The 57,671-nt window shown below is 42.2% G+C and carries 48 protein-coding genes and 3 pseudogenes (2 of these 51 running past the window's edge); 21 read left to right on the forward strand and 30 right to left on the reverse strand.

The window, feature by feature from the left end; all coding sequences use genetic code 11:
* Both rpoB and NSMS1_RS25850 read left to right on the forward strand, forming a co-directional pair.
* On the forward strand, window positions 1–317 hold the 3' portion of the coding sequence (gene rpoB, locus NSMS1_RS25845) for a DNA-directed RNA polymerase subunit beta (protein ID WP_224095355.1). Its footprint begins 3,037 nt before the window's first position; the window shows 317 of its 3,354 coding nt (coding positions 3,038–3,354); the start codon falls outside the window, past its left edge; its stop codon occupies window positions 315–317.
* A gap of 132 nt (window positions 318–449) precedes the next feature.
* Window positions 450–6,482: pseudogene (locus tag NSMS1_RS25850) on the forward strand (DNA-directed RNA polymerase subunit beta'').
* A gap of 143 nt (window positions 6,483–6,625) precedes the next feature.
* Here NSMS1_RS25850 and NSMS1_RS25855 read toward each other — a convergent pair.
* The 3 genes from NSMS1_RS25855 to NSMS1_RS25865 form a co-directional block, all read right to left on the reverse strand.
* Window positions 6,626–7,702: a fatty acid desaturase gene (locus tag NSMS1_RS25855; RefSeq protein WP_224087532.1), complete on the reverse strand. Its 1,077-nt coding sequence runs from the start codon at window positions 7,700–7,702 to the stop codon at window positions 6,626–6,628.
* A gap of 231 nt (window positions 7,703–7,933) precedes the next feature.
* Window positions 7,934–8,986 carry a fatty acid desaturase gene (locus NSMS1_RS25860; RefSeq protein ID WP_224087533.1) on the reverse strand — a complete coding sequence of 351 codons (1,053 nt, stop codon included), beginning with the start codon at window positions 8,984–8,986 and terminating at the stop codon, window positions 7,934–7,936.
* Between the two features lie 214 nt (window positions 8,987–9,200).
* Window positions 9,201–10,019 carry an acyl-CoA desaturase gene (locus tag NSMS1_RS25865; RefSeq protein WP_224087534.1) on the reverse strand — a complete coding sequence of 273 codons (819 nt, stop codon included), beginning with the start codon at window positions 10,017–10,019 and terminating at the stop codon, window positions 9,201–9,203.
* 81 nt (window positions 10,020–10,100) lie between these two features.
* Here NSMS1_RS25865 and NSMS1_RS25870 point away from each other — a divergent pair, with 81 nt between their 5' ends.
* Window positions 10,101–11,333, forward strand: a complete 1,233-nt coding sequence (locus NSMS1_RS25870) for an aminotransferase class I/II-fold pyridoxal phosphate-dependent enzyme (RefSeq protein WP_224087535.1) — start codon at window positions 10,101–10,103, stop codon at window positions 11,331–11,333.
* Window positions 11,334–11,399: 66 nt separating this feature from the next.
* Here NSMS1_RS25870 and NSMS1_RS25875 read toward each other — a convergent pair whose 3' ends face one another.
* On the reverse strand, window positions 11,400–13,019 hold the full coding sequence (locus NSMS1_RS25875) for a TAXI family TRAP transporter solute-binding subunit (protein ID WP_224087536.1): 1,620 nt from the start codon (window positions 13,017–13,019) through the stop codon (window positions 11,400–11,402).
* 239 nt (window positions 13,020–13,258) lie between these two features.
* On the opposite strand from NSMS1_RS25875, the pseudogene NSMS1_RS25880 reads away from it, so the two are divergent.
* A pseudogene (locus NSMS1_RS25880) lies at window positions 13,259–13,635 on the forward strand (GxxExxY protein).
* Between the two features lie 105 nt (window positions 13,636–13,740).
* Here NSMS1_RS25880 and NSMS1_RS25885 read toward each other — a convergent pair.
* Window positions 13,741–14,934: a Coenzyme F420 hydrogenase/dehydrogenase, beta subunit C-terminal domain gene (locus tag NSMS1_RS25885; RefSeq protein ID WP_224087537.1), complete on the reverse strand. Its 1,194-nt coding sequence runs from the start codon at window positions 14,932–14,934 to the stop codon at window positions 13,741–13,743.
* Window positions 14,935–15,093: 159 nt separating this feature from the next.
* Here NSMS1_RS25885 and NSMS1_RS25890 point away from each other — a divergent pair, with 159 nt between their 5' ends.
* Entirely contained in the window at window positions 15,094–16,827 is a 1,734-nt protein-coding gene (locus NSMS1_RS25890) for a DnaJ domain-containing protein (RefSeq protein ID WP_224087538.1), read from the forward strand.
* An 87-nt stretch (window positions 16,828–16,914) separates the two neighbouring features.
* Here the strand turns inward: NSMS1_RS25890 and sppA are convergent, their stop codons facing one another.
* Together sppA and fni are read right to left on the reverse strand one after the other, a co-directional pair.
* Complete coding sequence (sppA, locus tag NSMS1_RS25895; RefSeq protein WP_224087539.1) at window positions 16,915–18,744, reverse strand: signal peptide peptidase SppA; 1,830 nt, start codon at window positions 18,742–18,744, stop codon at window positions 16,915–16,917.
* 63 nt (window positions 18,745–18,807) lie between these two features.
* Window positions 18,808–19,860, reverse strand: coding sequence for a type 2 isopentenyl-diphosphate Delta-isomerase (gene fni, locus NSMS1_RS25900; RefSeq protein WP_224087540.1), 1,053 nt, complete (start codon window positions 19,858–19,860; stop codon window positions 18,808–18,810).
* Between the two features lie 174 nt (window positions 19,861–20,034).
* Between fni and NSMS1_RS25905 the strand changes: the two genes are divergently transcribed.
* The 5 genes from NSMS1_RS25905 (at window position 20,035) to NSMS1_RS25925 (ending at window position 24,312) form a co-directional block, all read left to right on the forward strand.
* Complete coding sequence (locus tag NSMS1_RS25905; RefSeq protein WP_224087541.1) at window positions 20,035–20,637, forward strand: DUF411 domain-containing protein; 603 nt, start codon at window positions 20,035–20,037, stop codon at window positions 20,635–20,637.
* A gap of 95 nt (window positions 20,638–20,732) precedes the next feature.
* Window positions 20,733–21,479 (forward strand): alpha/beta hydrolase, encoded by a 747-nt coding sequence (locus NSMS1_RS25910; protein ID WP_224087542.1) that lies wholly within the window; start codon window positions 20,733–20,735, stop codon window positions 21,477–21,479.
* A gap of 189 nt (window positions 21,480–21,668) precedes the next feature.
* Entirely contained in the window at window positions 21,669–22,640 is a 972-nt protein-coding gene (locus NSMS1_RS25915) for a thermonuclease family protein (RefSeq protein WP_224087543.1), read from the forward strand.
* 196 nt (window positions 22,641–22,836) lie between these two features.
* Complete coding sequence (thrB, locus tag NSMS1_RS25920; protein WP_224087544.1) at window positions 22,837–23,742, forward strand: homoserine kinase; 906 nt, start codon at window positions 22,837–22,839, stop codon at window positions 23,740–23,742.
* A 30-nt stretch (window positions 23,743–23,772) separates the two neighbouring features.
* Complete coding sequence (locus NSMS1_RS25925; RefSeq protein ID WP_224087545.1) at window positions 23,773–24,312, forward strand: hypothetical protein; 540 nt, start codon at window positions 23,773–23,775, stop codon at window positions 24,310–24,312.
* A 172-nt stretch (window positions 24,313–24,484) separates the two neighbouring features.
* Here the strand turns inward: NSMS1_RS25925 and NSMS1_RS25930 are convergent, their stop codons facing one another.
* The gene (locus NSMS1_RS25930) at window positions 24,485–26,251 is read right to left on the reverse strand and encodes a transposase (protein ID WP_224087546.1); all 1,767 of its coding nucleotides are present in this window, start codon (window positions 26,249–26,251) and stop codon (window positions 24,485–24,487) included.
* Between the two features lie 288 nt (window positions 26,252–26,539).
* Between NSMS1_RS25930 and NSMS1_RS25935 the strand changes: the two genes are divergently transcribed.
* Window positions 26,540–28,153: an NAD(P)H-quinone oxidoreductase subunit 4 gene (locus NSMS1_RS25935; RefSeq protein ID WP_224087547.1), complete on the forward strand. Its 1,614-nt coding sequence runs from the start codon at window positions 26,540–26,542 to the stop codon at window positions 28,151–28,153.
* A gap of 200 nt (window positions 28,154–28,353) precedes the next feature.
* The gene (locus tag NSMS1_RS25940) at window positions 28,354–29,058 is read left to right on the forward strand and encodes an acyl carrier protein (RefSeq protein WP_224087548.1); all 705 of its coding nucleotides are present in this window, start codon (window positions 28,354–28,356) and stop codon (window positions 29,056–29,058) included.
* 79 nt (window positions 29,059–29,137) lie between these two features.
* On the opposite strand, the gene tkt is transcribed toward NSMS1_RS25940, so the two are convergent.
* The 3 genes from tkt to NSMS1_RS25955 all read right to left on the reverse strand — a co-directional run bounded on the left by tkt (window position 29,138) and on the right by NSMS1_RS25955 (window position 33,350).
* On the reverse strand, window positions 29,138–31,150 hold the full coding sequence (gene tkt / locus NSMS1_RS25945; protein WP_224087549.1) for a transketolase: 2,013 nt from the start codon (window positions 31,148–31,150) through the stop codon (window positions 29,138–29,140).
* Between the two features lie 305 nt (window positions 31,151–31,455).
* Complete coding sequence (gene fabF, locus NSMS1_RS25950) at window positions 31,456–32,706, reverse strand: beta-ketoacyl-ACP synthase II (protein WP_224087550.1); 1,251 nt, start codon at window positions 32,704–32,706, stop codon at window positions 31,456–31,458.
* 392 nt (window positions 32,707–33,098) lie between these two features.
* A complete protein-coding gene (locus NSMS1_RS25955) occupies window positions 33,099–33,350 on the reverse strand; it encodes an acyl carrier protein (protein ID WP_224087551.1) in 252 nt (83 codons plus the stop codon).
* 404 nt (window positions 33,351–33,754) lie between these two features.
* Here NSMS1_RS25955 and NSMS1_RS25960 point away from each other — a divergent pair, with 404 nt between their 5' ends.
* Complete coding sequence (locus tag NSMS1_RS25960; RefSeq protein WP_224087552.1) at window positions 33,755–34,666, forward strand: CoB--CoM heterodisulfide reductase iron-sulfur subunit B family protein; 912 nt, start codon at window positions 33,755–33,757, stop codon at window positions 34,664–34,666.
* Window positions 34,667–34,783: 117 nt separating this feature from the next.
* Here NSMS1_RS25960 and NSMS1_RS25965 read toward each other — a convergent pair whose 3' ends face one another.
* The 4 genes from NSMS1_RS25965 to NSMS1_RS25980 form a co-directional block, all read right to left on the reverse strand.
* Window positions 34,784–36,100 (reverse strand): dihydroorotase, encoded by a 1,317-nt coding sequence (locus NSMS1_RS25965; protein WP_224087553.1) that lies wholly within the window; start codon window positions 36,098–36,100, stop codon window positions 34,784–34,786.
* A 49-nt stretch (window positions 36,101–36,149) separates the two neighbouring features.
* Entirely contained in the window at window positions 36,150–37,499 is a 1,350-nt protein-coding gene (locus NSMS1_RS25970; protein WP_224087554.1) for a histidine phosphatase family protein, read from the reverse strand.
* A 210-nt stretch (window positions 37,500–37,709) separates the two neighbouring features.
* Window positions 37,710–38,060 (reverse strand): hypothetical protein, encoded by a 351-nt coding sequence (locus NSMS1_RS25975; protein WP_224087555.1) that lies wholly within the window; start codon window positions 38,058–38,060, stop codon window positions 37,710–37,712.
* Window positions 38,061–38,375: 315 nt separating this feature from the next.
* Window positions 38,376–39,251: an SDR family oxidoreductase gene (locus NSMS1_RS25980; protein ID WP_224087556.1), complete on the reverse strand. Its 876-nt coding sequence runs from the start codon at window positions 39,249–39,251 to the stop codon at window positions 38,376–38,378.
* A gap of 187 nt (window positions 39,252–39,438) precedes the next feature.
* On the opposite strand from NSMS1_RS25980, the gene NSMS1_RS25985 reads away from it, so the two are divergent.
* The gene (locus tag NSMS1_RS25985) at window positions 39,439–40,794 is read left to right on the forward strand and encodes a pentapeptide repeat-containing protein (RefSeq protein ID WP_224087557.1); all 1,356 of its coding nucleotides are present in this window, start codon (window positions 39,439–39,441) and stop codon (window positions 40,792–40,794) included.
* Between the two features lie 32 nt (window positions 40,795–40,826).
* On the opposite strand, the gene NSMS1_RS25990 is transcribed toward NSMS1_RS25985, so the two are convergent.
* The 3 genes from NSMS1_RS25990 to NSMS1_RS26000 all read right to left on the reverse strand — a co-directional run bounded on the left by NSMS1_RS25990 (window position 40,827) and on the right by NSMS1_RS26000 (window position 43,505).
* Window positions 40,827–41,489, reverse strand: a complete 663-nt coding sequence (locus NSMS1_RS25990) for a Coq4 family protein (protein ID WP_224087558.1) — start codon at window positions 41,487–41,489, stop codon at window positions 40,827–40,829.
* A gap of 262 nt (window positions 41,490–41,751) precedes the next feature.
* Window positions 41,752–42,516 carry a type I methionyl aminopeptidase gene (gene map, locus NSMS1_RS25995; protein WP_224087559.1) on the reverse strand — a complete coding sequence of 255 codons (765 nt, stop codon included), beginning with the start codon at window positions 42,514–42,516 and terminating at the stop codon, window positions 41,752–41,754.
* A 5-nt stretch (window positions 42,517–42,521) separates the two neighbouring features.
* Window positions 42,522–43,505, reverse strand: coding sequence for a Gfo/Idh/MocA family protein (locus NSMS1_RS26000; protein WP_224087560.1), 984 nt, complete (start codon window positions 43,503–43,505; stop codon window positions 42,522–42,524).
* 424 nt (window positions 43,506–43,929) lie between these two features.
* Here NSMS1_RS26000 and petF1 point away from each other — a divergent pair, with 424 nt between their 5' ends.
* Entirely contained in the window at window positions 43,930–44,229 is a 300-nt protein-coding gene (gene petF1 / locus NSMS1_RS26005) for a ferredoxin PetF1 (RefSeq protein WP_224087561.1), read from the forward strand.
* A gap of 229 nt (window positions 44,230–44,458) precedes the next feature.
* Here the strand turns inward: petF1 and NSMS1_RS26010 are convergent, their stop codons facing one another.
* A complete protein-coding gene (locus NSMS1_RS26010) occupies window positions 44,459–46,126 on the reverse strand; it encodes a SpoIID/LytB domain-containing protein (RefSeq protein WP_224087562.1) in 1,668 nt (555 codons plus the stop codon).
* Between the two features lie 116 nt (window positions 46,127–46,242).
* Here NSMS1_RS26010 and NSMS1_RS26015 point away from each other — a divergent pair, with 116 nt between their 5' ends.
* The 3 genes from NSMS1_RS26015 to grpE all read left to right on the forward strand — a co-directional run bounded on the left by NSMS1_RS26015 (window position 46,243) and on the right by grpE (window position 48,066).
* Window positions 46,243–46,506, forward strand: coding sequence for a ParB N-terminal domain-containing protein (locus NSMS1_RS26015; RefSeq protein ID WP_224087563.1), 264 nt, complete (start codon window positions 46,243–46,245; stop codon window positions 46,504–46,506).
* A gap of 355 nt (window positions 46,507–46,861) precedes the next feature.
* Entirely contained in the window at window positions 46,862–47,353 is a 492-nt protein-coding gene (locus NSMS1_RS26020; protein ID WP_224087564.1) for a Dps family protein, read from the forward strand.
* A 77-nt stretch (window positions 47,354–47,430) separates the two neighbouring features.
* The gene (gene grpE / locus NSMS1_RS26025) at window positions 47,431–48,066 is read left to right on the forward strand and encodes a nucleotide exchange factor GrpE (RefSeq protein WP_224087565.1); all 636 of its coding nucleotides are present in this window, start codon (window positions 47,431–47,433) and stop codon (window positions 48,064–48,066) included.
* Between the two features lie 159 nt (window positions 48,067–48,225).
* Here the strand turns inward: grpE and NSMS1_RS26030 are convergent, their stop codons facing one another.
* Window positions 48,226–48,654, reverse strand: coding sequence for an MAPEG family protein (locus NSMS1_RS26030; protein WP_224087566.1), 429 nt, complete (start codon window positions 48,652–48,654; stop codon window positions 48,226–48,228).
* Window positions 48,655–49,113: 459 nt separating this feature from the next.
* Here NSMS1_RS26030 and typA point away from each other — a divergent pair, with 459 nt between their 5' ends.
* The gene (gene typA, locus NSMS1_RS26035) at window positions 49,114–50,904 is read left to right on the forward strand and encodes a translational GTPase TypA (RefSeq protein WP_224087567.1); all 1,791 of its coding nucleotides are present in this window, start codon (window positions 49,114–49,116) and stop codon (window positions 50,902–50,904) included.
* 193 nt (window positions 50,905–51,097) lie between these two features.
* Here typA and NSMS1_RS26040 read toward each other — a convergent pair.
* The 8 genes and pseudogenes from NSMS1_RS26040 to NSMS1_RS26070 all read right to left on the reverse strand — a co-directional run bounded on the left by NSMS1_RS26040 (window position 51,098) and on the right by NSMS1_RS26070 (window position 56,382).
* Window positions 51,098–52,068, reverse strand: a pseudogene (locus NSMS1_RS26040) (transposase).
* Between the two features lie 399 nt (window positions 52,069–52,467).
* Window positions 52,468–52,872 carry a type II toxin-antitoxin system VapC family toxin gene (locus NSMS1_RS26045; RefSeq protein ID WP_224087568.1) on the reverse strand — a complete coding sequence of 135 codons (405 nt, stop codon included), beginning with the start codon at window positions 52,870–52,872 and terminating at the stop codon, window positions 52,468–52,470.
* Entirely contained in the window at window positions 52,869–53,111 is a 243-nt protein-coding gene (locus NSMS1_RS26050) for a DUF2281 domain-containing protein (protein WP_224087569.1), read from the reverse strand. Before NSMS1_RS26050 ends, NSMS1_RS26045 begins: the two co-directional genes overlap by 4 nt.
* Window positions 53,112–53,142: 31 nt before the next feature.
* Window positions 53,143–53,274, reverse strand: a complete 132-nt coding sequence (locus NSMS1_RS35185) for a hypothetical protein (RefSeq protein ID WP_263432541.1) — start codon at window positions 53,272–53,274, stop codon at window positions 53,143–53,145.
* 45 nt (window positions 53,275–53,319) lie between these two features.
* Window positions 53,320–54,231, reverse strand: coding sequence for a class I SAM-dependent DNA methyltransferase (locus NSMS1_RS26055; protein WP_224095356.1), 912 nt, complete (start codon window positions 54,229–54,231; stop codon window positions 53,320–53,322).
* Between the two features lie 6 nt (window positions 54,232–54,237).
* The gene (locus NSMS1_RS26060; protein WP_224087570.1) at window positions 54,238–55,344 is read right to left on the reverse strand and encodes an IS630 family transposase; all 1,107 of its coding nucleotides are present in this window, start codon (window positions 55,342–55,344) and stop codon (window positions 54,238–54,240) included.
* Window positions 55,345–55,513: 169 nt separating this feature from the next.
* Window positions 55,514–55,795, reverse strand: a complete 282-nt coding sequence (locus NSMS1_RS26065) for a type I restriction-modification system subunit M N-terminal domain-containing protein (RefSeq protein ID WP_224087571.1) — start codon at window positions 55,793–55,795, stop codon at window positions 55,514–55,516.
* Between the two features lie 50 nt (window positions 55,796–55,845).
* Complete coding sequence (locus tag NSMS1_RS26070; protein WP_224095357.1) at window positions 55,846–56,382, reverse strand: type I restriction-modification enzyme R subunit C-terminal domain-containing protein; 537 nt, start codon at window positions 56,380–56,382, stop codon at window positions 55,846–55,848.
* An 80-nt stretch (window positions 56,383–56,462) separates the two neighbouring features.
* On the opposite strand from NSMS1_RS26070, the gene NSMS1_RS26075 reads away from it, so the two are divergent.
* Together NSMS1_RS26075 and NSMS1_RS26080 are read left to right on the forward strand one after the other, a co-directional pair.
* A complete protein-coding gene (locus NSMS1_RS26075) occupies window positions 56,463–56,813 on the forward strand; it encodes a transposase (RefSeq protein WP_224085447.1) in 351 nt (116 codons plus the stop codon).
* A complete protein-coding gene (locus NSMS1_RS26080; RefSeq protein ID WP_224085446.1) occupies window positions 56,779–57,114 on the forward strand; it encodes a transposase in 336 nt (111 codons plus the stop codon). Before NSMS1_RS26075 ends, NSMS1_RS26080 begins: the two co-directional genes overlap by 35 nt.
* A 146-nt stretch (window positions 57,115–57,260) precedes the next feature.
* Here the strand turns inward: NSMS1_RS26080 and NSMS1_RS26085 are convergent, their stop codons facing one another.
* The gene (locus NSMS1_RS26085; RefSeq protein WP_224087572.1) at window positions 57,261–57,614 is read right to left on the reverse strand and encodes a hypothetical protein; all 354 of its coding nucleotides are present in this window, start codon (window positions 57,612–57,614) and stop codon (window positions 57,261–57,263) included.
* Window positions 57,615–57,644: 30 nt separating this feature from the next.
* Window positions 57,645–57,671, reverse strand: partial view of a helicase-related protein gene (locus NSMS1_RS26090; protein WP_263432542.1) — the final stretch only. It continues 333 nt past the right edge of the window; 27 of the gene's 360 nt are visible here — the last part of the coding sequence; its start codon lies beyond the right edge, outside the window; its stop codon occupies window positions 57,645–57,647.

Below are 57,671 nucleotides of genomic sequence, written 5' to 3' on the forward strand. Positions count from 1 at the left end.
CCTTCGGCGCAGCTTATACCTTGCAAGAATTGCTGACGGTGAAATCCGACGATATGCAGGGACGGAACGAAGCATTAAATGCGATCGTTAAAGGTAAGGCTATTCCTCGTCCCGGAACACCAGAATCCTTCAAGGTATTGATGCGAGAACTACAATCTTTGGGCTTAGATATCGCTGTACACAAGGTAGAAACCCAAGCAGATGGTAGTTCCTTAGATGTGGAAGTTGATTTGATGGCAGACCAAGCATCCCGTCGCACACCACCCAGACCAACCTACGAATCGCTTTCCCGCGAATCCTTGGATGATGATGAGTAGAGAGTGCTGAGTGATGAGTGCTGAGTAATTAATTGCTCAGTAACTCGCACTCAAAACTCAAAATCTCTTGATTCATTACTTTTAACTAAATACTTTACTCAAAACTCATAACTCAGAACTCAGCACTTAAGTATGAGACCCGCCCAAACTAATCAGTTTGACTACGTTAAAATCGGCTTGGCATCACCAGAACGTATTCGCCAATGGGGTGAGCGTACATTACCCAATGGTCAGGTCGTAGGTGAAGTTACCAAACCAGAAACGATAAATTATCGGACTCTCAAGCCAGAAATGGATGGCTTGTTTTGTGAGCGCATCTTTGGCCCAGCGAAAGATTGGGAATGCCACTGTGGTAAGTATAAGAGAGTCCGCCATAGAGGTATTGTCTGTGAGCGTTGCGGCGTGGAAGTTACCGAATCACGGGTACGCCGTCACCGCATGGGATTTATTAAACTGGCTGCACCAGTAGCCCACGTTTGGTATCTCAAAGGGATTCCTAGCTACATCTCCATTCTCTTGGATATGCCTTTGCGGGATGTAGAACAGATTGTATATTTCAACTCTTATGTTGTTCTCAGCCCCGGTAATGCTGAAACCTTAAGCTACAAGCAATTACTGAGCGAAGACCAGTGGTTAGAAATTGAAGACCAAATCTACAGCGAAGACTCTCAGTTGCAAGGTGTAGAGGTAGGTATTGGTGCGGAAGCACTGCTGCGCTTGCTGGCTGATATTAATTTAGAAGAAGAAGCAGAAAGGCTCCGGGAAGAAATTGGCAGTGCGAAAGGACAAAAACGCGCCAAACTGATCAAGCGCCTACGGGTAATTGACAACTTCATCGCTACTGGTTCTAAACCAGAGTGGATGGTGATGACCGTGATTCCTGTGATTCCTCCAGACTTGCGCCCAATGGTGCAGTTGGACGGTGGACGCTTTGCTACCAGCGACTTGAATGATTTGTATCGCCGCGTAATTAACCGGAATAACCGTTTAGCAAGATTGCAAGAAATTCTTGCACCGGAAATTATCGTGCGGAACGAAAAGCGGATGCTCCAGGAAGCTGTAGACGCTTTGATTGATAACGGTCGTCGGGGACGCACTGTAGTCGGTGCAAATAACCGACCCCTGAAATCTTTGTCCGACATCATTGAGGGTAAGCAAGGACGTTTCCGGCAAAACTTGTTAGGTAAACGGGTTGACTACTCTGGACGTTCTGTAATTGTGGTTGGGCCAAAACTACAGATTCACCAATGCGGTTTGCCTAGAGAAATGGCGATCGAACTATTCCAGCCATTTGTTATTAATCGCCTAATTCGTAGTGGGATGGTGAATAACATCAAAGCTGCGAAGAAACTAATTTCTCGGAATGATCCTAGTGTTTGGGATGTACTGGAAGAGGTGATTGAGGGACACCCAGTCATGCTAAACCGTGCGCCTACACTGCACCGTTTGGGTATTCAGGCGTTTGAACCAATTCTGGTAGAAGGTCGCGCAATTCAACTCCATCCTTTGGTGTGTCCAGCTTTTAACGCTGACTTTGACGGCGACCAAATGGCGGTACACGTTCCCCTATCTCTGGAAAGTCAGGCGGAAGCGCGGTTATTAATGCTGGCTTCTAACAATATTCTCTCACCCGCTACAGGTAGACCGATTATTACACCTAGCCAAGATATGGTGTTAGGTGCTTACTACTTGACGGCAGAAAACCCAGGCGCTACCAAAGGTGCAGGTAAATACTTTGCTTCTCTTGACGACGTAATTATGGCGTTCCAGCAAGAGCAAATTGACTTGCATGCCTATATCTACGTGCGGTTTGACGGCGAAGTAGAATCTGACCAAGCAGACAACGAACCTCTGGAAGTCATCAATAACGAAGACGGTAGCCGGACTGTAATGTATAAGTACCGCCGAGTCAGAGAAGACGCTCAGGGAAATTTACTTTCTCAGTATATTCGCACAACTCCAGGTCGTGTTATTTACAATAAAGCGATTCAAGAAGCACTTGCAAGTTAGGGAGTAGGGAATAGGGAGTAGGGAGTAGGGTATTTTACCTCTCACTACTCCCCACTCACCACTCCCCACTCCCTGCCAATGACTAAGGACTAATGACTAATGACTAACGAAAAGATGGTTTTTCGCAATCGCGTCGTTGATAAAGGTCAACTGAGAAATTTGATTTCTTGGGCGTTCACTCATTATGGAACGGCGCGTACCGCAGTGATGGCGGATAAGTTGAAGGATTTGGGCTTCCGCTATGCTACTAGGGCTGGGGTTTCTATCAGTGTTGATGATTTGATGGTTCCACCTAGTAAGCGCAGTCTTCTGGAAGCTGCTGAAGAAGAAATTCGCGCTACTGAAGTCCGTTACCAACGCGGTGAAATTACGGAAGTTGAACGTTTCCAAAAGGTAATTGATACTTGGAACGGTACTAGTGAGGCTCTGAAGGACGAGGTAGTTACCCACTTCAAACAAACCAACCCCCTCAACTCTGTATACATGATGGCGTTCTCTGGGGCGCGGGGTAATATCTCTCAGGTGCGTCAGTTGGTGGGTATGCGGGGTCTGATGGCAGATCCGCAAGGGGAAATTATCGACTTACCCATCAAAACTAATTTCCGCGAAGGTCTCACTGTAACAGAATACATTATTTCGTCTTACGGTGCGAGAAAGGGTCTGGTAGATACAGCGTTACGTACCGCCGACTCTGGTTATCTCACTCGCCGTCTGGTGGACGTATCCCAAGATGTGATCATTCGGGAAATTGATTGCGGTACTACTAGAGGGATTCCCGTCCGGGCGATGACCGAAGGTAACAAAACCCTAATTAAGCTATCTACACGCTTGTTAGGACGGGTGATAGGCGAGGATGTAATTAATCCTACGACAAAAGAAGTTGTTGCTCCACGCAACACCCCCATTTCTGATGACTTAGCCAAGGACATCGAGAAGGCTGGGGTGAAGGAAGTTGTCGTGCGATCGCCTCTCACCTGTGAAGCCGCCCGTTCTGTGTGCCAACACTGCTACGGTTGGAGTTTGGCTCACGCCAAGATGGTAGACTTAGGGGAGGCTGTAGGTATTATCGCTGCTCAAAGTATCGGTGAACCTGGAACCCAGCTAACCATGCGGACATTCCACACCGGGGGTGTGTTCACCGGGGAAGTAGCGCAACAAGTACGTTCCAAAGCCGATGGAACTATCAAGTTACCTAAGAAGCTACGGACAAGACCCTACCGGACTCGTCACGGGGAAGATGCTTTATTTGTAGAAAGCAATGGGATTATGATTCTGGAACCTCGTAAAGAAGGTTCAGAAACTCCACCACCTCAAGAAGTTCAAGTGACCCAAGGTTCCACAATCTATATTACTGATGGACAACAGGTCAAACAAGGTCAATTATTAGCGGAAGTAGCCCTTGGTGGTCGGACTACCCGGACTAATACAGAAAAAGCCGTGAAAGATGTGGCTTCTGACTTAGCTGGGGAAGTGAAGTTTGCTGAGGTCGTCCCAGAACAAAAGACAGACCGTCAAGGTAACACCACAACTACAGCCGCCAGAGGTGGTTTGATTTGGATTCTCTCTGGGGAAGTGTATAACTTGCCACCTGGGGCGGAATTGGTGGTGAAAAATGGCGATCGCGTCGAAACTAACGGTGTCCTTGCAGAAACTAAGCTAACAAGTATACATGGTGGGGTAGTACGTTTACCAGAAGCAACTCCTGGTAAGAGTACCAGAGAAATCGAAATCATCACCGCTTCGGTAGTTCTAGACCAAGCAACCGTTACCGTTCAAAGTTCCCAAGGTCGCAACAACTACTTAGTTACCACTGGCAACAACCAAGTATTTAACCTGCGGGCAACTCCAGGCACAAAAGTACAAAACGGTCAAGTGGTGGCTGAATTGATCGATGACCGCTACCGCACAACTACAGGTGGTTTCCTGAAGTTCTCTGGCGTAGAAGTCCAGAAAAAAGGTAAAGCCAAGCTGGGTTACGAAGTGGTACAGGGTGGAACTCTGTTATGGATTCCTGAAGAAACCCACGAAGTCAACAAAGACATCTCCTTGCTGTTGGTAGAAGATGGTCAGTTTGTCGAAGCTGGTACGGAAGTTGTTAAAGACATCTTCTGTCAAAACAGTGGTGTGGTAGAAGTCACCCAGAAAAACGACATTCTCCGGGAAGTTGTAATTAAGCCGGGTGAACTGTTGATGGTAGACGATCCAGAAGCAGTGATCGGTAGAGATAACACCTTGCTACAACCAGGAGAAGAACTGTTAGGGCAAGTGGCGACAGAACTACGTTACATCCAGTATGTAGAATCACCAGAAGGCCCAGCACTGTTAAGCCGTCCAGTTGTGGAGTTTGCTGTACCTACTACTCCTGATGTACCATCTACTACATCTGTCAGCCAACAAACCGGACGTTCAATTCAACTACGCGCAGTACAAAGACTTCCCTACAAGGATTCTGAACGGGTCAAGTCTGTGGAAGGTGTGGAACTGCTACGTACTCAATTAGTATTAGAAATTGAGCAGGAAGGCGAACAAGAACACAATGCTTCTCCGCTAGCGGCAGACATTGAGTTAATCCCTGACGCTGAAAGTGCAGACGTTCAACGCTTGCAACTGGTAATTCTGGAATCCTTGGTACTGCGGCGTGATATTGCGGCTGATGCTACTCAAGGTAGTACCCAGACAAGTTTAGAAGTACAAGATGGGCAAACCATCGTTCCTGGTGCTGTCGTCGCCCGTACTCAAATCCTCTCGAAAGAAGGTGGGATTGTTCGGGGTGTCCAGAAGGGAACAGAAGCAGTACGCCGTTGTTTAGTGTTACGTCACAGTGACATGATAACGCTGAATACCAGTACTCAACCCAAGGTTAAAGCTGGTGATTTAATCGTCGCCGGTACAGAAATTGCCTCTGGTGTCTTTGCCGAAGAATCTGGACAAATTGTCTCAGTGAAAAATGCGGCTGAAAGTTCCAGTAATCAAGAAGCAGGACTCAGCACTAAGAACTATGCTGTAACTATCCGTGCTGGTCGTCCCTACCGAGTCAGCCCCGGTGCAGTATTGCAGATAGAAGATGGTGATTTGGTACAACGGGGCGATAACTTGGTGTTGCTGGTGTTTGAACGGGCGAAAACTGGAGACATCATCCAAGGTTTGCCTCGAATTGAAGAACTACTAGAAGCCCGGAAACCCAAGGAAGCTTGTATCTTAGCTAAACGGGGTGGGGAAGTTAAGGTAGTATACGGTGATGGTGATGAAGCGATCGCCATCAAAATTATCGAATCCAATGGTGTCGTCACCGATTACCCCCTTGGCCCTGGACAAAACCTAGCCGTATTAGATGGTTCTCATGTATTAGCCGGTCAAACATTGAGTGACGGGCCTTCCAACCCCCACGAAATTCTGGAAGTGTTCTTCAGCTTGGGTTCGGAAGATGGTGTTTATGCTTGCGCCAGCCATGCCTTACAGAAGGTGCAAACCTTCCTCGTGAATGAAGTACAGATGGTTTACCAATCCCAAGGTATTGACATCGCCGACAAACACATCGAAGTGATTGTGCGCCAGATGACCAACAAGGTACGGATTGATGATGGTGGTGATACTACCATGCTTCCGGGTGAGTTGGTGGAACTGCGCCAAGTCGAGCAGGTGAATGAAGCGATGGCTATTACTGGCGGTGCAAGAGCGCAATACACACCAGTATTGTTAGGTATCACCAAGGCATCCTTGAACACCGACAGCTTCATTTCTGCGGCATCTTTCCAAGAAACAACACGGGTTCTCACAGAAGCAGCCATTGAGGGTAAATCTGACTGGTTGCGTGGTTTGAAAGAAAACGTGATTATCGGACGATTGATTCCTGCGGGAACTGGTTACAACACCTATGATGAACCAGGAATGCTCGAAGATTATTCCACCCTGGAAACTACCAGTGTGTTAGATGAAACCGATGATCCACTCGATATGGTGTTGGATGATCGTACAGCTCGCGCCTACAACCTAGATGCTCCCACACTTGGAGATGGTGGATTTAACAGCCGTCGCTCAATTCTTGATGATGAGTTGATTGCTGATGACATCCAAGATATACAGGATCTAGTAGAGGATGAGGAAGTCGATGATGATTATGAAGATGATGACGACGAAGAGGACGATGAATACTAAAGTCTAATAGTCAACATCTAAATTAAAAAGGCAAAAGAATTACTTCTTTTGCCTTTTTGTTGATAAGATTTTGAGAAATGTTTATAGTCAGCACTTAGGACTTAGCGTTTGATGGACAAGGACTAAAGTCCTTACTACAAACATTAATCATTAGCAACTTTGCGGTAAGAAGTGTAATATACTTTCCCGCCTGTATCTGGGACAAAATGGCAAGCCAAAGAAGAACGCCACAGTGCTTTCCAAATTGGTTCTTCGGACTTGCGGTAATATTCACCCATTACTGGTTTAATCGCCTCGGTTGCTTTCAGCAAGTTGTAGTGAGGGATGTTTAAGAAAATGTGGTGCGCTACGTGAGTACCGATATCGTGATGGATATGATTTACTAAACCGTAGTTGCGGTCAATGCTGGAAATTGCACCTTTGAGGAAAGTCCAATCTTCGCCACGATACCAAGGTATATCAGCTTCGGTATGGTGGAGAAAAGTCACCAAATCTAGCCAAATTACAAACACGATATAGGGTGCGGCATAGTATTTCAATAACCACATCCAACCCCATTGATAGGTGAGGAATCCTAACAAGCCAACCATGCAAGTCCAGAGAACTGTACTGGTGATGACATCCCATTTTTCGGAAGGCTTAAATAGCGAACTACTAGGCGAGAAATGAGAGCCTTCTTTATTAGGAGAACGCTTAAATAAATATACTGGATACGCCAACAAAAAGGCGTAATAGCGCCCAATCTTTTGCGCTGTAGGCATTTCTTTATATTGGGATTCTGTCACAGGATACCAGCTTTCATCGTTATCAATATTGCCAGTATTTTTATGATGTGTCCTATGACTGATACGCCAACCGTGATAGGGAACTAAAATTGGTGTATGAGATAGATGACCTATTAAATCATTGAGCCATTTATGTTTGGAAAATGATTGGTGTCCGCAGTCATGTCCAACCACAAATAATGCCCAAAACATAGTTCCTTGCATCAGCCAGAAAATTGGCCAGAAGTACCAAGAATCTACATAATGAGCGATCGCATATAAAACACCAATAATTAGCACATCACGAAAAAAGTAAAACAGTGATTTGCTAACATTAGGTTGAAAACATTCAGCCGGGATAGCGGCTTTTAAATCCTGAAGGGTAAATGGCAGTGTCGTATTCTCTGACTGTTCAAAGTTAGGAGAATTATCTGAGGGGATTGTGGTTAATTGCACTTGATTCTGCTTTGAAATGTAAACCGGACTTTTTAAGGTATGAAAAATTAAGCTTCAGCAATGTCTGCGAAGCTATTGATCGCATATCCAAGAAATAACTTCTGGCAATTTACTTGGTAGTTATGAGTAAATAGAAAATTGCCAGAATCTGTTGATTTGACAGAATATTTGATTTTATCTTGGCTTTTGGACACTAGTTGAGCGCCTAGTTAATATTACTAGCTAGAGGTACTAGCGTCCTGCGTAATATTCATTAAATGTTTGATAGCCAATATCTGTTTTATAAAGTTGACATTGGTCTGTAATTTGCTTCATTAAAGGCCAAGAGAACTTTAATTCATCATGCAGATAAGGTTCCCAATTTTCTTTAATGCTGCTATAAGCTAACCGCAAATTATAGGAAGGAATAGCAGTAGAAAGGTGATGGGGAACATGAACGTTGATATCATGACAAAGCACTTCTACCCATTTGGGATAATCGCAATGAATAGTCCCAAATAACTGTGCCATTGCTTCATGCCATTTGTTCTCTGCTTCAAAGGGAACGTCGGGGAAGGTATGGTGAACAATGGTGAAGGTACTCATCCAGAAGTGATACACCAGCCAAGGTACAAACCAAAATTTAACAAATCCCCAAATTCCAGTTGTAGCGATGAGGATGGGGAAAGTAACTGCGGCAAATAATACAACTACAGCCACAGAAAGTTTGACATCAGATTGGTCTTTAGCTTTGAAGTTTTTGGCATCAAAGTGTACTACTGCCCAATGTCCAATGGAACCTACCCACCAGAAGCGTTTACGCATGAACAACTCAAAGGCAGACTGGCGAGTTTTATCCCAACTAGAAAAAACTTCTGGTCTGATGGGATGCCAAGCATTATCTTCATCCAACTTGTTTGTATGTTTGTGATGATGATTATGCTTAATCCGCCAACTATGAAATGGATAAATTAGAGGCATCATAAATAAATGCCCTACTAAATCATTTACCCAACGACGTTTGGCAAATGAACGGTGTCCGCAGTCATGACCAATAACAAAAAAACCTGTTAAAGCCGTACCTGTAAAAATCCAAGCTATAGGTAAGAGAAACCAGGGACTAATTGCTATAGTCCAATAACCCAAACCTGCCATGACCACACTCAGCAAGGCTTGTGTCCATGCTTTTTTTTGGTTCTTTTGAAAACATTCTTTGGGTAAAGTTTTGATAATATCTTTCAGCCTTAGTTCGGGATTATTAAGGCGATTTTCTATTTCTTGATTTTTGATTATCGATGTAGTCATGAAAACCTGAAGAACAAAAAAACTCCTCTACCAAGCCACCACAAAAGTAACTTGTCACAAGATGCTATTCATAGCAATTCCAGCTACCCAAGCACGCTCGTTTGTAGTTTTTAAAGGCTATTTAAGAACTGACGAGTGGATATTTGGTTGCGAAAAAATTACTAAGTCATTAGTCATTTTTCAGACAAACAACTAATGACACATAATAAACCAATTACTGCTTTTTGTCTGCTAGTTTAACGTTACTTGCTAGACCCAATATTTGCAGTAATTGAATTGTCATCCAAGTCATATCAATTTCCCACCATTCCAACCCGTGCCGGGCTGAATATTGAAAAGCGTGGTGGTTATTGTGCCAGCCTTCGCCAAACACGAGTACAGCTACCCACCAACAGTTAGTTGATCTGTCACCAGAGTCATAACTGCGATAGCCGAATTTATGAGTAGCACTGTTGACTAACCAAGTGCAGTGGTAAACCCAGACGATGCGAACGAAAATTCCCCAGACAACAAAAGACCAGCCGCCCAAATATAAAAGCAATAAACCCAATGCAATTTGGATGAATATGAAATATTTCTGTAAAAACTGATAAACTGGGTCTTCGGCAATATCTTTGGTAAAACGAGGAACATCAGCGTGGGAAGGAGAATGATAAATTAGCCAACCCATATGGCTCCACCAGAAACCTTTGTTGGAATCATGGGGATCGGGATCAGTATCGGAATGTAAATGATGAATGCGATGTGTACCAATCCACTCGATTGGGCCTCCTTGACACGCAAGAGTCCCGCAAAGCATTAGGAAATATTCCAACCACTTGGGAGTCTGGAAACTGCGGTGAGTAACTAGGCGATGAAAGCCTAAAGTAATACCCAAGCCACCAGTGATCCAGTAAAGCAATAAAGCCACACCAACTGCCGCCCAGCTGAAGTTACCAGGCACAAAGGCGAATAAAGCGCCGATGTGTAGCCCAAGGAAAAATAGGGTATTTACCCAATTGATTTGAGGTTTAGTTGAAGTAGCAATTGTCATGCAGTAATCCGAATTTAAAATTTGTCAGCCTAGTTTGTGCGAGTGATCGCATTTGTATAGTTTTTTGTTAACGAGGAAGTAATGAACAGCTTGGAATATCTGCGGCAAGCAGAACAAGCACTGATAGAGATTTTTTCGGGAATTGACGCTCAGGTCAAGCAAAATCTTCAAAGAGTGCTGTCAGCCTTTCGTAATCAGCGTGTAGGAGCGCACCACTTTGCTGGTGTAAGTGGTTACGGTCACGATGATTTAGGTAGAGAAACTTTGGATAAAGTTTTTGCCGAAGTAATGGGGGCTGAAGCTGCGGCGGTGCGAGTGCAGTTTGTTTCTGGAACTCATGCGATCGCTTGCGCCTTATTTGGTGTACTTCGTCCTGGTGATGAAATGTTGGCAGTGGTTGGTTCCCCCTACGATACACTCGAAGAAGTTATTGGTTTACGGGGTCAAGGTCAAGGCTCCCTTATTGAGTTTGGCATAAAATACCGACAATTAGAGCTAACTTCTGAAGGATCTATAGATTGGTTAGCGTTAAGCAATAGCATCAGCGATCGCACTCGCTTAGTTTTAATTCAACGTTCTCGTGGTTATTCTTGGCGACCTAGCCTATCAATTGCTGATATTGAAAAAATTGTTAATTTAGTCAAACAGCAAAATCCAAATACTGTTTGCTTTGTTGATAACTGCTATGGCGAATTTATTGAAACCAAAGAACCTACCCATGTTGGTGTTGATTTAATGGCGGGTTCCTTGATTAAAAATCCTGGTGGGACTATTGTCACAGCTGGTGGTTATGTCGCTGGACGCGCTGACTTGGTAGAAGCTGCTGCTTGCCGCCTCACTGCTCCTGGTATTGGTAGTTATGGTGGGGCGACCTTTGATCAAAATCGTCTTTTATACCAAGGATTATTTTTATCCCCGCAGATGGTGGGTGAGGCGATGAAGGGAACTCACCTTACAGGTTATGTATTTGACAAACTTGGATATCAGGTTAATCCTGCACCTTTTGCACCCCGTGGTGATGTAATTCAAGCGATTAAATTAGGTTCTGCCGAGAAGTTGATTGCTTTCTGTAAAGCCATACAACAAAATTCTCCTGTGGGTTCTTATCTAGACCCTGTTCCTGATGCTATGCCGGGGTATGAGAGCCAGGTAGTCATGGCTGGGGGAACGTTTATTGAGGGCAGTACCTTAGAATTTTCGGCGGATGGGCCTTTGCGTGAGCCTTATGTAGTGTACTGCCAAGGGGGTACTCATTGGACTCATGTGGCGATCGCACTTGAGGCGGCGATTGATGCTGTGGGGAGTAGGGAGTAGGGAGTGGGAGGAGACGAGGGAGATGAGGGAGATATACTTACTCATCACTCATTACTCATCACTTTTCTAATTTCTATCAATTGCGTCTCTTGTGGTTTTATATGCTTCAATGAATGTTCGGAAAGATTCTTCTGATATTTCATCTGCAATTAATCTTTGTGCTACTTCTCTCAGAATTACATCAATTTTTTGTTGTAGTAAATCTTTTTGCTGCATATCGTAATTGAGTAACTCGACAATTTCCTTAATGTACTTCGCTGCTAGTTCTCTTTGCTTCTTATCAATATTTTCTTGGTCAAATTTTGCTTCACGTTCTAGGGCTTCCCTAGTAGTTTTATACGCTTCGTTAAAAGTTCTAAAAGACTCTTGAGAAATTCTTTCTTGAATTAGGGCTTTAGCGGCGGCGTTAAAAGCTTCATCAAGTAGTTGTTGCCTAAAAACTACATCACCTATACTTTCATTCATCAATTTGATGGCTGATTCAATATATTCATCAGCCTCATTTTTTTTGCGGCTTTCTACCCAAATTTTTATTTGTCGCAGCCAAGAAGAAATTAGTAAAGCAACTGTCAGAAGCAAAGCTACATAGTCAGCGTGTTCTTGGATAAACGAAGGTTGACTTTGCTCGTAGAAAGCGATCGCTCCTGGATGAATCGGAGGAATACCAGGACTATTGGTAGTATCGGGCTGACTAATGGTAGCTACTAAAGGTTTTACTTCTGGATGATTGGTATCAACAACATTAGCTATTTCTCGCCGATTTTCAAATATAATTTGAGTTATTTCTTGAATAACATCTTGATCTACTTTATTACTAGCGAGTAATAATCTCGATACTGCTACCGTTGGTATATCTGTTTCTGGTATTGGCAGATTACCTCCATAGGCTCCTTCGGGAATTGTGGCACTTTCTAAGGCTGGATGCAGAATTTTCATTGCTTCTGCTTGTTCAATTGGCACTAATCTGCCGCTAGATTCTTGTACAAGTGTAGATATACTTCTATTACCTAAAGCACGGACGCGAAATAGAGCATCTGCTTTTTTATCGAGAAAATCTTTATCTGCTAAACCATCGTTATAAGCAGGATTAGGTTTACCATTACTATCTAAACCTGTAATTTTTAAATCTTTTTCACTTAAGCCAAAATGCTTGGCTACTTGTTTAAAAGATTCATATTGTCCACCTTTTGCTGGGAGAGCAATTGTTTTCCCTCTGAGTTGAACAAATTTTTTAATATTGGGATCTCTAACTACTAGCTGAAATAGGTCTTTATATAATACGACTACAGTGCGTTCTGCCACTTGTAAGTTCGGCTCAGATAATTGAGGATTACGGTTTCTGATTGTATTTATTTCTTCTGTAATTACATCAGTCTGAGCAGTTGCTAAATCCGCTTCGCCTTTTTCTAATTTTTCTAAATTTTCTTTTGTTCCACCAGTGGCTACTACATCAATTTGAATGTTGGATTTGCGTTCAACTACTTCTTCGATTGCTTTACTGATGATATAACTTTCTCCTTTTTCATCTCCAGCAACAAGGATAAGTTTAGTACCGCTAAATCGATTTATAAAATTAAAACTAATAAATACTAATAAAGTTCCACTTGCCAGTCCTAACGAGAGAAGACCAAGCTTAGATACAGAGTCAATATCGCTAAAGCGTAAAGGAGTTTTGAACGCTGCCATATATGCAAATTCGGTTGCTTTAACAAGGCGCTTTACCGTCAATAATCCTCACACTTAGTTATTTATACTAATTTAAGTATAAGTTATGAATAAGTTAATTTTTTAACAACTAGGTGAAAAATAGAAAGGCCGTGCTGGCCCCGATGGTTTAAGAAAAGCTCACGCAAAGGCGCATTCGCGTAGCGTCTGTCTACGACACGCTGCGCGAACGTAGAGAAGGCGCAAAGAAGGAAGAAAAAATGAGGGAAAATGAGATCGCTAAGGAGATTGTTGATGCTGCATACAAGATTCACACAACTTTGGGGCCTGGTTTATTGGAATCTGTGTATGAGGCGGTGTTGGCTTACGAGTTGGAAAAGCGGGGGTTACGGGTGGCAAGGCAGCAAGCTATTCCAGTAGTTTATGAAACTGTACATTTAGAGGAAGGGTTTCGAGCAGATTTGATTGTTGAAAATCAGGTGATTGTCGAACTTAAGTCAGTCGAAACCGTACACCCCGTACACAAAAACAACTGCTAACTTACCTTCGCCTTGCTAATAAGCGCCTTGGCTTACTCATAAACTTTGGTTCCTTCCTAATCAAAGATGGAATCACAAGAGTTGTAAACAACTTATAACCTTACATAAAGACGCAAAGATTCTAAACATTCCTTTGCGTCTTCTCTACGTTCGCGCAGCGTGTCGTAGACAGACGCTACGCGAATGCGCCTTTGCGTGAGCCATTACTCAGGTAACTTATACTGCCCAACGATACGCTTGGCAAACTCAGGTACATGAGCTTCTAACTTCTCCCCATGATTCCGCTTCACATACAAATAATTCCTTGTAAAGTGGGAATCAATTGAAAATCTGGCGTACTCCAAACCTTTAGGGCCAATTTTGTCAATCACCACACCCATAAGTTTTGCTGCCCACATAGGCAGAGTTACACCCTTATCATAGGCGGGTATCCCCTGCTGTACGGCTTCTTTCCTATTTCCCTGAGACATCACAGGCTGGGTATCCAACTGGTCTTTTACTAAGTCCAGCATTTCTTTACCAGTATCATTTCTAACTACAATCCACTGCCAGCCGAAGGGTGCGCCCATATAACCAACTACTAAATCGGCTAGGGAGTTGACGTAATCAAAGCAACTCATGCAGGAAGGCGCAAAAACATCTTTGAGTTGGTTAGTTTTCAACCCAAAGAAGGGTACTTTCTCAATTGAGCCATCCTCATGCTTGAAGTGAATGCGGAAATCCTGCATGAACTCATAGTGTACGACTGTATCAGGCGATCGGCTGGTGGTTTCTAAGAACTTTTGCAGTCCAGCACGGCTGACGTTATCTACGCATGGTGTACCTAAAACGTAAAGCTTTTCTAAGCCTAGTTTTTTCTCTACAGCACGTAACGCCTGAATTTGGCAACCTACACCAATTACTAATAGTCGCTTCATCCCTGATTTTTCCACCTGTTCCAGTATGGAAAGGTTAGGGGAGAGTGTAGGCTTATTTACCCGTGCTGCCAGTATTTCCTCTGGGGTACGAGCAATCACAGGCATCGGTTGGAAGCGGTCTTCTTTGGTGTTCTGCACACAGACAACGCCTTCAACTAAGCCGCGATTCAGCATTTCTATGGCAATGGTGCTGACTATACCAGTCCATTGTGCGCCTTCGATGGGTTGTTGTTTCTTCGCTGCCATCATGTCTTGATGCACACCGAAGTAGAGTTCATCGGGGTTATCGAGGTCGCGCGATCGCGTATGGGTTTCTTCTTCCAGTGTATCTATTTGCTGGGTAATAAAAGCGCAGGCTTCCTTGACATAGTGAATGTAGTATGTATCGCACAGTCCACATTCGCTGCATAGTTCTTTGGCTGGGCGACGGCTACCGGGTTTTAAGGCTTTAGCTTTTTGGTGAGGAGTAAGCGAGGTCATATTAAGCGCAATTTGTTATCTCAAAACTTAAGATAGCGGAAGCTCGCACCCAATACAAAATTGAGAGACAAAAATCTAGAATTTATTGGTTTTGGCTGGGCATTAACTATGTAATCGGAATACTATTTAAGTATTTTAAAATATCAGTGTCAATCATAAATGGCTGGAGATTATCAAACAGGTGCAGCATTTATTGCTGGAGGAAGTCTAACTGGTGCAGGTGTTTCGGCTACAGTTGGCGGAATGGGATTAGCAGGAGGATTCGGTGCAGTTGGTGTAGGTACAACTCCTGTGGTTGCGGCTGGTGCTGTAGCTGGTGTGGCTGCTTATGGTGTGTGGAAAGCAGTTACAGAGGTAGATAGTGTGGCTGTTAGTGCAATGGGAATTGGTGCTGTTGGCGGTGTTGCTTGTTCTGGCGTATTCGGTGGTATGGGGTTAGTAGCACCAAAAATTGGGCTGGCGTTTGGTATTGGTACTGTACCAATGGCAGGTATTGGTGCAGTAGTGGGGCTTGCATCTTATGGTATCGCCAAACTTTTAGACGAATCTGAAGTTAAAGAAACTCCTGCTCAAGTTTTTGAGCGTATGGAAGAAAAAGTCTTAGAGATGGATTACTATAGTGCCGCAGTCAGAGAGTTAGAGCTATTTTTGTCGGGAGAGGATCTCAACCGAAAGTTTGCAACATTAGAAGTTGAGGATGAGTTAGAAGCGCTTAAGGCTGAATTTAGTAATAATTCATCTGCCAAAACTGAACCAGCAGTCATCTCTATAAAAATGCAGTCTTCAGGAAGGTGGAAATGTATACAAACACTCAAAGGTCATTTAGCTAGAGTTAATGCGATCGCTATTACCCCTGATGGTGAAACTTTAGTCAGTGGTAGTGATGACAGACAAGTTCATCTTTGGAACTTAAAAACAGGAAAATGGCTTTACACCTTTACTGGACAAGCTGAGGCAGTTTTATCTGTTGCTATCAGTCCTGATGGACAGCAAGTTATTAGTGGGAGTGTAGATCGAAAAATTAGTTGTTGGCAACTGAATACAAGAAAATTCTTACGAACATTCTTTCACGCAAATTCTCCTTATAGCCATGATGGGTTTGTTAACTCGGTTGCTTTTAGCCCTGATGGAAAATATATTGCTAGTGGAAGCACTGATGGTAGTATCAGAATTTGGGGACGCTACACTGGTCATCTAAAACAAACCTTAAGTGAACACAAAAACTCGGTTCTATCTGTTGCTTTCAGTCCTGATGGTAAGACACTGGTAAGTTGCGGTGCTGATAAAGTTATCAGAATTTGGGATTTGAATACTTGGAAACAGCGCTACATTATTACTGAAAATTTAGGAGCCGTGAGTACAGTTGTTATTACTCATGATAGTCAAACTTTGATTAGCTGTAGTAAAGACAATGCAATCAGGTTGTGGAATCTTGAGACAGGAAAATTACTCTTTACATTAACAGAACACTCAGCAGCAATATCTAGTCTTGCTATAAGTCCTGACGGAAGAATCTTAGCCAGTAGTAGCCGAGATGGCATCATTAAACTGTGGAATTTACATAACAAACAAGTAATACAGACTCTTGATGGTCTGAGTCCTGTTACTTTTAGCCCTGATGGTAAAACGCTAGTGAGTGGTGGTAAAAACGCTAGTGTAAAAATCTGGATGCAAACTCAAAATAATGCTAACTTTTCTGGGGAATGGTGGGAAGTTTTGGGTGTAGATGAAAAGGCAAATTCTCAGGAAGTAAAGTTTGCCTACCTGCAATTAGCAAGAAAATATCATCCTGATATTAACAATTGCGCAAATTCAGCAGATGTGATGCAAGCAATTAATCAGGCTTACGCAGCCTACAATGAGCAAATGAATACAAAAAGCTTTGATATATAGAACGTTATTTCTATTTTTTTGAAATACATTCCAAAATTATGAAAGGCTAAGAAATTTAATAATTTAAAATTCCTAGCCCATTGCAAACTACTCAATTTTCAAGTTAAAAGGCAACCGCGCATACACACCTTGGGGGTCATTCATTTTCTGCAAAATCGCAAATTCCTGTTGCAATTTCTGCAATTCAGTTGTTAATGGATCGGTTGGTTTATTGACTAACTTCTCAAGCCCTAAAGCAACACTAATATCCTCGACTGCTCCTCCAAAAAAGCGCTCCTCAAAAGAGCTTTCTCTGGGATACTCTCTTAACTCCCAATCTTTACCTAACTTAGCTTCTTTAGCAGCATATTCTACAGCCGCATCTAAACCACCAATTTCATCAACTAAACCGATTTGTTGTGCTGCTACACCAGACCAAACTCTACCTTGAGCAATTTCTGCTACTTTTTGGGTGGGTAACTTACGACCTTGAGCAACTTTGTTGACGAACATATTGTAAATACGGTTAACACTGCGCTGATAAATGGCTATCTCTTCGGGTGATTTAGGACGAGAAACGGTTTGACTATCAGCATAACGGGCGGTTTTGACAGAATCCCAAGTGATACCATTATCGTTTGCTAGTTTCTGTCCGTTAAATAATATGCCAAATACACCAATGGAACCTGTGATTGTGTTGGGTTCAGCGAAAATTCTGTTAGAGTCGGTGGCTATCCAGTAACCACCGGAAGCGGCGTAATCACCCATAGATACAATGACAGGCTTGGTTTGACGAGTCAGGCGGATTTCTCGTTGCATAACTTCCGAGGCTGTGGCGCTACCACCTGGACTATTAATTCGCAAAATTACTGCTTTAACGTTGTCATCTTGCCTGATTGTATTAAAGAGCCGGGCAAAGCGATCGCCTCCAATTTGCCCTTCTTCGCCTTGACCATCGACAATATCGCCTTCAGCATAAACCACGGCGATCTTGTTCTTAGAGTCTTTATTTATACCAAACTGCTCACCAGGAACTTGAGCGTATCGACGCAAGCTAATCTGTTTAAATGTCTTATCGTCTTTTTCGCTACCTGTTAACTCTTTGAGGTCAGCAACTATTTCATCGTTATATACTACCTGATCTACTAAGCCGTTGCTTTTAGCGGCTGTGGGTTCTAAAGATGACTGACTATCTGCGATCGCTTGTAGTTTTTGCGGGTCAATTTTCCGGCTCTTACCGACTGTAGTACGCCATTCACTCCAAACATCGTCCAATAATTTCTGGGTTTGTTCGCGGTTTTCTGGACTGAGTTTATTTAAGACAAATGGTTCAACTGCTCCCTTAAATTTTCCTACTCGCACAACCTGAACGCCAATACCGTACTTTTGTAATGCTCCCGCTAAAAACATCGGTTGGCTACTCAAACCATTGACTTCTAATTCACCCAAGGGGTTCAGTGCAACGGTATCCGCTACCGAACTCAGGTAATATTCCTTCTCTGACCAATCTACACCGTAGGCGATGACCTTTTTCCCTGATTTGCGAAAATCTTCTAAGGCTTTGCGGATTTCTTTCAAAGAAGCATAGCCTAAGCTGTTACTGCCACGAGTACCATCTAGGTAAATGGCTACAATACGTTTATCCCGTCCTGCTTTTTCTATAGTGTCGAGAACACTACGCAGCGTCATCCGCTCTTGTACTACACCTGAGAGTCTATTTTGCAGTTCTTCGCCAGCACTGGGTTGTCTTTCGGTGATGTTCATCGATAAGTCAAACACCAATACTGATTTATTTTTAACTACTGGCCCTGTACTACTAGAACTAGCAGCAGCAAATAACAATAATAAAAGTCCTGTAGTTCCAACACCTGCGAATATAAATAGTCCAAATAAAGTGCCTAGTAAACTAGCAAGAGTTTGTTTAAGAAAGTTATTCATTAGTTATTAGTCATTATTCATTAGTCATTAGTCCATAAAAATCATTACAGACTAACTAGTTACTTATTGTAGGCGTTTTAAACTGTGAGAGTGTTTTAACTGATGTAAAGTAGCGTTGCCAGTACAAAATAATACTGTGGTGATTTCGGCAATTAAGACTTCGGCTAAGTCTTGTAAGGCGGCTTCTGATTCTACGGCCGCTTGGAGGAAAGGCATAGCTAAACCAGCGATATCTGCTCCTAAAGCGATCGCTTTGGCGACATCTAGTCCATCACGCAAACCACCAGAAGCGATTAAGGGAATATGGGGAGCGATCGCTCTTACACTGGTAATACACTCGGCTGTCGGTATACCCCAATCGGCAAAAGTTTTACCTAAGCGTCGCTGCATAGCGTTCTCTGCCCTTTCCCCTTCTACCTTTGCCCAAGAAGTACCACCTGCACCAGCCACATCAATGGCTTGTACTCCCGCCTCAATAAGTTTCTTCGCCATTGCACCAGAAATGCCGTTACCCACTTCTTTGGCAATCACTGGCACTGACAATTCGGTGCATAATTTAGATATTTTGTCAAGCAACCCGCGAAAATTGACATCGCCCTTTGGTTGAATACACTCTTGTAGGGGGTTTATATGCAGAATCAAAGCATCCGCCTCTAGCATATCGATGATTTTTAGACACTCATCTAAACCATATTTGTAATTTAGTTGCACTGCTCCCACATTAGCGAACAGCAACACATCGGGAGCATACTTACGAATAGCAAATGTTTCCGCCACCTGGGGTTTTTCCACCGCCACCCGTTGGGAACCCACACCCATCGCCAATTTATAATGTTGAGCGAGTTCAGCTAAACGTTGGTTAATCATTCCCGCTTGTTCAGTTCCCCCAGTCATGGAGGAGATTAACAAGGGTGCATTAAGTTTCTTACCTAGAAAAGTTGTGCTGAGATCGATATCGTTGCGGTCTATTTCTGGTAGACAACAATGGGTAAAGCGATAGCGTTCTAGTCCATTGGTAGTTTCGCGGAATTGTACATCTTCTTCCAAGCAGATGCGGATGTGGTCTGCTTTGCGTGATTGAGTTTGAGCAGAGTTGCTAGTAGTAGAGGCGTTCACTGGTGGGGATGACTCATAGCAGGTAATTACTATTGTATGATTACTCACGCAGTGGCAGGTACTTGTTTACAGCCGGACGAAAATCTTAGTTAACTTTTCACTTAACTAGAACGTTAAACTAGCAAAGGTAGGTTGACAATATCAATATAAAAAGACACTTACGAGGTGTTAAAAATGCACAAACACTTTTTTACTTGGATCCGTCAATTGTTACGTTCTTTATTGCTAGTGATTGTGAGCATAGGGATTTTAGCAACAGTCTATGGAACATTCAATTTATTGAACAAAGGAGAGAATGTTATAGCTACCAATGATCAACAAGTTCTCAGCAGTAATTCTATATCACTGGTTAATGTCAGTTTTGAAAACAAGCCAACCAAATCTTATTCAGGAACAAGAGACATTAAAGTTTATCGTAGTCCCTCATGTAATTGTTGTGGTGGTTGGGTGGAACATATGCAAAAGAATGGTTTTAACATCCAAGCAGATATCAAAACTGATGATGTGGATGCAATTAAACAAAAATATAACTTGCCTCCAGAGTTAGCATCTTGTCACACAGCAATTATTGATGGCTATGTCATGGAAGGACATATTCCCGCCGACGATATTAATAATTTTCTGCAACAAAAGCCTCCAGTTAGAGGTTTATCTGTACCAGGAATGGTTATCGGTACACCAGGAATGGAATCAGGAGACATAAAGCAGCCATTTACAGTCATGACATTTGATAAAACAGGTAAAATTGCAGCATTTAAAGAGTATCTATCTTACTGAAATAAAGAAGATGGATGAAGATTTGAAAGTCTCCCATGCCAAAGCAAAAGAATGATCACAATCGACAATTTTTAGTTTATACATATTAAATTAATATGAGTCTTTTTTGTCTAGTTCATGGTGCTTTTCAAGGTACTTGGTGTTGGAATTTACTAATTCCTTACTTAAAAGCACAGGGTCATGAAACTTTAACGATGGATTTGCCCATTGAAGATGCGTCTGCGACTTTATTGCAATTGTCAAATACAGTAATTCAATCGCTACCAAAAACTCATGATGATATTGTGCTAGTTGGTCACTCAATGGCTGGTACTGTAATTCCTCTAGTTGCAGAAGCCGTAAAAGTGCGCCAACTAGTTTTTATTGGTGGATTAATTCCATACCCTGGTGTTAGTACATTTGACCAACTATCACATCATCTTGATTTTGAAACAATCAAATCATTTAACTATCAGCTAAAAGACCCTAGCCAACTTGAACGGTTCTATGATGAACCTAATATGTATGAACCAGCTTCTGTAGGCAAGAATTATTCAGACCCATCGGTATTAATGGATTTTTTCTATCATGATTGTCAACCAGATGTAGCACAGTGGGCAATATCTAGAAGTCGTTCGCAACAATTTCTAGGCTATATATTTGAAACGAATCCTTTGAAAAATTTGCCCAAGGTTGAGTATAAATATATTGTTTGTACTCATGACCGAATCATATCTCCTACATGGTCACGCTACGCCGCACGCAAGCGCTTGGGAGTTGACGCTATCGAAATACCTTCTGGACATTGCCCACATCTGGCGCGTCCTGATCTGCTTGCTGAAATTTTAATGCCCACCACCTGATTATTGAGAAGGTGGAAGATGTCAGCCTCCCACAGGCGCGATGAACGCTCCCACAAAATATGAAAAAAGCACATTTTGATGATATTTATCAAAGGCTTACTGTATAAAGGTTTTAAAATGTGCTTGTTGAGAGTTTAGGAAAAGGTATGCTAAAACAAAAATTATCTCTCTTTTTAGTCAAGCACACTAATGTTTGAAGCAATTGAAAAAAATACTGAGCTATTATCTCTTGTAAATAAGCATCACTTAATTATTCATGCCGATTCATATTCAGATTTAGAACAATGTAAATTTATCAAAGTTATTGATGGGGATGGCTTGCTTGTCGTTAAAGAAGAAGAAACTTTAAATATTCGTCTTGCTTATATTGATGCTCCTGAGCATAATCAAGAATATGGGTTAGATTCAAAACGATGGTTAAAAAAACAGTTATTAAATTCATCTTCTATAGTTAGTGTTAGATTTCTTGATTTTGACGAAAAGCATGAGCGATACATTGCTGATATTTTTATTAAAAGTTATTCATTAAGTTGGTTAATGGTAGTAACAGGTAATGCCTGGACTTATTATGACTTTCTAAGTAATGAAGTAGAGGAATGTTATATAGAGGCTCAATACTTTGCTAGAAAATATCGATTAGGATTATGGGCTAATAACTTGTTTTCTATTCCACCTTGGATACATAGGGCAGACCAAAAAGGAAATGAAACATCTCTAAGAGTAGAGTCAGCTAGAATACTAATGGCTGTAGGTGAAGCAATGCTAGACGATGCTGAGGGAGAAAAGTCCAAAATAATAGCAGAAGCTAAACTTCAGATAGAGTTTAATCGTCATTACTATCCAATGCGGTATTTTCATCAAGTCCGTTTAGCTCATGTAAAATATATAGGGATAGTGTGCAACAATGTGAGTTGGGATATCAAAAATGGTTATAACGGTTTAGATGGAGACGAAGTTAATATCCCATTCTTCCAACTTGCGTTAAAAGCATCCAAAGGTGATGAGGAAGCTTCTTATGAGTACGAATGTTGGAAAAAAGCTTTATATATGGCTGTTGGTAAGGTCAATTTGCCAGAAGATTATAGAAAACCACTAACCGAAGAATGGATAGAAACTCTTATAAATAGGGTGAAAAACTGGGTTAGTCAAAGTCGAGATTAGAGATTACTGTAAAAATCATCAGTAATATTTTCTTATAAAATTAGTCATTGATTAATGACTAATTGACCAGTTACATGGGATGCTGGTTGATTGGTAAAGTTAATAGTCCATAGTCATGAGTCCATAGTCCAAAACATTCATTTTTAGCTGTTGACCAATGACTAATGACTAATGACTGTTAAGTGAGTATTTGTAGATGTCTATTTCTTCTGTTACGGTTAAGGTTCCCGGTACAACGGCTAATTTGGGGCCAGGTTTTGACTGCATCGGTGCAGCTTTGACTATATATAATCAGTTCCAGTTTACACACCACGATGAAGCTGGCTTAATTATTGAAGCCACAGGTGCGGAAGCTGAACGGGTACAAACGGATGAGAGTAATTTAGTTTATCAAGCGTTTGTCAAGTTATATCAATATATAAATCAGCCAGTGCCAGGGGTGAAAATTGAGATTAATTTAGGTGTACCACTGGCGCGGGGTTTGGGTAGTTCGGCTACAGCTATTGTTGGCGGTTTGGTTGCGGCGAATCGATTGGCGGGTGAACCTTTATCTCAGGCGCAGGTGAGGGATTTGGCGATCGCAATGGAAGGACACCCAGATAATGTAGTCCCGGCTTTTTTGGGGGGATGTCGTCTGGCGGCTACCAGTGATGCAGGTTGGGAAATTTGTGATGTTCCCTGGCATAGTGATGTTATCCCAGTGGTAGCGATTCCTGATTTTGAGTTATCCACATCTGAGGCGCGGCGAGTTTTACCCACCGAATATAGTCGTGCAGATGCCATTTTTAATACTGCTCATTTGGGTTTATTGTTGCGTGGTTTGCAAACAGGTAAGGGAGAATGGTTAAAGGCAGCTTTACAAGACAAGCTGCATCAACCTTATCGCCAAGCTTTAATTCCTGGTTACGATGCAGTGAATGCGGCGGTGATCGCATCTGGTGCTTACGGTATGGTAATTAGTGGTGCGGGGCCGACGCTGTTAGCTTTGGCGGATGTATCCCATGCTCAAGCAGTAGAAGTTGCAATGGCTTCAGCTTGGCAGGATGCAGGAATTAATGCCCAAGTGCGATCGCTTGCTCTCGATACCCAAGGCGCAACATAACAATTCAAAATTCAAAATTCAAAATTCAAAATGAAAAAATTAAATCCTGGTCTGCCTTTAGAGCAAATGCAGTCGGAGATTACCGCACTCAAGTCACAAATTCAAGTGCTTGAACAAGAACGTGCGGCTTTGACTATTAATGATGATGTCATTGCCTCAGAAAATGATTCACCTTTAGCGATTGTGGAAGCTTATCGCCGTCAAGCTAGAGAAAATGCCCAGCTATTTGCTGAACTTAAAGGGATAGATGATGCGATCACTGCTTTACAAACTCAGCTACAGCACAAACATGGTGAATTAGCACGTTTGCCATATAAATTAAGACAAATCGACCAACAGCAACAACTAGAAGAAGCTAAAAAATTGGCTCAAGTCCATGCTGAACGCATTAATGAAATTGCGGCGGAACTAACAAAGGAAATCCGTCTACTCAAGGCTTGCGCTGACCAACTTAGTCCATTGTATTGGCAAGTTTATTACAAACCCTTTATCACTGGGTTCAAAACTATCTCCGTTCCTTATGTCCGCTCAGATGGGGAAGTTTGGAATATTGTCAACCGCATAGTTTAGGAAATCTTGAAAATTCCTAGTTGAAAATTGAGCCGATATTACAATTTGTAACGGTGGACGGAGCCACCGTTTTTTGTTGACGTTACAAAACTTTATGTCTAGAATGGGCTGGCTAGGAATTGTCTTGAGTATTTATTCTTGTTTACTCACCGTTCGCGTAATAGAATTTGACTTACGAGGAATTATCCACAAGATTGCTATAAATATCAGGTGAAAGCCCAAGTAAACTAATGATTTCCTGCTGTAGAGGGTTTAAAGGAGGAACATAACCAAAACGCTGACCACGGGCTTCAATAATCGTCAAAGTGATATTAGAAAAAGCACGTAACAACCGTTCAGCAGTAGGTTGGGCAGTTCGTTTGTTTGGATGTTCGGGATAAAGTCCAGCAAGAGAGTTGACTGACTGTACAGTCAGTTGTCGTCTGACAACAAACTCAATGATTGTCAGCAAACGGAGGGCGAGACTCAGTAAATTAATCAGACCTGTAACTTGGTCATCACGTTGCACAAACATTGGGGCAATCGAAAGTGACGCACCCTTAAGGCGATGAAAACCACGTTCAGCAATCCATTCGTCTCTATAAGTCAGAACACCTTGTTCGAGAGATAAGTGACTCTTTGGAGCATTGCTGACAAAAGCCCTCCAGCCAAAAGTTTTTTGAGCTTGGGCAATAGCACTTTCATTGCGGATAACGGTCTGGATTTGATACCTAATTTTGTGTGTAATTTGCTTGGGGCGGGATGTGGGACGACCTCGACCAATGTAGGTTTGTTCAACAGTTTCCTGGCACTCATAATCGAAACTCAGTAAGCCTTCGACTCGATGAAGGCGCAGAATTTGTGTTGCTTTTTGTAATAAAACCTGTAGGTCGTTGATTTGTCGTTTACCGCGACCTTTTTGTGGAGTTAACGCCATCAACTTCTGCTGTGCGTTGTGAAGTCGTGTCTCTAATCCTTGAATTTGTTGTTTTGCAAGTGTCTGTGAATGAATCACAAACACCCTTTCTTGCCAGCATAGTAATGGCAATTGTTCATCAACCACCTCGACATGACGACACACCTCATAGCCAGTGGCGATAGTAGTTTCAAGGACATCTAAGTCTTGGCTGGTTTCACTGTTGTGATGAACACTGGTTCGCTTGATATCCACAAGTGGAAATTTACCAGCAACAGCATCATCTATCCAGCCAGCAAGAAGTTCTGGAGTTTTACCAACTAAGGATAATGGGCATAGGTAGTAATCTCCCTGAATATGTATGTTGCAGCGTGTTGATAGTGAACTCATTTTACAGTCACCAACAAACAACAACCCTTTTTTGTTCAACGTGGCAGCAATTTGTTGGTAGGCGGGAATGTACAACCCATCATCTGCTTGTTCTCCAGATACCACCTGGGTGACAAGGGGCATCCCCAATGGGTCAATCATCCCCATCATTAGTTTTACCTGTGGCAGGTTCGGGTCATCCTTGCTGTGTCCAAATTGGAATAAACCTGACTCGCTGATTAAATGGTGTCCACTGATTGTTGTTGCATCTAAACGTACTTGCTCCACCCCTAATTCATAGGCTCGGATGGTGTTTTGCGTGAGAAACCGTTCTATTTGTGACCAAGTTTCGGGCTTGCTTAATCGCTTCAACAGTATTCCTAAACGGTCATCGGTAAAGTCTGTTTCTCTAATTTTGATTGAGCATACTTGCTCTATGGTGTAGCGTCTTTGTTCTACCCATTCTCGAACACGTACTTTTCGGTGGTCGCCCTGTGAGATGATATATGATAACCAAATGCAAGCTACCCATCCCCAATCCAGTCCTTCTTGTTTCCAGTGACGTGGCAGATGTTGGTTGAGGATTTCTGGTAGTCCCATTTTTTTCATCACCTCTAGCAGCAGAACAATATCGTCGATTCGTTCTGAGATTATTTGTTGGGGTAAATGTGCCATTTCTCACACTTACCATTAAACCGTTACACCCTACACAACTTTCTGGCACAAGGGATGCCGACAATGATCTCCTGCTTAGATACTCTCCCTTATTTCATCTATTTCACCAAACTCATCCTCGATTGCGCGAACGGTGAGTGTTTATGGTAACAATTGGAGAATTAATGAGTATAAATGCTCATCTATTGACGAAATTTAATTTTCCAGAGATAAACAAAGTTTACAAAAGTAACAATTCCTTAATATAATGTAATTAAAAGCGAAAAGAAAAAACGATTGTCAGAAGTGATGAATCCTATAGAATTTCCGTGGCTGTCAGCCATAATTGCATTACCCTTGGTGGCAGCCCTAGCCATCCCTATAATTCCAGATAAAGAAGGTAAAACGGTTCGCTGGTATGGTTTAGGAGTTGCGATCGCTGATTTTGCCTTAATGATTACCGCCTTTTGGCACAATTACGATTTTCAAAACTCCGGCTATCAATTTGTAGAAAAATATGCTTGGGTTCCACAAATAGGTTTGAATTGGTCTGTAGCAGTTGACGGCTTATCGATGCCCTTAATTTTGTTAACAGGCTTAATTAACACACTCGCAATATTCGCGGCTTGGAAAGTAACCAACAAGCCGCGATTGTTTTATGGGTTGATGTTGGTAATGTACAGCGCCCAGTTGGGTGTGTTCCTAGCCCAAGACTTGTTGTTATTCTTCCTCATGTGGGAAATCGAGCTAGTTCCTGTCTACCTCTTGATTTCCATCTGGGGAGGTCCTAAACGTCGTTATGCAGCGACCAAATTCATCATTTATACTGCTGCCGCTTCTATATTTATTCTTGTAGCCGGATTTGCCTTAGCATTCTCTGGAGATACAGTTACTTTTGACATCGCCGCTTTGGGAATGAAAGAATACCCCAAAGTAATTGAATTGTTAGCTTATGCAGGATTTTTAATTGCCTTTGGTGTAAAACTACCAATTTTCCCTTTACACACTTGGCTACCTGATGCTCACGGTGAAGCATCTGCACCCGGTTCCATGATTCTGGCTGGTGTATTGCTGAAAATGGGTGGTTATGCCTTAATTCGCTTCAACATAGAAATGTTGCCTGATGCCCATGCTTATTTTGCTCCCGTCTTAGCAATCTTGGGTGTAGTTAACATTGTTTACGGTGCGTGCTGCGCCTTTGCTCAAACCAACCTGAAACGTCGCCTCGCTTACTCTTCAATTGCCCACATGGGCTTCGTACTAATTGGTCTAGCTTCCTATACAGAGATTGGTATCAGTGGAGCTATGCTACAGATGGTTTCCCACGGCTTGATTGCAGCCAGCTTGTTCTTCTTAACTGGTGTAACTTACGAACGTACCCACACCTTATTAATGGACAAAATGGGTGGTATCGGTAAAGTAATGCCCAAAACCTTCGCTCTTTACACAGCCGGCGCAATGGCTTCTCTAGCTTTACCCGGTATGAGTGGTTTTGTAGGCGAGTTGATGGTTTTCTTAGGTATCGCCAGCAGCGACGTTTACAGTTCCAGTTTCAAGGTTGTAGTTGTGCTGCTGTCAGCAGTGGGTGTAATTCTCACCCCCATATACTTACTGTCGATGTTGCGCCAAGTATTCTACGGCAAACAAAGTGAAGAGTTACATCTCGATACTTTCATTCCTGATGTTAAACCTCGTGAGTTGTTCATCACTGCTTCTCTCTTGCTTCCCATCATCGGTATAGGTTTGTATCCCAAGTTGATCACCCAAACTTATGATGTGAAGACTGTAGAAGTTGCAGCCCACGCTCGTCAAGTGCTACCAGTTGTTGCTGGACAACAACCATCAAGTCGGTACTCTCAGATTTTTACAGCACCAACTTTAGCTAATGCTCAGGTTGAAGGTTTAGTTAATATTGCAAAGTAAATATATCTAAACAAGTGTGCTGACGGTAAATACTAAATATGGGGGAACTGGGGGTAGTTGCAAAACTGCCCCTAATTTTTTTAAGTTAATTTTGCAAAAACTCATTTAGTAGTTTTTAGAAACCTATTTAATTTGTTCAAGTTAATCAAATACATGCGTATACTAAACAAGTATAGACTTTTAATTATACTACTACACTTATGAGTAATATCTTTAATCATATACAAAAAGCAATTAGTAATACAAATAATGCCATTACTCAGGCAACAGCACGGCAAAATAAACTTCAGAATCAATATACAGAAGCTAAAGCTAAATCTCATTCTGCTCATGAAGCTGCTTTAAAAGCTGCTTACAAAAATGAATCATCTTTAGCAATGCAGTCTCTATCCCAAGAGATTCTTCAAGAAACAGTAGCTAATCTACTCCAAAGCCAAATTCAAGAACAAATAGTATCTATTGAAGTCTTAAATAATAATTTAGAGACATTGAATAATATAAAAATAATTTTAGAACAATGTATGGAAAATAAAACAAGTAACAATACTCAATTATTGACAACAGAATTAAATACTCAACATCTAGATAATGAAAATTTAAAATCTCAAAATATCCTTTTTGAAAGAGTAAAGAAAATAATTGCAGAACAAACATCATTCCCAGTAGAAAATATAAATTTAGAACACTCTCTTGTATTAGGAGGATATTTTAGCGCTTTTTTATCATCATCAAATTACCATGAGGTTCCATCTAATGATTTAGGAATGGATAACCTAGATGGAATAGAATTATTAATGGCTATAGAAGAAGAATTTGATATAGAAATTTCTGATGCGGAAGCTGAAACAGTAAGGACAGTTCAAGAACTACTTAACATAATTTCGTTCAAATTAAATAAAAAATAACCAAGCGCTCCTATGTGTAAAAAAAAGGGCAGGCATAATGCCCACCCTTGAAATAACTTAAGAGAATATTCTATGAGTATTAACCCAACAATTTTTTAGCTGTAGCTAACACGTTATCAACACTAAAGCCGAATTTCTCTAAACAAACGCCACCAGGAGCAGAAGCACCAAAGCGATCAATTGTTACTGCATCGCCTTCAGTACCGATATACTTATGCCAACCGAAACTGCTAGCAGCTTCTACAGCCAAGCGCTTGGTAACAGCTTTAGGTAGAACAGACTCTCTATAAGCTGCATCTTGTGCGTCAAACAAATCCCAAGCAGGTAAGGAAACAACACGTACCTTCTTGCCTTCGGCTGTAAGTTTCTCAGCTGCGGTGACAGCGAGGCTTACCTCTGAACCAGTAGCAATGATGATTAATTCTGGTGTAGAGTCATCACCGAACACGATGTAACCACCCTTAGCTACGCCTTCAATGCTGCTATTCGCCAAGTTGGGAACGTTTTGACGAGTGAACGCCAACAAAGTAGGAGCGTTGTTTTTAGCTCTTTCAATGGCCACTTTGTAAGCGCCAGATGTTTCATTCCCATCGGCGGGACGAATCACTGTCAGGTTAGGAATGGCGCGTAGAGAAGCTATTGTTTCGATTGGTTGGTGAGTGGGGCCGTCTTCACCTTGACCGATGGAGTCGTGAGTCATTACCCAAATCACGCCAGCTTGAGACAGGGCGGATAAGCGGATGGGCGCACGCATATAATCGGTAAAGATTAAAAAGGTAGCGCCGTAAGGAATTAAGCCAGAACCATGTAAGGCAATACCATTACAAATTGCGCCCATTGCGTGTTCCCGCACCCCAAAGTGGATGTTGGGGTTTTGGTATTCTCCTTTTTGGAAGTCGCCCTTACCTTTGATTTCGGTGAGGTTGGAGTGAGTTAAGTCAGCCGAACCGCCGATGAGTTCAGGAACTAAGGTAAATAATTTATTGAGGCAGGTTTCTGAGTGTTTACGGGTGGCGACACCTTTGTCTTCTGGGGTGTAGGTGGGGAGAACTTTATCCCAACCGTCAGCTAGTTTGCCGCTCAGATAACGCTCAAATTCAGCAGCTTCTTGAGGATACTTGGCTTTGTAGTCGCTGAAGGTCTTATTCCAATCAGATTCATAACCTGCACCGCGCTCTACAGCTTTACGGGTATAGTTAAGAACATCTTCGGGAACTACAAATGGCTCGTAAGACCAACCAAGGTTTTGACGGGTTAATCCTACTTCGTCACCACCCAAAGCCGCACCGTGAACACCAGCCGTGTTGGCTTTGTTGGGGGAACCGTAACCGATAGTAGTTGTCACCTTAATCATGGTGGGCTTATCGGTGACAGCTTTTGCTTCTTCAATAGCTTTGGCAATACCTTCTAAATCGGTGTTACCGTCCTTAACGTGCAGTACGTGCCAACCGTAGGCTTCAAAGCGCTTGGAAACATCTTCGGTAAATGCTACGTCGGTAGAACCATCGATAGAGATGTGGTTATCATCGTACAGAGCGATGAGTTTACCTAATCCCAAGTGTCCAGCCAAGGAAGCTGCTTCACCGGAAACGCCTTCCATGTTGCAACCATCACCAAGGATTACATAGGTATAATGGTCAACAATCTTGGCATCGGGTTTGTTGAACTTAGCCGCGAGGTGAGCTTCCGCGATCGCTAAACCAACACCATTGGCAATACCTTGACCTAGTGGGCCTGTGGTAACTTCTACACCTGCGGTCATGAAGTTTTCTGGGTGTCCTGGGGTTTTGGACTCCCACTGACGGAATTGCTTGATGTCATCAAGGGTTACACTGTCGTAGCCTGTCAAATAAAGCAGTGCGTACTGCAACATTGAGCCATGACCGGCGGACAAAACAAAGCGATCGCGGTTGAACCACTTGGGATTTTTCGGATTGTACCGCATGTAGCGATTCCATAGCACAAAAGCCATTGGAGCCGCGCCCATCGGCAATCCTGGGTGTCCCGATTTTGCCTTTTCTATAGCATCAACAGCCAAGAAACGGATCGCATTAATAGAGAGTTCTTCGAGGGATTGGGTTGCAACAGCCATAAATAAGATTGTTTTTAACGACGGGTTAGCACTCTTGAGCTACTGTTACCGGGGAGGTTGTTCCCCTACGGTATCCTCATCATCCCATTCCCGATTGCCGTGGACAAGCGGGATCTCCTGAGATTGTAGTAATTTATCAAGCCAGGAATTAGGTCAAGCTAAACTCTTAGCTGAGTCGGGATTGATATCTATGATACTTTTAGATGGTCTATTTCTGGGGAGTGGGGAGTAGGGAGTAGGGCGTAGGGGGAGATGAGGGAAAAGGGAAAAGTTTCCTGCCTCCTGCCTCCTGCCCCCTGCCTTCTTCACACGTACTTTCTGAAGGCTAAGGTGACATTATGACCACCAAAACCAAAGGAATTTGATAGGGCTACCTGGACTGTTTGAGCGCGACTAGCGTGAGGAACATAATCTAGGTCACAATCTGGGTCGAGGTTTTCGATATTAATGGTAGGTGGAATTTGGTCATGAGCAGTTGCCAAGACTGTGGCTACAGCTTCAATACCTCCAGAACCGCCCAAAAGATGACCTGTCATTGATTTGGTAGAACTAACGGCTATTTTATAAGCATGATCGCCCAAAGCTCTTTTAATCGCTGCGGTTTCAGTGGTATCATTAGCGGCAGTGCTAGTACCGTGAGCATTGATATAACTTACTTGTTCTGGGGTGATACCTGCATCCTTGATGGCCAATTGAATGGCTCTAGAGGCTCCTTCACCGCCCGGAACTGGGGATGTCATATGGTAGGCATCACAGGTCATGCCATAACCAATAATTTCAGCATAAATACGCGCTCCACGACTTAGAGCGTGTTGCAGTTCTTCTAAAATCAGGACTCCCGCACCTTCACCCATGACAAATCCGTCGCGATCGCGGTCAAAGGGTCGGCAAGCATGAGCTGGGTCATCATTGCGAGTTGATAAAGCGCGTGCCGCCGCAAATCCTGCTACACCCAAGGGTGTAATTGCTGCCTCAGCCCCACCGCAAATCATTGCTTGGGCATAACCGTTCTGTACCAAGCGGAAAGCATCACCAATCGCATTAGAACCTGCGGCGCAAGCAGTGACAGTACAGTTATTAGGGCCTTTGGCTCCAGTGTGAATTGCTGTTAGTCCAGCCGCCATATTGGCGATCATCATCGGAATCATGAAGGGACTACAGCGATCTGGGCCACGATTGAGATAGATGGTTTGCTGGTCTTCCATGACCTTGAGTCCGCCTACCCCTGAACCGATAATAACTCCCACTTGTTCGGCGTTCAGTTCATTGATGACTAATCGGGAATCTGCTAATGCTTGTTTGGCTGCTGCTACGGCAAATTGAGAAAACCTGTCCATGCGCTTGGCTTCTTTGCGATCCAAGTACTCATGGGGGTCGAAGTTTTTCACTTCCCCAGCAATGCGGCAATCATGGCTGGACGCATCAAATGCGGTTATATAATCAATGCCATTGCGTCCGCTTAACAATCCTTCCCAATATTCATCGGCTGTGTTACCAATAGGTGTAATTGCGCCGACACCCGTGACAACTACCCGTTTACGATTATGATCTGTCATGACTCAGTTAAAGGTGGCGAGAATGCTGCAAATTAAAGTACCGAGTGCTAAGGAGCCAGCCGTGTGGGCGGCTCTGCCGACTTGAGCGGACTGGCGTTGCTGAGTAGTGAGTTAAGAGAATAGACCTCTTGCACAAATAATTAAATACTCAAAATATATAACCTTAAGAGTTATTATTTCGCGTTCTTCTTTGCGTCTTAGCGCCTTTGCGTGAGCCTTAAAATAATCTTGTTAGCAACACCAAAGTATTTATGCAAGAGGTTTAATGAGAGCAAACCAGGGAGGCACAGAGAAGAACTCTAGACTCTAGACTCTTTTCTTTTAACTCTAGTCTCCTTAGCACTCATAACTCAGCACGGGCTGAACGCCCCGCTTCCGCGAACAGCACTTTCTTAAGCTGATGCGGCAACTTGGTTATTGATGTAATCCACCGCTTCTTGGACGGTTGTGATTTTTTCGGCGGCTTCATCGGGAATTTCGATATCAAATTCTTCTTCCAAAGCCATTACTAGTTCTACTGTATCTAGGGAGTCAGCCCCTAAATCATTGGCAAAATTGGCTTGTGGTGTAACTTTTTCAGCTTCCACACTGAGTTGTTCAACAACAATGCTCTTGACTTTTTCAAAAGTATCTGATTGGCTCATAGATAAAGTTCCTTAACCGGTTGCTATTTTCCGCGCTTTATGGGCGACATGGTTTTGAGCATATACATCTTATCGGAAAGCGCGATCGTCCGTATAGCGTCCCAGTTCCCAATATAGAATAGGTTGGGATCAGTAATGAGTGCTGAGTGAGTATTTTAACTTAGCACAATCTACATTCTAGGAAGAAATTGATTCTTGCGACTAACTGCGATTGTTGGTGAAAACAACAAAATATGGGCTTTGATAATGGCGATCGCGCCGGTTTTGTAAATGCTGTTGTTTAATAATTCTTACTAAATTTTTGCCGAATGTCCAAAAAAGTTACAATCCCTTATCAGTATTACCTGTAAGCGGTGATAGAAAAGTTATCATCGGGGCAGTTGCCCGAAAATCAATCTAATTTTATGCTATCTCAGACATTAAAATATGCTTACTTTCCTGGCTGTGTTGCCCAAGGTGCTTGTCGGGAACTGTATCAGTCTACTCAAGCCTTGACTCAGGCTTTGGGTATTCAACTGATTGAATTAAAAAAGGCTGCTTGTTGTGGTTCTGGCACTTTTAAAGAAGATTCCCAACTATTAGAAGATACAGTTAATGCTCGCAACATTGCTCTAGCAGAAGAATTAAATTTACCTCTACTCACCCATTGCAGCACTTGTCAGGGTGTAATTGGTCACGTTAATGAGCGTTTACAAGAGTCTCAGACAACTAACCCCGCTTATCTAGAACAGGTGAATGGTCTTTTACATAAAGAAGGTTGTTCACCTTATCGCGGTACTACCGAAGTCAAACACCTGCTTTATGCTTTAGTCACAGATTACGGCATAGAGGAAATTAGCAAACGTGTCACTCGTCAGTTATCTGGGTTGAAGTGTGCCGCTTTTTATGGTTGTTATCTACTCCGCGCCCAAAAGTTGATGCCCTATGACGACCCTTATAATCCCCAAGCGATGGAAAATGTCTTTGAGGCAGTGGGTGCAACACCAATTTATTATCGTGGACGGACTCAATGTTGCGGCTGGCCGCTTGCGAGTTATGCTACTACCGAATCTTTTAAGATGGCGGGAATGCACATCCAAGATGCTTTAGCCGCAGGTGCAGATTGTTTAGTTACGCCTTGTCCTTTATGCCATCTCAACTTAGATTCTCGTCAGCCAGAGGTGGAAAAAGTTATCGGTCGTAAACTAGGTTTACCAGTGCTGCACCTACCCCAGTTAATTGCTTTGGCTTTAGGAATTAGTCCTCAAGAATTAGGATTAGACCGCCATATTGTTTCCACAAAACCAGTGTTACAAAAGTTAGGAATTAGTCATTAGTCATTAGTCCATAGTCAATAGTCCACAGTCTATAGAAAAGGTGAGGAGAAAAAAAGGGCAAGGATTGTTGTTTTTTCCTTTGCCCTTCCGCCTTCTGCCTCCTGGCTTCTTCAATAATTACACCCAAATTTGTACTACTTGACCTTGCAATTCTTGCCCTAACCAAGAGGTATTTTGCGAAAGTGTATATAGATTTTTCTTTTCGACTTTCCAGATTTTTTTAGGGTCAAATAAAGTTAATTCTGCTTTGTGATTAGGTGCAACTGTATTCACTTTTTGCTGTATACATGCAGATGGGCGATTACTCAAAGCCTGCCATAATTCTAAAGCTGTAAATTCTCCAGTTTCAACAAGATACTGCCAAAGTAGAGGTAATGCTAACTCAAAACCAATTGCCCCTGGCGGTGCTTCGGCGAAGGCTTGGACTTTTTCTTCGTAGGTATAGGGTGCATGATCTATGGCGATCGCATCTATTATGCCTGTCCGCACTGCCTCACGCAATGCCTTGACATCAGTGGCAGTTCCCAAGGGTGGGTCTAAATGCAGGCTAGTGTTGTAGGTTTTAATTGCTTTAGTATCTAACAATAAGTGTAGCCAAGTAGTGCTGGCGGTAATGGGTAAACCTTTGGCTTTGGCTGCTGCTATTAATTCCACACTACGGGCTGTGGAAACACGCATAATGTGTACTTGACTACTACCTGTAGCGGCAACCAACTCTAATAAGGATGCGATCGCTGTTGTTTCCGCACTAGCAGGTATAGGCGGTAAACCAAAGCGGATAGCATCTGTACATTCTCGCATGACACCATTGGAAGTGAGTGAGCGATCGCACGGCCAAAATGCTACAGGTTTTCCCAACGGCTGGACATACTCCAACAACCGCCGTACTAGGCTTAAGTTATCTAAAGGCATTCCATCAGTAAAACCAACCACCCCAGCCGCCGCTAAATCTGCCAATTCCGTCATCTGCTTACCAGCCACATCTAGGGTAATTGCACCCCAAATGTGGAGATGGGGAAGGGGAAGAGATGGGGGAGTAGGGGAAGAATTAATCTCCCTCATCTCCCTCATCCCCCTCATCTCCCCATCCCTCTGCTTCTGCAACTGTGCTACCAGTGCCGGATTATCAATCGCTGGGGATGTATCGGGTAAAATGCTGACTCTGGTAAAGCCACCAGCCGCCGCCGCCTGCATCAAAGATGTAAGCGTTTCCCGTTCTTCAAACCCTGGTTCGCCTGAGTGGCTATATAAATCCACTAAGCCAGGGCCAAGAACTAATCCCCGACAATCTCTAATTTGGGTATCAGGACTGATCTCAGAGAGATTTGTGGAGATGGCTTGAATGACACCATCAGCAATTAACACATCTGTGACTGTATCAATCCCTGAAACTGGGTCGATTACTCTTACTTGTTGCAGAAGTTCAGTTGTCATGTAAACTATCAGCGCTGGGACTGCTTGTATATTGTGATCTATATTTTGCCTATAATGCTCCAGCTGCGGTTTTATCTAATACACCACCTAGATGAGTAGTAATATTCATGGCTTGCAGTACTGGTAAACCATTTAGTCCTGATGGGTAATCAATTACGCTGACTGCACCATTACCTTGACGGAAATTCCAGAAATTGTCTGTAGGTAAGCCGAGAATATGGCACAGTAAGGTTTTATTTGTGGCATCATGAGCAACTATTAGCCCTATCTGGCGTTGATTATCTAAAGCAGTTTGGACAATATTTTGCCAAGCTGCAACGCTACGTTCCCACACCTGCTGTAAATTTTCACCTTCAGGCATTTGTACTTCCCCTGGTGTTGTCCGCCAACGGTGTAACTCACCAGGAAATTCTTGTTCTATTTCTACTTCTAATTTTCCTTCCCAGAGTCCATGACTGATTTCTCTTAAGCCGTCTTGTAACTCCAAATTTATATTTGGGTGATGACGCAAGATAAGTTCGGCTGTTTCTTTGGGACGCTGCATGGAACTACTGACAGCAAAGTCAATTGCTACGTCTTGGAGAAATACCCCAGCTTTTTGCGCCTGTTGTCTACCGTTATCGTTGAGGGGAACGTCAATTTGTCCTTGAAACCTAGTTTGACGATTCCATTCGGTTTCGCCATGACGTACCAATAATAATCTCACTCCTTGATGACCAGGGCGTAAGGAAGGCAGAGTTTCGCCTGTGTGTTGGGTTTGGTTCATTGACTCTAGCTGTACTGGTTCACCCAGTCCGCCAGCAAAATTTAACACACTGATGCCACAGTTAGATTGCTGAATGGAATGATAACGGCTGGGGTGAATACCCAAAGCTGTACTAATAAGGGCGCGATTAATGCCGTTGTGTCCGACTATGAGAATGGTTTCACCACTGTGGCGGGGTAAAATTTCTTGCCAGAACTGCCGCGCCTGTTCGTATAAAGAGAGAACTGGGAAATGTTCTTTTGTTACCCCATTGTCATTAACTAGCATTTGAAATTCATGGGGTTTTTCATGCCAAATGCGGTAATCTTCAGGAAATTTCTCCTTGACTTCCGATGTCAGCATTTTTTCCCACAAAGGCAAGTCTACTTCTAGTAGCAAATCGGAAGTTTGCACATCAGCAGACTTTCCAACTTGATTTACTAACTCAGTCTGAATGATTTGGGCTGTTTGGTTTGCCCGTTGCAGTGGGCTACTGTAAATTGCATTAAACGAAATGTTAGTGAGGGCTTTACCTACCTTACTAGCATCACTTAGACCCCGTTCCGTTAATGTTGAGACATCAGCACGTCCTTGGATGCGCCGTTCGATATTATAAGTACTTTGGCCGTGACGCACAATAATGACACGAGTCATCCGGCTTGCCCTCCTCTCTCTAAAGGACTAATTTTACTGCAAACTGCTTGCAGAATTATCCTTTAGATTGGTTATCAGCAACTTAAGAAGTTTCAAAGCACATACAAAAAGACTGTTTTTTGGAGCTGGTTATCTGACAGATGTGGTTTTTTTGGGGTGTTGGGTTTTGCTTACTAGGTTCCTTCACCCCTTGCTCAAGCTTTGACAATTTTATCGTCTGTTATCTAAATCTAGTTGCAACTGTAAGGCATTATTATCATTCTCAGACTGTTCTGCTGGTTGCAATATAACGGGCGCATCTGGGCTTGGGATTGATTGATTGAATCGTAATACATTCTGAGTTTGATTAGTCTTCTTATCATCAGAGACTGTATTGCTGTTGAAAAATTGGAAAAAATCATTCTGTGCTGATCTTTTACCAATCCCTTCTAGAGAATCACCTGTTAACTGATACTCTTGTGTATTTGGGTTTGGCTGTGCAGGTGTTTGGGCGCGAACCGAGCTTGTTAAACTGGCAATAGATAGAGTGATTGCCAAAACGGGAATAATTCTACTTTTCATTAGTTTTATCCCTATTATTGTTTGTATTTATTCTCTAGGTAAATTTTAAGATTCTAACTTCTACTATCAGTTAGATGTAATCCAGTTTGTTTGTTATGGATACTATAGAAATCTGATTACTAGAATCATACAACAATGTTATTGCAACTTTGCTGATAATTTCTTATTCTATAAATGAAATATGCTTAATTGTATATTTATTTCAGTTAAATCTGTTTAATTTTAATATTTGCTTAATCTTGTTAATTAAAGAATATTAAGTATAGCGATCGCCAAGTTTATCTATGTCATGGCGATCGCGCTAATTATCAAACCCTATACTTTCTCCAGCAATGACTCTAGTTCTTCCTTGACTGATATAGGCTGATAACCTAGTGCAAAAGCTTGAGAACTATCTAAGGAAACATCTCCTGGTCTGGGCGCAGCCATTTTTACATCTTGTTGACGGCAGGCTTTAATGCTGGTAACGGGTAATTGAAAGACTTCGGCTAATATATGTCCAAAATCATACCGAGAAATGCGTTCTTTACCGCCTAAGTGAATAATACCGTTAACTTTTTCTAATACTAATAATAAGCCCTTAGCTGCTGTTGTGGCACTGACAGGAGTGCGAAATTCATCTATAAATAAAGTCAGTTCCTCACCAGCTTGCATGGTTTGAATAAATGGCTGAATAAAGCTTTTAGCTGTGGGCGTAGCATTACCAAACATCAAAGGCATTCGACACACAGCAGCCAAGGGATAGCATCTTAATATACCCACTTCCGCTAAAACTTTTTGCTCACCATAAACATTTACAGGGCAGACAGTATCAGTTTCCTTATAAGGAGAATTTAAACCATCAAATACTAGTTCACTGGATGTAAAAGCATAAGGGATGGTAAAGTCGGCACAAAGTTCAGCCAGATTGCAAGATGCAGTGACATTAATTACATAAGATTCTTCAGGATGGGTTTGACAAAAATTAGGTTGAGATTGAGCAGCAGTATGAATTACTGCATCTGGCTGAATCTCACTAAATATCTGTTTAAGTTGTGTAAAATCTGTTAAATTAACTTTGATTAATTTGATGCCAGGAATATTTAAAATATGGGAATTATAAGTTCCATAAACCTCCCATTCTTTTTGAGCTTGTTGGCAAAGATGCCACCCTAAAAAACCACTAGCACCAGTGATTAAGAGTTTTTTCATATACAAGTTAGTAGGTATATTAATAGAAGCAACGCAGAGATTATACCGATTTGATAGCAAACCGGGAGTAGGGAGTGCTGAGTTTTGAGTGAGTTATCTACCTTGTCCAACTTGTCTACCTTGTCCCTTCCGCCTCTTACCTTCCAACTATTGGTGAAATTAAACCTACTGGGGCAAAATAGAAAGCATGACGACTGAATCTAACTCTCCAAATCTACCACCCCCAGAACCTAAACCAGAACTCGACTTGCAACCAGATGACTTTGACGATGGTGCAGGTGAGAATCACTTATCTTCAGAAATATTAGTATCACAACAAGCCCTATCTGCCATTTCTTCTTTGCAGTCACCGCAACATAAAGCCGATCTGCAACAGACTCGTTCTATCTTTGGACAACGTTCTAAACCGCCTGTAATAGTCAAACCAAGGGCATTGTTAATTACTGTGGTAGGAATGGCTATCACTGTCATTGGAATTGTCCTGAATAGCTGGATTATCGGGATTTTGGGTACTATTGTGACGTTGCTGCTATCTATAGCAATACTTTTGCCTTGGCTGCTATATGTACTTGATGAGTGGTTTACCTCTCAAGATAAAACTTTGTTTATTGCCTTTGTGGGGCTAATAGTGGCGTTGATTGGCTTTTTGCGGTTTAGTGGTGTGGGCGATCGCGTGATAAAATGGTCGGCTCAGAAAGTCAATTGGGAAGCTTCGGGTACTCTAGCGGAATGGTTTGGTGCGTTAGGACAAATTGCGATCGCAATTATTGCGGTTTACGTAGCTTGGCGACAATACGTTATATCTAAAGACTTGACAATTCAACAAAACTTGTTAACTGTTCAACAAAATATTATTACCCAACAACAAACCATCGATTCCTATTTCCAAGGTGTTTCTGATTTGGTACTGGACGAAGAAGGACTACTAGAAGACTGGCCGCAAGAAAGAGCGATCGCAGAAGGACGCACAGCAGCCATTTTTAGTAGTGTTGATGGTAGCGGTAAAGCGAAAATTTTGCGTTTTCTCTCCCGTTCTAAATTACTTACACCCCTAAAACGCGATCGCCGTTTGGGTAGAGCGATTCTCGATGGTGTCGGTGGTTACGCCGAAGACCGTCTTGAAGGTGTGCGCGTCATCGATTTAGGAGTGATGTTAGCGGGTTCCGACCTTGCTAATACCGATTTGCGGTGGACTGATCTCAGCGAAGCTAATCTTGTCCGTGCTAATCTTAGAGGTTGTGATTTAGTTAAAGCAAACCTTTCGCGGACTATTCTTTATGATGCTGACCTCAGTGGTGCTGACTTAAATGGAACTCGCTTATTTTACGGCTCAGTAGAAAAGGCTTCACCCCGCAGCCGCACCGAACCACCAAAATATAAAACAGGCGAACATACGGGCGCTGTGGTCGAAGGTGCTGATTTCAGTGATGTACAACGGATGTCTGAGGCTAACCGTTATTACTGCTGTGCTTGGGGTGGGGAAAAAACCAGAGGCACAATTCCCGGTGGTTGTGAAGGTATTCCTAACCTGCTAGGGCGTTAATGAACCTTGATGACTGTTGACTGTTGACTGGCTTAATTCTCTGGAAGGAGAATATTTAAAGAAGTACGCAAATCTGCCAAAGGCTTTTCCCACAATAGATTCCAGTCTATACCAAACAGAGGCTTGGCTTGCTTGGCCATTACCCATCCTTTGGCGATCGCATCCATGTATGGTGTTGATAGTTCAACATCGTAAATTACAGCTTTGAGAAGATTTTTCGCTACCAATGCTAACCAAAAGCGACTAGCGTATAGCTGCGATACATAAAAAGCTTCTAGTTGGATTTCTCCTAAAATACTTGTGTCGCATCCAGTAACTACGTGCCAAAGGTCGTGTGTTTCCCTAATATGCGCTCTGAAAAATTGGTGGTCGTTTTCTGCTGGCTTTAGCTGTAAAGGCTGTAAATTATTTTGTAGCATTTGGTCAGCATAGGCATATCCTAATGTGTTAGGTGGTAATTGATGGAGTTTTTGCAAATCCACCACACCTAATCTTGGACGTTGTTGAAAAGCTTGTTTTCCTTGAGGCGTGCTAGAGAGATATTCAATTACTTTTTGCAAACTATACTCATCACTTAAAGCATCGGAAAGTTTGTAAACGCAATCGAAGTTTCCATCGTATGACCTGACATAGTTAATAAAACTATTAATTGCGTTATCTTCCCAGACTGAATCTATTTTTTCTGGAGACTGCATAGTCAAGATCCTTTATTTATATATGCCAAGCAAAACACAATTTACTAACGTACAGTCAATTGACTAATACGCTTCAAAAAGCGTATAAGAAAATATATGAGAAGTATAGCTGTAGTCACATAGGTTATACCAATTGAAAAAAAGAATGCTACAGATATCTAGTAGTAGGGGCGTACAAATGTACGCCCCTAAAAATAATTAATGTATTGTAAAAAACTTTTTACGCAAGCTAATGCTTGCGTCATAGCTTATTTACTCACCTTTATTCAGGTAGGGTGAGGATTTCCACGCCATCATCTGTAACTACTATGGTATGTTCAAACTGAGCCGATAACTTGCGATCGCGTGTCACAGCCGTCCACCCATCGCCTAACATCTCGACTTCATAAGTCCCTTCATTAATCATCGGCTCAATGGTAAATACCATCCCTGGACGCAGGCGCTTACCTTTACCCTTTGTACCGTAATGAGGAATATCTGGTGCAGTATGAAAAATATTGCTGACCCCATGTCCTACAAAGTCACGCACCACGGAGAAGCCTTGAGCCTCAGCATACTCTTGAATTGCTGCCCCAATATCGCCAATCTTCGCCCCTGGCTTAACTTCTGCAATGCCTAAATTCAGACACTCTTGCGTTACTTCCACTAGTTTCTTAACTTTGGAGGGAGCATCACCCACAATAAAAGTCTTAGATGTGTCGCCGTGGTAGCCTTCAACAATTGGGGTGACATCAATGTTAATAATGTCACCTTCTTTTAATATTTGTTTGGCATTGGGAATACCATGACAGATGACTTCGTTGACACTGGTACAAATCGACTTAGGAAATCCTTTATACCCTAAAGGAGCGCTTTTAGCTCCGTGTGCCTGTGTCCAGCGTTCCGCCTCATCATTAAGTTCTAAGGTACTCACCCCTGGCTTTACCATTTGTTCCAGGTGTTGCAAGAGTTTCGCCGCCAAGCGTCCCGCCTGCCGCATTTTTTCTATTTCGCGTTGAGAGAGGATAACAATAAACTCTGTTTTCATGCAATTTAATTTAACGCATCTGTTAAAAATATAGTTGTGCCTATCTGTGCGGCTCTTTTAGCGGCATCAGCAACTTTGAGAGTGTATAGGCTTTCTTCTGGAGTGACGTACAAAGGAACGCCATCAAAAAGATGTGCCAACACCATGCTTGTGTCTTTAGCAAATAAACCCCGGCGAGTACCTACCTCTATAGGTGTGCTTTCTCCTGACTGGATAAACAACCCTGTATCTCCATCAAAGATTAAACCGCCGTTATCACCATGAACTTCAAACTTGCGTTCTGGTTGCCACAAACTTTCACCTTTGCCGTAGATTACTTGGGCTAATAATCCATTAGTAAAGCACAATTGAGTTATGCAAAAACAGGCCTGGTAATATTCCTCTTCTACTTCCCAATAGCGTTGATGACAGTTAACGCTAAAGACTTTGCCAAACAAATCTGTTAGCCGATGTAAGCGGGAAAGCGCACCAATTAGAGGAAAGCCGAACATGTCGTGGTTGTAAGTCCATTTGCGAGGTGCAGGGTTTTGGGGGTTAATGGTGCTGTAGCGCACGTAAAACAAATGACCTACTTTTTCTAGGTTTTGCTTTAAGGCTTGATGTAAGCCGCCTAAAAGCTCAATGTGTTCAACGTGGAGTAATTTTTTTTGTGCTTTGGCTAGGGCAATTAATTCTTCTGCTTCACTCAAATCCACTGATAAGGGATACTCTACAATAACGTGTTTCCCACCCGAGAGAGCAGCACGCGCGATCGCCCCATGATCCCGATTTATTGTACAAATAACTACCAAGTCTATATCTTCACGCTCTACTAACTGCTGCCAGCCAGCGATCGCCTCAGTTTGGAAATCTTGAGCAAAAGCCTGGGTTCTCTCTAGTGTATTCCCAGCTATGGCGATTAAGTGCGATCGCTCATCTTGTAAAAAAGCCTCTGCCCTTAATTTTGCCGCATACCCTGTACCAACAATACCTACACGTACTTTTGCCAAAGCCGCCTCCCTGTTCTACACAATGTCACAAGTGCTGCTGCCAACTACCGTTATCAATTATCACAGACAAACGGAGAGTAGGGATTGGGGGGAGATGTAGTTCGACTACGCTCACCAACCGGAAGTGGGGGGAGATAATAATTCACTTGTGCCTTCTGCATTTATTTTGATATTTTCGTTTCAAGCCATAAGTTTTACTGATAAGTATGACTTTTTTGGGGTTCAAGTATAAATAAAACTTATTTTTATCAGGTAACTAAATTTCATTACTAATCGTGGTGGATTTCCAGTTATATACTTGACTTTTTCTCGTAGTATCAGAAGTGAACTAATTTTAAATCTACGGCTAATCATCTACGAGTGGCCGTGTAGATTCCCTTTAGGATAAATTATACTGCCGTTCACACAAGAGAGGATTACGAAAATGGCAACTTACAAGGTTACATTGATCAACGAAGCTGAAGGAACTAAGAATGAAATCGAAGTTCCCGATGATGAATATATTTTAGACGCTGCGGAAGAACAGGGTTATGATCTGCCCTTTTCTTGTCGTGCAGGTGCTTGCTCAACCTGTGCTGGTAAATTAGTGTCTGGTACTGTTGACCAATCTGACCAATCATTCTTAGACGACGATCAAATCGAAGCTGGATATGTATTGACTTGTGTGGCTTATCCTACTTCTGATGTAACCATCCAAACCCACAAAGAAGAAGACCTCTACTAAGAGTCAAATCAGTAGGAAAATAGAGCTAGAGACTAGAGTTAAAGACTAGTTTCTAGCTTTTTTGTCATTAGTCATTAGTCAGTAGTCAGTAGGGGCGGGTTAATAGAGAAATTCATGGCGAAAATAAATATGTCAGTTAAACCCGCCCGTACAACATTCCATAGTCAAAAGTTATTCTCCCCTACTCCTCTGCTTCCACTCCCCCCACTCCCACTTCCCACTACTTAACTTAAAACTCGATTTCCTCGCTGAGACGTTGCAGTTTTGTACCAGGATAGTAAAATTGGAGAATTTTAGAGTTAGACCAACCTAGCTTGGCTAAATTTTGCGCTCCAGTTTGACTCAAGCCAACGCCATGTCCTAAACCACCGCCAATGAAAGCAAATCCCCACAAATCTTCTTTTCCTTTGTTGAGTGGCACTAGGTAAAAAAGTGTACTAACAGGAGCAGCAAAGGCGCTACGAACTTCGTCTTTATGTAAGGTAAATATACCAATATCTGTTCTGACTGCTAGTTCTAGAATACGTCCGCTCGGACTACGCTCGGTGATAGCCATTGCCTCAATAGTTTTGAACTTGGCATAAGGACTATTTTTTGCCCGTAAAAACTTCTGCAAATCTTTGATAATTTTATCTAAGGGCGTTTCTTTATACCAACGAAATATATCCCAGCTACTTTCATTAAATCCTTGTTGCAAGCTAATAAATTTTTGGAAGTTCTTTTCATCTTTTAAATTCTGCTTAGAGAAATCCCAAATATTGGTAGGTGCATCGATTACTGGACGCAGATAAGGGCGATCCTCACCATTCCAAACATCGCTAAAGGAAGCAGTAATTCCACCAGTCGTAGATGAATAAAGTGCATCTATTAGTTGATTATTATAGGTAAGTACCATACCCCTAGTCGCGGCGATCGCTTTATCTATTCTGGCGTTTGTACCACCCAAACCGTAATACACTTGGCAGTGGGTATCTGCACACAACTGATAATTATCTATAGCAAATCTACGTAAATTTTTCAGAGCATAAGTCCGAGCTAAAATTGCTTGGGCTTCTACTGATGCTGTTGGTGCATTAGTCCCAATTTCATAAGGAACAACACCACGTAAATAAGTTTCCAATGATACATTATTCACAAGAGTATATGTACCATAAGCATTAGGCTGAATATTAATTCGCCCAGAATACAATCGAGATGTATTTAGCTTTTCGCCTTTTTTCAAGCGAATTAAGTTTTTAGCTGTGCTGATCTCTACGGTATTTGGGGTGTAGCGCTTACCATCCACTACCCAACTAACTCGCGGCACTTTTGGCTGAACTCTAGTATCAATGTATGCTAAATCATTACCAGCAGCTTTAACACTCCCAAATAACAAGCGTCGCAGCAAGGGCGTTCTATAAACATCCCGCTTTGCCCACACTTGCCAACGGTCTGGCTGGGCTATTTCTACCTCTATTCCTTGCTTACGCCAATTTTCGGCACTGTTTTCTGCCGTTTCGTAGGTGCGATACGTACCTAAAACTACAACCTCTTCAATGGCTGGTTTGGGTAAGGCTTGCATCACTGTCTCTAGTTTGACGGGTTTTTCGGTCAGGATGACTTGCTCTTTGTTACCCTCAGCAAACTTGAGTTTTAAGCGATCGCCTGTTGTTGGTTCTATTTGCAATTTGGCTGTAGGTTCTGCCCCAAATCGCTGCACAATCCCAATTTTTAGTTCTAAATCTTTGATTTTATCTTCAGTTGCTGATGCGCCTGTCAATCCCAATATACAGAATGTCATCAGCACTGAATAGGAAAAACGCCAAAAAGGACGTTTGACACCTTTGTGATTTTTTTCTTCTGGGATTTGGCGTTGAGCTGCTGGCAATTGCTCTATAAATTCGTGGTTTTGTCGCATGAACGTTCCAAAATAATACCCTTACCAATTTTGCTCTAAAAAAAGTTGCAAAACGAAGTCATTATGACTATGATTTATATAGAGATACGAAACAGTATTAGTTGAGTTTACTCCTCATGGTTAGGGTACAAGAAATTCCATTAAATCAGATTAAACGACCATTGCCCCGTGGCAACGATCCTCAAAAAGTACAAGCCCTAATGGAATCGATTGCAGCAATTGGGCAACAAGAACCCATAGATGTTCTAGAGGTAGATGGGCAGTATTATGGCTTTTCTGGTTGCCATAGATATGAAGCCTGCCAACGTCTTGGGAAAGAAACCATTTTAGCGAGAGTTCGCAAAGCTCCGCGTAGTGTTTTGAAGATGCACTTAGCGTAGAGAATGGGAGTGGGGAATAGGGAGTAGGGAGTGGGGGCAATACGGTTCGGATAAGCATTTTGAACTAATAATTGGTTTAGGGAAAAGGTTAAAGGGTAAGGGTTAAAGGTTTTTTCTTCCCTTTTCCCCTTCGCCTTTCCCCTTTAACCGAACCGTATTGGGAGTGGGGGGAGTGGAGAGAGATGTAGTTCTCTGCGAGACGCTCCGCGTAGCTTGCTTCCACGGAGTGGTACGACTACGCTCACCAACCGGACGTGGGGGGAGTAGTGGAAGAATTAATCTCCCTCATCTCCCTCATCTCTCCCATCTCTTGCCAGTTCCCAATTAATAATAATTACTCAATTAGGAGACATTTATGGCATCTCAAGGAACAATTAACAATGTAAATATCGGCATTGATGAAGGCAATCGGGCTAAAATCGCCGAAGGGTTGTCTCGCCTGTTGGCTGATACCTATACACTTTATTTGAAAACACATAATTTTCATTGGAACGTGACAGGGCCAATGTTTCAAACACTGCACCTCATGTTTGAAACACAGTATACAGAATTAGCCTTAGCAGTGGATTTAATTGCTGAAAGAATTAGATCACTTGGTTATCCTGCACCTGGAACTTATAGCGAATATGCCAAACTGAGTTCAATTGCCGAAACTCCTGGGGTTCCTAAAGCTCACGAAATGATTCGCTTGCTAGTGGAAGGACAGGAAGCTGTTGTGAGAACAGCACGTTCTATTTTTCCTGTGGTAGATGAAGCTAACGACGAACCCACCGCCGATTTGCTAACTCAACGGATGCAGGTACATGAAAAAACTGCTTGGATGTTGAGAAGTTTACTGGAAGAATAAGAGGGAGTAGGGAGTAGGGATAAGAAATTTAAGAGGAAACCCCACCCATAATATAGTTTCTTAATCCCCAATCCCTAATGTCTAATTTCTCTCAAAAGTTGCAAAACTTAATGCAACAGGTAGGTATTTCTAGTTTTAAAGCTCTGAGCCGCCAAGCTGGCGTTTCAGAGTATCAAGTGTTGCGCCTGCGCCAAGGCAAGCTAAAACAGATGCGCTTAGAAATCTTGTTAAAGCTGTCAAAGGCGCTACAAATACCCCTGAGCCAATTATTATCAACTTTCTTAGAATCAGATATTGAATCCTCTCCACTCCCGAACACACAAGAAATCGCTGACTTAAAAAGAGAGTATGAGCGATCGCAGCTACAACTACAACAACAACGAGAAATATTACACAAAGAGTTCCAGCAGTCGAGTTTACAACTGTTGGAACCTTTGTTATTGCAATGGCCGACAGCCGCTAAGAAAGCGCAAGAGAATCATCAACTAGCAGCTGTGAAAATTGTGCCTTTAGTACAAAATTCTTTAGAAAAATTATTAAAAGCGTGGGGGATAGAAGCGATCGCACCTGTAGGATCTGACATACCTTATGATCCCCAACTGCATCAATTAAAAGGCGGAACAGCACAGCCTGGTGAAATAGTGAGAGTTACCCACGCTGGCTATCTGCAAGGCGAAAGGCTACTTTATCGTGCCACAGTGGAAAAATTATAGCGATCGCACTCAGCAAAACTTTAGCCCTTCCCGCAAAACTCAAGTCCATTTACTAGCAGATTGGCAGATACTAACAGTAAGTATTTTTATTTATTGAAGGTAAAATACTTTGGAATCCCTGAGAGTGAAAAACCACTCATCAAATAGGTAGTTGCGAATTTATATATTAAAGTGAATAAAAGCTGCACGGAGCGTAATAAACCACACTGCCAGCGTTGCAAATAGGTAGAGGTAGAACCTAAGTATAACGAGATTGAATGTGCAATGAACCACACTATGCAAGACACGAAACACAACGAATACCCACGCAGCATTTACATAGACTGTATCCACCTGTTGCGTGATGAACAAATAAAGTAAGAGCGCATAGAAAAGTACCGGAATCTCGAACAGGTTTTTCAGATTATCAGATGGATTAGATACACTTGGGGGTGAGATTTGTGCCAGTGTATTCGGTACAGCTAGGTCTTGGGGTTTGAGCTTGCTAGTTATGATGAAACTAATACGACGAATGTACATATACACCCAGACTAAGAGTGTTAAAAACATTAATGCAAAAAAGGGACTGAAGATTGCATCTTGTCTCATTGGTTCCTCTTAAATTTCCTCATTCTACTGAACATAACGTAATGCTTCTGCTTCTATTAAAACGCCTTGATTTTCAACCAGACTAGCTAAATTTTCTCCATCAATATATTCCATCACAATGCACTAATGTAAATTTTGGCACTGCAATTATATAAATACCCTGAGAGAAATTGACGATTTATTTTAGGTAAAGCAGAAACATACTGAGTTTCATCTACTGTTAGCTTCCTTATCACAGCTAAATTTCTAAAACCCTTACACCGCTATACATTTACACCTCCCCATCAAGAAACTGCCAATGTGTCAACCCTAATTCACAAAGCCCACTAGAATTGTGACAATTACGCTAGAATTATTAAAGCTTCTTTACAGAATTTGCTTAACATCCCCGATTCTGTTAAAACAGCCTAGACCTAAATGTAAATTGTAAAATTCCCCCTAGACTCACTAAAAGCCTCTATGACGCTCCCAATTCGTAACGTCGCCATTATCGCCCACGTTGACCACGGTAAAACCACTCTGGTTGATGCACTCCTCAAACAATCCGGCATTTTCCGCGAAGGCGAAGACGTTCCGGATTGTGTCATGGACTCCAACGCCTTGGAGCGAGAGCGGGGGATTACTATCCTGTCGAAAAATACAGCCGTTCGCTACAAAGATACACTAATTAATATTGTTGATACCCCCGGACACGCCGACTTCGGTGGTGAAGTTGAACGGGTACTCGGCATGGTTGATGGATGTCTTCTAATTGTTGATGCCAACGAAGGCCCCATGCCTCAAACTCGTTTCGTGTTGAAAAAAGCTTTGGAAAAAGGGCTGCGTCCTATCGTCGTGCTCAACAAAATTGATCGCGCCAAAGCTGACCCCCACGTTGCTGTGGATAAAGTATTGGATCTGTTCTTAGAATTAGGTGCAGACGAAGACCAGTGTGATTTTACCTATCTGTTTGCTTCTGGTATGGGCGGTTATGCTAAAGAAAGCATGGAAGCAGAAGCAGTAGATATGCAGCCCTTGTTTAATGCAATTCTGCAACACGTTCCACCACCAGTAGGCGACATCAACAAACCCCTACAATTGCAGGTGACAACCCTAGATTATTCTGAATACTTGGGACGGATTGTCATTGGTAGAATCCACAATGGTACTATCCGCGCTGGTCAGCAAGCGGCTCTAGTTACAGAAAGTGGCTCCATAGTCAAGGGCAAAGTTACCAAGTTGATGGGTTTTGAAGGGTTAAAGCGGGTAGAAATGGAGGAAGCTACCGCCGGTTATATTGTTGCGGTGGCTGGTTTTGCTGATGCTTACATTGGTGAAACAATTACTGACCCCAACGAACCCCAAGCCTTACCACTAATTAAAGTGGATGAGCCTACCTTACAAATGACCTTCTGGGTAAATGATTCACCCTTTGCTGGTCAAGAAGGTAAGTTGGTGACATCAAGACAAGTACGCGATCGCCTATTCCGCGAACTAGAAACCAACGTTGCTCTACGAGTGGAAGAAACCGATTCTCCTGATAAATTCCTAGTTTCTGGTCGTGGGGAACTGCACCTGGGTATTTTAATTGAAACCATGCGCCGCGAAGGTTTTGAGTTCCAAGTATCCCAACCCCAAGTAATTTACCGAGAAATGAACGGTCAACCTTGCGAACCTTATGAACTCTTGGTTTTAGACGTTCCTGCTGATTCTGTTGGTAGCTGTATTGAACGCTTGGGACAACGCAAAGGCGAAATGCAAGATATGCAGCCTGGAAATGGCGATCGCACCCAGCTAGAGTTTGTCATCCCCGCTCGTGGTTTGATTGGTTTCCGTGGTGAATTTATGCGGATGACCCGTGGCGAAGGCATCATGAACCACAGTTTCTTAGATTACCGTCAACTCAGTGGTGAAATTGAAGCCCGTAACAAAGGTGTTCTCATCTCTTTTGAAGAAGGCGTTTCTACCTTCTACGCTATGAAGAACGCGGAAGATAGAGGCTCATTCTTCATTACTCCCGGTACTAAAGTTTACAGAGGCATGATTGTGGGTGAACACAACCGTCCTCAAGACTTAGAATTGAATGTCTGCAAAACCAAGCAGTTAACCAACCACCGTGCTGCTGGTGGTGATGAACTAGTCCAGTTACAAGCACCAATAGACATGAGTCTAGAGCGTGCATTAGAGTACATCGGTCCCGATGAGTTGGTGGAAGTAACACCTCAATCTATTCGCCTACGGAAGATGGCGAAGAAGTTAGCGAAACGATAAGTAAAAGTCTTATTTAATTAATTTGAGAAGCCCGCCATATGAGCGGGCTTTTCGTTTTTCGCTAAAATTAGAACTCTTGGATAAATATTTAATTAGTAATAAATAATACATATTATTAACTTCTGATAAAGATGCAGAAACCTAAGTAAAGGTTATGTAATTTTTATTTACTGTATACAATACCTTAGCCAAACTACGAGGGTTCAACCCCTGTGGAAACGGGATGAATACGTCCCAGAGAAGTAAGCTTGGCAAAAATTTGCGCTAATAAAATAGGCTCAGGCTTTTGAGGAAGTATTTTTAGCATTTCACGGACATATTGAAAACCACGGTAATAAGCTTTCAGGTCAATAATGCCAGAACCAGGATTATGTTTACGGAAATCAGCCAGAAGATGATGGGATAAATTAACCATGAAGAAGGCAAGATTAGCCGCATTAGTCACAGCAGTTTGGGAAGAATTCATAAAGTCCTCTAAACCCCAAAACTGCTTGGCATCACGAAAATTAAACTCGATTTGAAAACGTAACTTGTAGTAGTCAATAATCTTATCAGCCTTTAAATCTAGGTCACTGGAAAATAAAATTACATGGCTACGAGCCTGAGTTTTAAGATGAGTTCTGACCAAAATAACTACATTTAAAGCCTGGGCAAATTCTTTGTGAAGAAGAGTCGCCTGATAAATATCAGATTGAATTTCGTCCTCAATATCACTTTTACACAAGTATTTGTCAGGTAGATTACGATAGTCTAGCTTGTCGCCGTATTTACGACGAGAGCGTTTACTGGAGTTGACAATACGAAGAAAGATAAACCATTAATTGGTTTACTGGCTAGGCTAGAAAAAAATCTATCTACCCCGTAAGTTTGCTTACCCGATTTACTGATTACAACTTCATCTCCTGCAAGCAAGTACACATCATTTTCTCGCCACAAATGTTTACGAAAAAACAGCCAAAACAATGTTGCCCAAGGTATTACTGTAGAGAAAAATCTCCCCATTGTCCGATAGCTACCGCGTTCCTCTGTCCAACGGGCAATTCCCCTCATCGTGACTCGACCACTCATAGCTAACATCGCCAGGATAATTTGGTTCAATTGCCGCATCGTTGTCGCGTTTATCTGCGGTAGCAGGCATTGTAACAATGATAAGATATCGGACATGGGCTGCTTGTAGCTTTTGAGTTGTCGTTGTGAGAGACAATAACTCTACTACGAAACGCCCTACCTCTTCATGCTCTTATTTTGGCAACTGTATTGAATAAGTCGTAGTCATTGAAAAAAGTCATGTAATTTGTCGCCCAAAATTCAATAAGCTTGATTCGGCTTTCATTGCTGAAAAGTATTGATATATATGGATTTTTGGTTAAAATAATGCTGTGACAAATAATTTGTCGAAGTGGTCAATTAATTCGTCGCTCTACAGCTGATAAATAACCATAATTTCCAGTTCTTTATCTGTTATTTCTACAGGGATTTGTAAATGTAAAATTCCATCTTTACCTACACGTGATCGCATTTTTATACTATCCATAATCCTTCTCACTTCTGAAAAATCTATATTTAATCAAAAATAGAAACTACGGTAATCCCAGTAACGCGGTGCATAGGCTTTGTTCTTTTCTCTGTTGTGATTAATTCCTCTGCACTAACTGAAATTGCCGCAGCTACATGAAGCGCATCCATAGCTGCTAAACCATACTGAGAAGCAATTTGATAAGCCTCTTGAACAATATAGGTCAAATCATTTGCCCAGTAAGTAACATCACCAAAAAACTCTTCATAGAATTGGGCTTCTTCTGTTTGCTTGTTGTAAATCGCTTTCGGGCTTACCTCCAATTTAACAAACTCACTAGAAGCAAATTCTCGTTCTGAATCTTCTAATATTTCAAGGGCTTTCTCAGCAATTGCACCAACGCCACTTGCTGCACTGAGTAACACTCCTGAATCAATATATGTTATTTTCATTCTTCACTACCTTGTAACCCACCTCTGCGGCTGGCAAGTTCTTTTTCTATTTCATCTTCGTTTAATAAAGGCTTACCAGAAGCAACAATTTTAGAGCGAATTTCTCGTAAGCGTACTCCCAAGGGAGGTTTAGTTGGAGAGTTTTTTAAGTAAAGAAACTCCACAAAATCTAAAACTTCCTGTTGTTTTTCTTGAGGGAGAGAACGCCAGTGTGTTAATAATTCTTGTTCTGCACTCATTAGTATTTACTCACTAAGATTACTCATGTTTCTATTCTAAGGTTGGCATCCCCACAGAAGAACTAACAGCCTCTGCTGCTTCTTCCCCTTCCAGCAATATCATCAAGGCTTCCATCTCCTTAGTTGCAACTCGCAGTTTCTCCATAATCTCAGCAGCAATCACCTCTGGCTCAGGTAAATTATCCCCTGATTGCAGGCTCTCATCCCGTCACCAGGAAATATCCAGGTTTTCATTACGTTTTTCAATATAATCCCGTGTAAAGCAGCGAAAACGCCCATCCTCACCCAAATCTACACGAGGACTATTGCCATTGGGGTCATCTCCATAGCATTGCTCGAATTGGGCGAAATGCTCACGAGTTAAAGGATAACGCTTACCAAAACTGGGCATATTGGTTCGCATATCATAGAACCAAACCGCTTTGGTGTTGCCTTTCTCCGTTGTGCCACGCTGGAAAAATAAAACATTAGTCTTCACACCTTGAGCATAAAATATGCCAGTTGGCAACCGTAAGATTGTATGTAAATTGCACTTGTTCATCAAGTCAGCCCGAATCGCTCGTCCTTGTCTATCCTCAAACAGTACGTTATCGGGTAAAACCACAGTTGCCCGTCCCCCTGGCTTGAGTGACCTGTATTGCTGTAAAAACGCCAATTGCTTGTTTGAGGTGTGATAGGTGAAATCATCTCTCGAAGGTAAACCACCACCCTTTTTTGTGCCGAAGGGCGGATTAGTGAGAATTGCATCGGCTTTAGCTAATCGCTGTCCGCCTGGAGAAAGGGTGTCACCTAAATCAACTGCCCCCTCGATTCCGTGTAACATCATATTCATCAACAGCAAGCGGTGAGCATCCTGCACCAACTCCATCCCATAAAATGCCTGATACTGCTGAAAGGATTGCTGGGCTTCAGTCCATTCAAAGGGGTCATGGTGTTGACGAATATAGCGATCGCCTGCAATCAAAAAACCCCCCGTACCCGCAGCCGGGTCTTGGATCAATTCTCCTGGTTGTGGCTGAATCAGGGCAACCATGCAATCAATCAAAGGTCTAGGGGTGAAATACTGACCCGCACCAGATTTTTTCTCATCTGCATTTTTCTGAAGTAAGCTGTTACGCAGCTAAAGTTAATAAACAGCATTACCTTTATTTTTAATCTTGCGTTCCCATTTAATAATAAGTCCACCTTGATTGAGCAATTTATTTAACAATTCTTCTAGCTGTGATACAGACTCAAACAATCTATGAGCTATATATTCTTTAGCTGAATGCCAAAGCAATTCAATTAAATTATAATCTGGACTATAAGGTGGAAGAAATTCTAGAATAATATTTGGCATTTCTGACTCAATTTTAGATAAAATATCTTTCCTTTTATGGAAACTAGCATTATCTAGTATGATAACTATTTTCGCTGAACCATCTTTAAATTCTTCAACTGATTTCCCTTGTTCTACCCATTCTTGTAACAGAAAATTATTTAGAGATTTAATCTGTTCATAGAATACATCTGCATTTCCTTTTTTTATGACAAAATTTATTCTTTTCTTGTCATGATAACGTAACCCTCCCATAATATTTACTCTTCCTCTTCTCCTTTGCCCTGTAACTTTTTTCCTTGTACCTTTCTTACCCCAACTTTTTCTTCTTATCACTCTTAAACTAAATCCACTTTCGTCCCAAAACCATACTTGTAAACGCTCTGGAGTTTTTTTGGTTATTCTTAAATATTCTGATAGCTTTTCTTGAAATGCCTTACGCTTTTCAGGATTCTGTTTGTCCTCTAGGCTATATTTTGCCCAGAGGTAAACGTACTTTTTTCGCTCTAATATTCTCCTAACTTGAGAGCCGCTTAACTTAATTCCTGTTGTTTCTTCAAGATATGTTGCTAATCTTGCCGCCGTCCATCGACCAAATTCATATCCATTTTCTACTGGGTCTTTCTCAATTATTTCTAATAACAAATTTTCATATTCTTTGGTAACTTTGCGGCAGTTACCTTCTCTTCTTCCATCTAAAAAGCTTTCTAAATTATCCGGGTCGCCGTGAACTGCCCAATATGCGACTGTCGGATATGCAATCTCTAAAAAATTGCTAATTTCTTGATATGTTTTTCCATCATTTATCAACAGAATAATCAGAATCTTCTCTCTTACATAAGGATTTTCATGCTCTTTTAGTGTTTTCAGTAGCCTTTCCTTCTGCTCTTGAGAAAGATGGTTTTTTGCTGGCATATATGGCCGATAATAGTTTTTTGCTTAAGTTTATATTATACAATTAAGCTGTGTAGCAGCTTAACCCTTCATACAAATCGCCAAACTCATCTCGATGCTCAGAAAACCAGTCAAGTTCATCAATACTGGTGACTAACTTTTTGAGGATGCGCGGTTGTTTGAAAGAAGTTTAAGCATTAGCAAAAATCGCCTGTACTCGCTGCAAAGAATCCTCAGAACCCAACATGAGTAACAGCGACCTATAAAATGTTAGCTGTTCAACTCCATCCTTACTCACCAAATCAACCCAGCGAAAGCCTTCGGGTAATTGTGTTTCCGCCCCTGTCTCCTGCGCCATCTTCAGGAACAATAGATAGGTTAATTCCGTAACATATTGCAAATAAGTAACGCCATCGTCTCGCAGGACGTAACACAGGTTCCATAGTTTTTGAACAATATCCGAAGTGGGCATAATTCGTAATTAATAGTTTTGTACTAATAATGGATTAAACGCGGATTATATCAAATAGCAGTATTCCAGATGCTTTCATGAAGCTTGATGACAATATTTTCTAAATCTCCGCCAAACACCTTATTAAGTCGCTCAAACCCTCCGCCTTGGCTTTTAAATTCGCCTCGGTCTAAGGCAGCGCGGTCAACTATGGTTTCAGCTTTGATTTGTTTCCCAATTCTTTCTAACCAGCGTCGCTGGGGAACAGTCCAAGGTTGACTGGCGAGGATGGTTTTTAAGGCGCGATCGCATCGTTCACTGTAGGGTATTAAGGCATCACCCAAAGCAGCTTGGCGAATAAAACCAATAATCGAAGCGGCAATATCCTCATTGGTCATCTCTCGCCAGGCTGTCTGTAAGTTTGTCTCTGAGTACCCCGCAGTGTCCAGTAGCATTCGCAGTTCTTTGAGTTGCGCTCTAGTTAATTCACGCGGTCGCTGAGTGACAACCACCAAGGCAGGAATTTTGTTCATGTTCTCCAGCAAGAAGGCGCGAAAACTCTCTAAATAATCTTCTGGACGTTCAGCATTGCCGTAACCCCTTTCAATTGCGACTAACTCATGAACCTATCCCACTAATACCAGCAATATGATAATCTGCTGTTGAAAACGGTAAGTTGTATCAGGGTATGGCGGGGAAATTTGAAGGGTTAAGTGATATGGAGTGGAAGTTGTTTGAAGATATATTCCCCAAGGAACCAGAAAACAGAGGAAGGGGAATGCCTCATGCACCATTTCGTCATGTACTGAACACGTTATTGTATATATTGATAACAGGATGCCGTTGGTGTGATGCTCCCACAGGAGAAATCTGGGCATCAAAAAGTGCAGCGCACAGATGGTTGCAACGTTGGGAAACGGACGGAACTTTGGAAAGTTTACAAGCAAGGATACTAGGAATTGCAGAGGAAAGAAGCCTAATCAACTGGAATTACGGTGCTGTTGATGGGTCTTTTTCCCCCTGGCAAAGGTGGCGGTGAAGGCGTTAAGTACGGTCATAAAGGTAAGGGAATTTTAATACACACCTTAACTGATGGTAATGGTATGCCCTTGGCTAATCGCACAACTCCAGCCAACGGTAGTGAAACAGATCAAGTGATACCACTGTTAGATAGTGTCAAAGTTAAAACGAATAGACCCGGTAGACCTCGTAAACGTGTTAAAGTTCTGGCTGCTGACAAAGGCTATGATTCCAAGGACAAACGGGCTGCATTGCGTAAACGTGGAATCAGACCTCAATTGCCGCGCGCGTGTTTGGAAGAATCGAAAAAATCGGGGTAGACCAATTAAAATTTCTGTTCCGCGTTTTCAACAAGAGCGCTGTTTTGCTTGGTTTCAAAGAAAATATCGCCGACTCGTTGTTCGGTGGGAAAGAATTTCTGCCTGCTTCAACGGTTTTCTTTCTCTTGCGACAATTCACATCTGGATTAACAGAATTTTATTCGTGGGATAGGTTCATCAGCATGGCGGGAAACCAATATTGGTGCAGTTCCACCATCTCGACGATCTAGAATTTGGGCGATCGCTTTTCTTTGTTCCCACCATTGTTTTACCTGCTGTGGTGTACTTTGCTTGAGGTGGGAAACTAGATTTGATAATGGCATTCCGGCGATCGCTTCTAACTGTTCCTGACTGTTAAGACTCAACTGCCTGCGTTGGCGCTGAATTTTCGCCAGTAGTTGGTTAATGACTATTTCTAGAGCATCAGTAGTTTTGACTGTTTCCAACTCCTCTACCAATTGAGTAAAGGAAATATTGGGGTTAACCACCACAGGTTTCATGCTAGATAAAGGAGCGATCGCTTCATATAATCACACTGCGTCGAAAATCCGAAACAC

It is taken from the genome of Nostoc sp. MS1, from assembly GCF_019976755.1.
Classification (GTDB): Bacteria; Cyanobacteriota; Cyanobacteriia; order Cyanobacteriales; family Nostocaceae; genus Trichormus.

Coding starts and splice junctions, on each gene's coding strand:
- fabF (WP_224087550.1), bottom strand. CDS start 32,706: ATGACAGATCATAATCGTAAACGGGTAGTTGTCACGGGTGTCGGCGCA.
- NSMS1_RS25970 (WP_224087554.1), bottom strand. CDS start 37,499: ATGACTCGTGTCATTATTGTGCGTCACGGCCAAAGTACTTATAATATC.
- map (WP_224087559.1), bottom strand. CDS start 42,516: ATGAAAACAGAGTTTATTGTTATCCTCTCTCAACGCGAAATAGAAAAA.
- NSMS1_RS25985 (WP_224087557.1), top strand. CDS start 39,439: ATGACGACTGAATCTAACTCTCCAAATCTACCACCCCCAGAACCTAAA.
- sppA (WP_224087539.1), bottom strand. CDS start 18,744: ATGAATAACTTTCTTAAACAAACTCTTGCTAGTTTACTAGGCACTTTA.
- tkt (WP_224087549.1), bottom strand. CDS start 31,150: ATGGCTGTTGCAACCCAATCCCTCGAAGAACTCTCTATTAATGCGATC.
- NSMS1_RS25960 (WP_224087552.1), top strand. CDS start 33,755: ATGCTATCTCAGACATTAAAATATGCTTACTTTCCTGGCTGTGTTGCC.
- NSMS1_RS26030 (WP_224087566.1), bottom strand. CDS start 48,654: ATGAGACAAGATGCAATCTTCAGTCCCTTTTTTGCATTAATGTTTTTA.
- NSMS1_RS26045 (WP_224087568.1), bottom strand. CDS start 52,872: ATGAAAATAACATATATTGATTCAGGAGTGTTACTCAGTGCAGCAAGT.
- grpE (WP_224087565.1), top strand. CDS start 47,431: ATGTCTAATTTCTCTCAAAAGTTGCAAAACTTAATGCAACAGGTAGGT.
- NSMS1_RS25915 (WP_224087543.1), top strand. CDS start 21,669: ATGTTTGAAGCAATTGAAAAAAATACTGAGCTATTATCTCTTGTAAAT.
- NSMS1_RS25860 (WP_224087533.1), bottom strand. CDS start 8,986: ATGACTACATCGATAATCAAAAATCAAGAAATAGAAAATCGCCTTAAT.
- NSMS1_RS25975 (WP_224087555.1), bottom strand. CDS start 38,060: ATGAAAAGTAGAATTATTCCCGTTTTGGCAATCACTCTATCTATTGCC.
- NSMS1_RS25865 (WP_224087534.1), bottom strand. CDS start 10,019: ATGACAATTGCTACTTCAACTAAACCTCAAATCAATTGGGTAAATACC.
- NSMS1_RS26080 (WP_224085446.1), top strand. CDS start 56,779: ATGGGTCTTTTTCCCCCTGGCAAAGGTGGCGGTGAAGGCGTTAAGTAC.
- NSMS1_RS25990 (WP_224087558.1), bottom strand. CDS start 41,489: ATGCAGTCTCCAGAAAAAATAGATTCAGTCTGGGAAGATAACGCAATT.
- NSMS1_RS26060 (WP_224087570.1), bottom strand. CDS start 55,344: ATGCCAGCAAAAAACCATCTTTCTCAAGAGCAGAAGGAAAGGCTACTG.
- NSMS1_RS26085 (WP_224087572.1), bottom strand. CDS start 57,614: ATGAAACCTGTGGTGGTTAACCCCAATATTTCCTTTACTCAATTGGTA.
- thrB (WP_224087544.1), top strand. CDS start 22,837: ATGTCTATTTCTTCTGTTACGGTTAAGGTTCCCGGTACAACGGCTAAT.
- petF1 (WP_224087561.1), top strand. CDS start 43,930: ATGGCAACTTACAAGGTTACATTGATCAACGAAGCTGAAGGAACTAAG.
- NSMS1_RS25885 (WP_224087537.1), bottom strand. CDS start 14,934: ATGACCTCGCTTACTCCTCACCAAAAAGCTAAAGCCTTAAAACCCGGT.
- NSMS1_RS25980 (WP_224087556.1), bottom strand. CDS start 39,251: ATGAAAAAACTCTTAATCACTGGTGCTAGTGGTTTTTTAGGGTGGCAT.
- NSMS1_RS26075 (WP_224085447.1), top strand. CDS start 56,463: ATGGCGGGGAAATTTGAAGGGTTAAGTGATATGGAGTGGAAGTTGTTT.
- NSMS1_RS25935 (WP_224087547.1), top strand. CDS start 26,540: ATGAATCCTATAGAATTTCCGTGGCTGTCAGCCATAATTGCATTACCC.
- NSMS1_RS25890 (WP_224087538.1), top strand. CDS start 15,094: ATGGCTGGAGATTATCAAACAGGTGCAGCATTTATTGCTGGAGGAAGT.
- NSMS1_RS25965 (WP_224087553.1), bottom strand. CDS start 36,100: ATGACAACTGAACTTCTGCAACAAGTAAGAGTAATCGACCCAGTTTCA.
- NSMS1_RS25910 (WP_224087542.1), top strand. CDS start 20,733: ATGAGTCTTTTTTGTCTAGTTCATGGTGCTTTTCAAGGTACTTGGTGT.
- NSMS1_RS25955 (WP_224087551.1), bottom strand. CDS start 33,350: ATGAGCCAATCAGATACTTTTGAAAAAGTCAAGAGCATTGTTGTTGAA.
- NSMS1_RS25925 (WP_224087545.1), top strand. CDS start 23,773: ATGAAAAAATTAAATCCTGGTCTGCCTTTAGAGCAAATGCAGTCGGAG.
- NSMS1_RS25930 (WP_224087546.1), bottom strand. CDS start 26,251: ATGGCACATTTACCCCAACAAATAATCTCAGAACGAATCGACGATATT.
- typA (WP_224087567.1), top strand. CDS start 49,114: ATGACGCTCCCAATTCGTAACGTCGCCATTATCGCCCACGTTGACCAC.
- NSMS1_RS26015 (WP_224087563.1), top strand. CDS start 46,243: ATGGTTAGGGTACAAGAAATTCCATTAAATCAGATTAAACGACCATTG.
- NSMS1_RS25940 (WP_224087548.1), top strand. CDS start 28,354: ATGAGTAATATCTTTAATCATATACAAAAAGCAATTAGTAATACAAAT.
- NSMS1_RS26010 (WP_224087562.1), bottom strand. CDS start 46,126: ATGCGACAAAACCACGAATTTATAGAGCAATTGCCAGCAGCTCAACGC.
- NSMS1_RS26020 (WP_224087564.1), top strand. CDS start 46,862: ATGGCATCTCAAGGAACAATTAACAATGTAAATATCGGCATTGATGAA.
- NSMS1_RS25875 (WP_224087536.1), bottom strand. CDS start 13,019: ATGGCAGCGTTCAAAACTCCTTTACGCTTTAGCGATATTGACTCTGTA.
- NSMS1_RS25905 (WP_224087541.1), top strand. CDS start 20,035: ATGCACAAACACTTTTTTACTTGGATCCGTCAATTGTTACGTTCTTTA.
- NSMS1_RS25870 (WP_224087535.1), top strand. CDS start 10,101: ATGAACAGCTTGGAATATCTGCGGCAAGCAGAACAAGCACTGATAGAG.
- NSMS1_RS26050 (WP_224087569.1), bottom strand. CDS start 53,111: ATGAGTGCAGAACAAGAATTATTAACACACTGGCGTTCTCTCCCTCAA.
- NSMS1_RS26065 (WP_224087571.1), bottom strand. CDS start 55,795: ATGCCCACTTCGGATATTGTTCAAAAACTATGGAACCTGTGTTACGTC.